This window comes from Bartonella sp. AP65SXKL (assembly GCF_042195725.1).
Lineage (GTDB): Bacteria > Pseudomonadota > Alphaproteobacteria > Rhizobiales > Rhizobiaceae > Bartonella.
The window spans coordinates 57672-115342 of the sequence record NZ_JBHIOW010000006.1 but is presented as its reverse complement, the minus strand read 5'-3'; the positions used below and the strand labels follow the sequence as shown (position 1 = coordinate 115342).

The following is a 57671-nucleotide window of genomic DNA, read 5'->3' as shown; positions in this document are numbered from 1 at the left end:
AAAAGAAAATTGCCCTGCTCTGCCAACATAGAAATTACTTATTGAGTAATAAATAAAGGCACGAAGTATCGTCTGAAAATAATAAACTATACGAACTTCATATAATATACTGATTTATAATGATAATATAGCGTTATCCATATTGACTGAGAATCCTAAATACCATAAGATTCTCTCATTCCAAATCTTTTTCATGTTGAATCAATCAAAACCATTTGTTTGCACGTTACAAGTTGAGAGAGCTGTGTGGATAAAAAACACTAAAAAAAGACTAAAAATGCCTCTTATGAACCGTCTCAAGTGCTAAGGACTTACACAACATTGGGAATTGGTACAGTTGTGTGGATGGTAGCGGCTTGTTACTCCATAAGCATAAAGATGGTAGTGTTCAATAGATTTTATATTGGTATTGGAAGCTTTATTGTTATATCTTTTATGAGCGCCACCGTAAAATGAACTTGGGTGTCGGTTTCTTTACAAAAAGCACATGAATTAGCAACACAAATATATTCCGTTTAGGGCGTTCTGTTTTACACGAAGAACGTAAATCCATTAAAAACATGAGGCAATGCGTAATCTCTATTATTTAACAGACATTGCTTTAAATACTTTTGAAAGTCGTAAAGCAGAATTAAAAATGATGGTAAAGATGAGATTTGGTTTTTACATTTACACATTCATATTCTCCCCCAATTAGGCTGTATACCGGTTTCAGAGATTTAAGTCTTCCAACCTACCGTATGTTTCCAGCCTCTCCTCAAAATTGCTTTGTTTCAAATAAAAGCTGTTACAAAAATAAAAAATATGGATTCGCAAAAGTATTTTTATTGCCTAAACTTCAAATGAAATAGCACTTAAGAATTTATTATAATTCTTATCAGAAAAGATGAGAGGATAAAACGCCCATAATGTACAAGCATTTTGTCCTCTCACATCAATAATTAACTCTATTTAAAAGCCAATTTTAAAGTTAGCTATGCGCAAAAATATCAACTTCCGCCCATCCTAAAAGATCAAGCCTAGCTCTCATAGGCAAAAATTGAAAGCATGCCTTGGCAACATTTTCTCGCTCTTCACGTCTTAAACGTTCTTCAAATATAACCTTTAAACGATGTAAATATAACACATCCGACGCAGCATATTCAATTTGTGCCTGTGATAACGTTTCTGCCGCCCAATCCGAAGATTGTTGCTGTTTAGAAATATTCACATTCAGCAATTCATTACAAATTTCTTTCAAGCCATGACGATCCGTATAAGTGCGCGTGAGTTTCGAAGCAATCTTTGTACAAAAAATAGCCTCTGGCATAACACCAAATGTATGCGCTAAAATAGCAAGATCAAAACGCCCAAAATGAAATATTTTGGTTATTGCGTTATCCTCAAGCAATTTTATCAAATTTGGTGCACTCTTTTGTTCTTTAGCAATCTGAATAACGTCAGCAGTACCATCTCCAGAAGAAAGCTGAACAACGCATAAACGATCACGATAGGGTTGTAATCCTAAAGTCTCGGTATCAATCGCAATGGCATCAGTTTTATAATTGTCTAAGTTTGGTAAATCACCTTGATGAACGCGAATCTCAGCCATTTACCCTCCTACTTGCTAAAGCAGCAAGAATACGCGCCCAAGACCGCTGCCCCTTATGAAACGATTTTAAATTATACTTTTCATTAGGAGAATGAATACGGTCATCAGCCAATCCAAAACCAACCAAAAGAGTTTCCATACCAAGAATTGACCGAAAATCTGCTACAATTGGGATCGAGCCCCCCATGGCTGTCAAGACAGCGGGCACTTCCCACTCTTGTGATAAGGCATCCTTCGCCTCCTTGATAAAAGATGAATCATCAGAAATCTGAAGTGCCGGAGAAGAACCGTGATTCTTAAATTCAACCTTACAATCAGCAGGAATTGAGCTACGTACATAATCACGCAACGCTTGGCGTATTTTCTCTGGATTTTGCTTATGCACCAAACGACACGATACTTTTGCACTCGCTTGAGAAGCAATAACTGTTTTCATCCCTTCCCCTTCATAGCCGCCACTAATACCATTAATTTCCATGGTAGGACGTGCCCATACAAGCTCTAAAATGCTCCGCCCTTTTTCACCAGCTGGAACGGAAAGTCCTATAGGACCAAGAAAATTTTCAGCAGTACAATTAAGTGCATTCCATGATTGTAAAATCTGTGGAGGTGTTTCTTCTACGCCATCATAAAAACCAGGAAGTGTTGCCCTATTATTTTCATCGTGAAGTCCTGCTAAGATTTTCGTTAAAATACGAATGGGATTAGCTGCTACTCCTCCAAAATAACCAGAATGCAAATCACGATTCGCTGCTGTGATAATAATCTCTTCTGCCATAATTCCCCGAAGAGAAAGAGCAATAGATGGTGTATCCGCATCCCACATTGACGTGTCACAAACCAATGCATAATCTGCCTTAAGTTCATCTGTATTTGCTTTTAAAAAAGGAATAAGGGAAGGAGAAGCACATTCTTCTTCTCCCTCAAATAAAACAGTAACTTTAATAGGAAGCTGCCCTGTTTCTTTCTTAAATGCACGACATGCTTCAATAAAAGTCATCAACTGACCTTTGTCATCTGAAGCTCCACGAGCACAAATAACTTTCTCTCCATCTCTCTCTTTTAAAGAAGGTGTAAATGGATCATCCTCCCATAAACTCAATGGATCAACAGGTTGAACATCATAATGTCCGTAAAACAGCACATGCAAACAATCATCTGAAGGTCCAGGATGATGCCCAACAACCATTGGATGCCCCGGCGTATCACGGCGTGAAGCCTCAAAACCGATGCTTTTTAAATCCTCCACTAACCAATCAGCTGCTTTACGACATGCATCCTTGTAAGCCGAGTCTGTAGAAATCGATTGAAAACGTAAAAGAGAAAAAAGGCGTTCAAGGCTCTTCTCTATATTTCCATCAAGATGTGTTAGTACTTTATTCAGCATAAAAAAACCTTTCAAGCCTTGTGTAATTATATTATAGATGCGATGACTTTAAGCCTCTTGTAAGATTTTGCAAGACACCTTATTCATTTTTGACATTGTGAGCAGTAAAAACTTGAACGTCCAGCCTGTAAAATGCGCATAATAGGCGCTCCACATTCCAAACATTGCTTGCCTTCTCGTCCATAAACTGAAAAAGCATGCTGAAAATAACCAAGCGAACCATCTATATGCATATAATCACGTAAAGAAGAGCCACCAGACAAAATGGCTTCAGAAATCACATTGCGTATATTTTGTGCTAAAGAATCTGCAAATTCACGTGCACGTGCCGTTTTTGATGCTAATGTAAATGCACCACGTTGTGGAGACAAACGACTCCGCCAAAGTGCTTCACAAACATAAATATTCCCAAGACCTGCAACAATAGACTGATCAAGTAAAACACCCTTGAGAGACATTTTTTTATTAACAAAAGCCTTTTGTAAATAACGACCAGAAAACGAATTACTTATAGGTTCAAGACCTAGCTTATTTAAAAGTGGATGTTCATAAAGCTTATCCGTATCGACTAAAAGCATAAACCCAAAGCGACGCACATCATTATAAATAAGACGATAAACGTCACCATTCTTTGTCTGAATATCCATGACAAAATGATCATGTTTAACTAATTTACTTGACGCTGAACAAGCTTTTCTTAAAAAATCATTCTCTATACGCCATGAACCAGACATTCCTAAATGGCTTAAAATCGTTTCATCCTGAGAAAGATGAAATAATAAATATTTCGCACGCCGACCAAGTTCTATAATTGTTCTGCCAATAAGGCGCTCAGAAAAAGCCTCAGGAAAAGGAAAGCGCAAATCTCTACGATTAAGTTTGACAGATACTATCTTTGCATCAGTTACAACGGACTCAAGTCCACGACGAACTGTCTCTACTTCAGGAAGCTCAGGCATTACTCTTCTTTAATAATTATACACTTTCCAATCGTATCACTGATAAATTGACTTCTTCCCCCCTCAAAAAACGAAGACTTCCTCTACATCTACTAAACAAATTCTTGATGAGTCGATTTTACTTGGATTCCTACTCATGTGAATCATTTAACTAAAGGCTTTATGGACAAACCCTGCCTTGAATATATACCACACACTCTAAAATACTTAACGTATCAATAAAGCTTACATCCCACCCCACCTCAAATGACCGCGTTTTATGGTAACAAAATTAAGCCCATTCACCCTTACGAAATACAGGAACTCTTACACCATCTTGGGTAATGCCATCTATGTCAATTTCACCAGAACCAATCATCCAGTCAATATGAATGACACTTTTATTCCCACCACGTGCTGCAATCTCTTCTGACGTCAATGATGCCCCATCTAAAAAGCATTTGGAATAACACTGCCCTAAAGCAATATGACATGCAGCATTTTCATCAAATAAGGTATTATAAAAAAGGAGGCCACTCTTAGAAATTGGTGAAGAATGGGGCACAAGGGCAACTTCGCCCAACCGGCTTGCACCCTCATCACTTTGCAAAACCTGCTGTAAAACTTCTTGGCCTGTTGATGCACGAGCCTCAACAATACGCCCGGCTTCAAAACGTACTTCAATATTATCAATCAGAGTTCCTTGATAGGAAAGGGGCTTTGTTGAGCGAACGAAACCTTCAACCTTATGAGCATGAGGAGTCGTGAAAACTTCTTCTGTCGGAATATTCGGATTGCAAATAACACCATTTTGAGCAACGGATGCACCACCATGCCATTCATGATCATCTGCCAAACCAACAGTTAAATCAGTCCCTGGCCCTGTAAAGTGTAAGGCAGAAAAACGCTGCTCATTAAGCCAAGATGACCGTTTCTTCAAATGTGCATTATGAACAGTCCACGCCTGCACCGGATCTTCTCCTGTAACACGTGAAGCAGAAAAAATTGCATCGGCTAATTTTTTAATCGCCTCATTAAGTGGTAAAGAAGGAAACATTGCCTCAGCCCATCCTGCTGTTGGATAAGCAACAATCGACCAATTCATAGCAAAATTTGATATTTGCTTGAGTGCCGGCTGGTAAGCTATTGAAGTGGCTTTATTTAAACGTGAAACCTTATCAAAATCCTGATTGGAAAGGAGCAAAGGATTATCACCAACAATCGCTAAACGCGCTGCCCCATTTTCAAAAGCCTTTGCCATTCCCTCATAAAGCCAAGAAGGGGCACAATCAAAACTAGCTGTATGGGCATTTTCAAACCGTGTAAGCGATAACATATCATCACTAAAAATTGGTGTAATGACACCAGCACCAACCTTATAAGCATGATATGCAATACGCCGAACAAAAGGTAACGCTGAAACTGGAGCAGTTAAAACAAGATCCTGCCCCTCTTGTAAATTCAACCCCACTTTCACTGTAATTTCTGCAAGACGATTAAGCATTTCAGGCAAAATTGTCTCATGAATATCAAAGTACATTACCAATACCCTTCTTTAAATAGAATGCGTTCTTTATGTCGTCATATTATAAATTGTTTTTCAGATCCTTTGAGTTCGCTTTCTCTACGTATATTTATGCGTATCATTATCGCTAAAATTCACTTAATTCATAAACCGCAATGGGTATATCATCCTTCTTTGGTCATGAAAAACTTACTAGTTCCTGTGTCGTTTTTCTAACATTGCAACAATTGCATTTAACTGATCAGATGAAGGTAAAACCATAATCGTTTTATTTTCCTCTTTCCTAGCTAGATGTTGAGGTGCATAGGCAGGGATAGGAACTTTATCAAGCTGTACCATAGCAAAAGGCGCAGGATGTGCCATCTTGGACTGTGCTACTTCTGTCGAAGGAGATGTACTTTTCTCTGCCTTTACGCCCCTACTCTCTAAGCCTTCATCTATAAAGCTTGGCGCATGACCAGAACGTTCTTGAGCAAAAGCATAAGCAACATCATAAGGGCGATTATTTGTAGGAACTTGAAGCTCTCCATCACGTGATCGTTTTTCATAAAAAGCATTTCCCCCTGCAACCTGAACATAATGCATGTTTTTATACGGAAAAGACAAACCAGCGGTATGAAAAAACTTAGCGTGTTTAACTTTCTTATCTCGTTCACCCCGTAAAACGGCATCAGCCGCCTCTCTTACACGAGCAACAGATGCTTTCTCCGTCATAGGACGCGTTAAAACACCAGGAGCAAATTGCCTATATTGACCAACAACACCACAAATCGTCTTAGGATAGGCGGTTGAATTAACACGATTCATAACAACCGTTCCAACGGCAATCATTCCTTCACGGCTTGTGCGATTTGATTCAAAATACATCGCTCGCATAAGACATTGACGCTCTGTCAATGGATATGTAACCGCTTTTGTCTTATTATTATTTATTTTTCCAGCATCTAAATGACTTGAAGCACATCCCACAACAACTAACGGCGCTACACAACAGGTAACAAAAACATTCCAACGATTTTTTTTCATCTTATGCAACACATTCCTATAATCTCTGAGATATTCAAGTCTTGAAATGAGCTTTAAATGTATCTCTCAATAAAGTACATAGCTAATTGTTACCACTCAGTAAAATTTTAATACAAGAGGTAATCAAAAAGTATCTATGCAAAATAAAAAATAAAAAACTCTTAATTTACAGATCGATATTGTTATTCTTCATGGTTCAATATAGGCTATAATAACCCACACGTTTCAATTACAATAAAGTAACACTATCCACTTCTTCTACATACGAAAAAATAATACAGATATCCCCTTTAATATAAAATTTTAACAAAATGATCTGAAAGGAAATTCCCCTAGAAAACTCCCCTCCTGCCACAATACGAGTGATGATATCATCCAATATACAAATATGTCAAACCAAGAGTTAACAATCTGCCATGCTTCTCTGAAAAAGCTCTTTGTTGCTTCTTTGTGCTTTGCCATAAAATGGTTATCTTATTCTTCTTATAGCTGCACTGTAAGAAAATACTCATATATCTACAAACTTATTTTATACATATAAGAAAAATTTTAATCTATTTTCTTCTCACCTACCCCAACTTTATAAGTAAGGTCATCACGAGGACGATCAGAGGACATATGGTAACCCGTTATGATATAATGCAGCATTTCAGCAATATTAGTAACATGATCACCAATTCGTTCAATATTCTTTAAACAAAACAGTAAGTGCGTACAAACCGTAATATTGCGCATATCTTCCATCATATACGTCAAAAGTTCACGAAAAAGAGAAGTATACAAAGCATCAATCTTCTCATCACGCTCACGCACCGCGTCAACACGCTCTAATAGGCGACTCGTATAAGCATTTAAGACTTCTTTTAATTGATTGAGTGCTAAAGCTGTAATTGTTTCAAGCCCATGATAAACAGAAGCAGATTGACGTATTTCTGAAAGTGCAACAGTCCTTTTAGCAATGTTTTTTGCCATATCCCCAATCCGTTCAAGATCAGAAGAAATACGAATGGCTCCAATAATTTCACGCAAATCGACAGCCATCGGTTGGCGTTTGCAAATAATAGCAACCGCTTTTTCATCAATGTCACGTTCTGCTTCATCTAAAAACACATCATCGGCAATCACTGTCGTTGCAAGTTGAAGATCACTACTCACAACCGATGCGACAGAACGTTCAATCATCCTTTCTGCATGGCTCCCCATTTCTGTAATCCTTACTCTTAAATATTTTAGTTCTGCATCATAAGAACGGACAGTATGTTTCATAGACATATCTTACACTCCTCAATTCACCTATCCAAAACGCCCCGTAATATAATCTTGTGTCCGTTGCTCTTTTGGTGAGGTAAAGATCATTTCAGTCGCACCAACTTCTACCAAATGCCCTAAATGAAACATAGCCGTATATTGAGAAACACGTGCGGCCTGTTGCATGGAATGCGTTACGATAACAATTGTATAATTTTGCCGTAACGCATCGATAAGCTCTTCAATCCGTGCTGTTGCAATGGGATCAAGAGCTGAACAGGGCTCATCCATCAAAATAACTTCAGGACTAACCGCAATAGCACGTGCAATACACAAACGCTGTTGTTGTCCCCCTGATAAACTTGTTCCAAGATCATGAAGGCGGTCTTTTACTTCTTCAAACAAACCTGCCTGCCTCAAACTCTTTTCAACGACATCATGCAATTCAGAGCGTGTTTTAACTAAACCATGAATGCGTGGACCATACGCAACATTCTCAAATATAGATTTTGGAAAAGGGCTGGGCTTTTGAAAAACCATTCCAACACGAGCGCGCAATTCTACAACATCAATCCGTGTGTCATAAATATTCTCCCCATCTAAGGTAATAAGACCAGTTGTTTTAGCGCCTTCAATTGTATCATTCATACGGTTAAAACAACGCAAAAAAGTTGACTTTCCGCATCCTGATGGACCAATCAAAGCAGTTACTTGATGTTCAGGAATATCAAGTGTAATACCGTGGAGTGCTTCTTTATCTCCGTAAGAAACCTTCACATCCTGACCGCGCATTTTAATCTTCATTACAAAAATTCACCTTACAAAAATCTTATCAAAGCTGTTGTTTTATTAAAATTACTGGCGGCGTTCAAATCGTCGACGTAAAAAAACCGCAGAAATATTCATGATCGCAAGAAAAATCATCAATACAATAATAGCACCTGATGTCTTTTCAACAAAAGCACGCTCTGCTTCACCCGCCCACATAAAAATTTGAACAGGCAAAGCCGTTGCTGGATCCATGGGGGTCGTAGGAATATTAACAACAAAAGCAACCATTCCAATCAAAAGCAAAGGAGCTGTTTCACCCAAAGCCTGAGCGACTCCAATAATTGTGCCTGTTAAAATGCCAGGCGCAGCTAAAGGAACAACATGATGAAAAATCATTTGTGTTTTTGATGCTCCCAACCCCAAAGCTGCAGAACGAATAGAGAGAGGAACAGCACGCAGAGCAGAACGTGTTGCAATAATGATCGTGGGAAGAGTCATGAGCGCTAAAACAAGACCACCAACAAAAGAGGCTGAACGTGGTAATCCTAAAAAATTAACAAAAAAAGAGAGTCCTAAAAGACCAAACACAATTGAAGGAACAGCTGCAAGATTATTGATATTAACCTCTATAAAATCTGTAAATTTATTTTTGCGTGCATATTCTTCTAAATAAAGAGCCGTTGCTATGCCTATCGGAAGGGAAACTAATAAAACGATGCCTATCATATAAAGAGAACCAATGATCGCAACACCTAATCCCGCAGTCTCAGGACGACTTGAAGCGCCAAATGTAAAAAAACCAATATTAAATGTTTTATAAAGCGTACCATCATGCGCTAAACGCTTTATCCATTCTATTTGTCGATTAGAAACTTTACGGTTTTTTTCTGCTACACGCAGATCAATCTGTCCCTTATAAGCAGAATCAATATCCGCAGATGCCAAAACTTTAACTTTTTGCATTGTGCCAATCAGTTTTGGATTTTTTGTCACCATTTCACGCAGTTGAACACGGACACCATTTGAAAACATACGGTTAACGTCCAAAAGAGAGGCTCGATCATTTTGATTGATATTAAGTTTCTTCGCTAAAGCATTGCGTACAAGAAGTGGATAATTCGCCGTCATGAGCACTTGTGGTTTTGTTTTACGTTGACCACTTGGATCAATGATCTTTTCATCCAAATAAATCGATAATGTCATTTCACTTTGAAAAAAAGCTGTATAACCCTGACTAATGATAGACCATAAAAGCGTAAATAAAAAAAATAAACCAATAAAAATGGCAATCAAACCATAGGCACGAAAACGACGTTCAGCCCAATACCGACGCTTGAGACTAATATTGCGACGAGGAAAAAAATCTTCATTCATTCATATTGTTCCCGATATTTACGCACAATATAAAGAGCTAGAATATTCATCAAAAGTGTCATAACAAAGAGCGTCATCCCTAAGGCAAAAGCCACCAGAGTTTGTGGAGAATTAAACTCAAAATCACCGGTCAATTGATTAACAATCTTAACAGTCATCGTAGTCATTGCTTCGAAAGGATTGAGTGTTAAATTTGCTGCAACACCTGCCGCCAAAACCACAATCATTGTTTCTCCAATTGCACGCGATGCCGTCAACAAAATAGCCCCCATAATCCCTGGAAGCGCTGCTGGTATAACAACTTTTTTAATTGTTTCAGATTGCGTTGCGCCTAAACCATAAGAACCTTCACGTAAAATGCGTGGAACAGCCGTAATAACATCATCCGATAAAGAGGAAACAAAAGGTATCAACATAATTCCCATCACAACTCCAGCAGTCAAAACACTTTGTGCCATAATAAAACTAACCCCGTCTGAGAGAGAAGCAGAGAGATCTCGTAAAAATGGTCCCACAACCTTCAAAGCAAAAAAGCCATAAACAATCGTTGGAATGCCAGCAAGAACTTCTAACAATGGCTTCACAATTGCTCGCAATCGCGCAGAAGCATACTCCGCCATATAAAGAGCTGAAAATAGTCCTATAGGTACAGCAAAAAGCATGGCAACAAATGCAATATAAAGCGTACCAGCAAGAAGCGGTATTAGACCAAATTGTCCTACTTCATCGCTGGAACCGCTCGCGGAAAAACGCGGATCCCAAACTGTTCCTAAAAAGAAATTTGAAAAGGATACAGACTGAAAAAAGCTTACTGTCTGAAAAAGCATAGAAAGCGCAATGGCTATTGTTGTCAAGACTGCAACAATAGATGCACAAATCAATCCAATAATAATAAAAGATTCAACCTTATTACGGGCACGTTGATGAGGCGCAATTTGCATCATTCCACAGATAAAACCAAAGGACGCAATAGCAAAAAGAAAAACATAACCTATAAACTTAAGCTTTTCAGAAGAGAATACCCACGACTGTGCTATTTTGAACACATCATCCGATGCTTCATCGGATAAAATCAATCCCTTCGCGAGTAATTGTGCCTGCACTTCCTTATAGGAAGCGGTAGAAAGATTCCCCTCAAAGCGATGAATCTTTTTGACGAGACTTCGAAGTGTCTCCCAAAGTAGATCGTGATTTACAGGCTCTGTTACATGCGCACTATACGCCCCCAGCTCTCGAGAGGCATTATATTCTAAATAAATTGTACTCCCAGCATCCCAAACAATTAAAAAAATAAAAGCTGGAATAACAGTAATCAAAAATGTCCACCAGCCATAATAATACGCACGAGAATGCATTTTATGTTGTCTGTATTCAAGAATGCGTGCTCGCATATAAGAAATACAAAAGCCACAAAATCCAAAAATCAATAATAGCAAAACAATGAAGGAAATGCGCATTTTATCTTTCAGTTTTTATAAAAAAATAGCACCCAAATTTCCTATCTCAGAAATCCAACAAATTTTCCCTGCAAATTATTTCAATGTCATTACTCGACCAGCAGAAAAATCAGAACGCTGTGCTTGACGTTCCTTTTCAGGAGAAACAATCAAACCATATTCAGCCAAAGGACCCTCTGGACCAATCATTTGATCAGAAAGAAAAAAATCAACATACTCTCGCAAACCTGAAATAATACCTAAATGTGCTTTCTTAATATAGAAAAAAAGCGGACGAGAAACCGGATATTGTCCACTAGAAATCGTCTCAACTGTTGGCGCAAAACCGTTAATATCGGCAACCTTTAGTTTATCAGCATTATTTTGATAAAAAGACAAACCAAAAATACCAACCCCTGTTTTATTAGAAGTTAGACGCGCAAATGTTTCAGAATAATCACCATCAATATCAACCGCTTTTCCATCCTTACGTACCGCAATACAAGCAGTGTGTATCTCCTTATCATCCATTCCTAAAGACTTCATCACTTCAACTGCCCCACTCTCTTTACACCCCTTAGTAAGTAATTTTTCCTCAAAAACTTCACGTGTCCCATGCTTCTCCCCAGGAATATACGCTGCTATCGTCCAATCAGGAAGAGCACTATTGACTGCACTCCATTTCAAAACATTATTCGGTTGCAACTTTCCGTCTATAATAATTCGAGCAGCAAGGGCTTTATAAACATCTACTGGCTGTAATTTCCAATCAGGTCCCTTAATATCAGTTGCAAAAACAATGCCATCATACCCAATACGTATTTCCTCAACATCTTTTACACCAGCATCAAAACAAGACTGTAATTCACTCGGTTTCATTGCTCGCGAAGCATTAACAATATCAACAGTGTTCTCCCCAATACCACGGCAGAATTCCTTAATACCAGCTCCTGTTCCTCCCGATTCGATAACAGGAACCTTAAAATGGGGATAAATTTCTCCAAATGTTTCAGCAACAATCTTTTGATAAGGTAAAACTGTAGATGAACCAGTAATCTGTATTTGATCGCGCGCATTGCCTCCATTTGCTGACAGCAGTAGCGCAAAAATCAATCCCACTCCAATTGATAATACTTTGTTCATCTATAAACTCCCTAAAAATTGAAAACAAAGCCTCTTAATTTATATTATACGGTCATTCTAGTTCACATTTGCAACATAACAAATATAAAAAACAACATGGATCATTTTTTTAAAACCATGTTTTTGTCCTCTGTCAAATAAATTCATTTGAACGCTTGAACTCAATAACATCCCAAAACAAATGAGCAACATCCGTACCGCAGAAGCGTTTAATTTCACGAATTCCCGTAGGAGACGTCACATTAATTTCTGTTATATAATCTCCGATCACATCAATCCCCACAAAAAGAAGACCGCGTTCCTTTAAGGCTGGACCAATGCGTTCACAAATTTCATAATCACGTTTTGTTAACTCCACATTTTCCGCGCGACCTCCAGCATGCATATTAGAGCGCACATCTGTTTCTGTCGGAATTCGATTAATAGCTCCAACAGGTGTACCATCAAGCAAAATAATCCTTTTATCTCCTTTTCGTACTGCCTCTAAATAGCGCTGAACAATAAAAGGTTCGTGATAAATTTCTGCAAACATTTCTAACAATGATGCTAAATTGCGATCATCTTGTCTTAAATAAAAAATACCAGCGCCCCCATTCCCATAAAGTGGTTTAACAATAATATCGCCAAATGTCTCTCTAAAAGCTGTTATTTCTTCAATATCTTTGGTAATTAATGTTTCTGGCATCAGATCAGAAAATTCAGTAACAAAAATTTTTTCTGGACTGTTGCGTACCCATGCAGGATCATTCACAACGAGTGTTTTAGGATGAATACGCTCTAACAAATGAGTTGTTGTGATATAATTGAGATTAAAAGGTGGATCTTGGCGTAAAAGAACCACATCCATATCTGTTAATTCCGTACGAACAGGCTTTTCTAATCGATAGTGGCTTCCCTCTTTATCATGTACAATCAATGGCTCTAGTCGTGCAATCACACAACCATCGTATAGAGATAAACGATCTGGTGTATAATGGAAGAGAGAGTGTCCACGTTCTTGGGCTGCTAAAGCGAGTGCAAATGTCGTATCTCCTTGAATCCGAACTGTTGAAATATGATCCATCTGAATGGCAATTTTCATAAATAAATCCTCTCTATCCTAAAAGCAGACTGGTCTATGCATCATAAACTTAGTAAACAATAAAAGAACTATGACAAGAGAAAATTTATGACACAAGAAACAGATATAAAATTAAACAACAAAGAAATCGAACGCTATGCACGCCACATCATTTTGCCTGAGATTGGTGGTGCAGGGCAACAAAAGCTAAAAACAGCACGTGTTCTTGTTGTAGGCGCGGGTGGTCTTGGTGCTCCTGTCTTAACCTATTTGGCTGCCGCAGGTGTTGGAACCCTTGGAATTGTCGATAACGACATCGTTTCACTTTCCAATTTACAACGCCAAGTTATTCATAAAACAAATGCAATCAACAAAAGCAAAACAGACAGTGCTGAAACCACTATAAAAGCAATAAATCCCCATGTTGTAGTTAAAAAACACACCCTACGCTTAGATAAAAGTAATGTGGATAAACTGCTCAATGCTTACCACATCATTGTTGATGGAAGTGATAATTTTACCACACGCTATCTTCTCGCTGATCACGCTGCCCAATGCAAAAAACCTCTAATAAGCGGTGCTGTAGAACGTTTTAATGGCTCATTAACGGTCCTTATGCCGTATAAAGACAATAATCCTCACTATCGCGATTTATTTCCCACCCCTCCAGCTCACGGGACTATCCCAACATGCGCTGAAACTGGAATCATCGGTGTTTTACCTGGCGTTATTGGGACCCTACAAGCAATGGAAGTTATTAAAATGATCACAAACATCGGAGAGCCATTAGTAGGAAAGATTCTTCTCTATAATGGATTATTAGCGCAATTTAATATTATTACTTATAAACGCTCAAATTATAAAGAAAATACCATAGTTATTAAGAAGCTTGGAGAATCATGATTATGTCCTCTCTTCCACTAATTTTTAGCACTCTCGCAATATGTATTGAAATACTAATTAATTTTATCGCAAGTCATCGAAACATTGTAACCAATGAAACCTATTAAATTTATCACAAATATGGCAAACCTTTTGTGAAAAAATAATTCTCTATAATGGATTATCAGCATAATTTCATGTCATCGTCTATAAATGGACAGAGACTCGTGGGAACGCAGCTGCTATCAGTATTCTTGTGTAAAAAATTTTCGACGTAGATAAAAATACAATCAGCAGAACTCTATTCAACTATTTTACTATTCACACATAAAAATTGTTTCACATGAAAGTGCTTACTTCAAACCATAACCTATAAATAAATAATTTAAGTCATATTTTAGTGATCGATACTATAAAAGGTCAATGATCTGTCCGTACATCTCTAACCTCAAGAGAAAACGTCTATTCATCGAGCATCATAAAATGCAGCTTAGGATTATTGCACGTATAAGAACAATCAATTGTCTCTGTTCATAAGAAAAATACATGGGACTTGATGTAAAAGTACATAGGGATTGATGTGTATAGAAGGATTGAGATAAACCTCATGGAGAGCTTTAATTACATAATTATTGCATTCAGAAGCAGAAAGCTGCGGCTCATGAATTGATAATCCTTCAGCAATAATTTCACAGACAAGTATATGTAGAAAAAGTGAAGCACACAAATCTTGAAAACCAATCCACAGACGACAGCGTAAAGAGTGCATTTTTATAAAAGATCTCTTTAAAATAAGCGAGTAAATATGCAATGTTAAATATGTTCTGTTTTGCGTGAGGGGCGTTCCCCCCTAACAAAACATCAATAAGAGCTCTTTTTATAAAACTGTGAAACTAAAATTACAAAAAAATCAGACTTCTTTCTAAAATTAACATCTATGGTATAAGTTAATTTGGCTCGTTCGCTTTATTATTATCCATTGGTAAAGGAACAGGATGATCGGATAAACTGCGTAAATAAAGCAAGAGATCGGCACGATCTTGGTCATTTTTAATTCCACGAAAAGACATAATGGTCCCAGGAAAAGCTTCACGTGGAGAATGTAAATAACGATCTAACGTTACAAAATCCCATTTTTGATCAGAATGAGCACGTAATGCCCGTGAATAAGCAAAACCTGCTGCTGATGCCAAAGGGCGGTTAACAATCTCCCAGAGAACTGGACCAACACGCCCTGCTTCATTGCGTCCAGATGTGTGGCATATGGCACATTGGCGAAAAACTTTACGGCCATTTTCAAAATTGCCTTGTTGAAGGCGGCTATTTAGTGATAGGGAAACATCAGGTGCTTTTTGTTTTTCTTGAAATATATCATTCTTGGCAACTGTATGATGATATTGGACTGATGTAGGATGATCATAAACTATATTGCTGAGTGTGAAAATCCCCACAATAGCGACCAGCACACATAAACAAGCACAAATAAAATAAATAAATCTCGAGCGATTCATAAAAACTCAAATGTTCACGGTTTTATTACCATTTTTAGTTTAAGCTTTTTCTTTATAACACACAACATCATAAATGCATCACAGATGACATTGGGAATCTTACAATGGCTCTTGAACCAATTATTCTTATTCCTGCCCGTATGGGCTCAACCCGTCTTCCTCAAAAAGCTCTCGCTGAAATTGGCGGAAAACCGATGATTGTTCATGTCGTAGAACAAGCCAAAAAAGCTGGAATAGGACGTACAATCGTTGCAACAGATCATAATGATATCGCTAAAGCTGTTGCAGATTATGGGCATGAATATATCATAACACGAGGTGATCATAAGTCTGGATCTGATCGTATTTATGAAGCTTTAGTGCGCATTGATCCTGAACAACGCTACAACGCCATTTTAAATATACAAGGTGACTTACCAACAATCATGCCTCGTGAAATCATTCGTGCGCTAAGCCCTTTAGAAAATAGCTTTACTGATATTGCAACCTTGGGTGCCAAAATCATTGAAGAAAATGAAACAAGAGATCCCAATGTTGTCAAAATCATTGGTACACCGCTTTCTCAAAATCGCCTTCGTGCTCTTTATTTTACGCGCGCCAAAGCACCTTATGGAGAGGGTCCTCTTTATCACCATATTGGAATATACGCCTATAGGCGCGAAGCACTTGAGAAATTTGTATCATTCAAACCCTCACCACTTGAGAAACGTGAAAAACTTGAACAATTACGTGCATTAGAAAACAATATGCGTATCGATGTGGAAATAGTCGATACAATTCCCTTAGGTGTAGACACACAACATGATCTCGATAGAGTTTGTGAGATTTTAGCATGAAAATACTTAAAAAAACCAATAAAATTTCTTTCCAAGGAGAATACGGCGCTAATTCCCATATTGCTTGCTCCAATATGTTCCCCAATATGGATGCTGTTCCCTCTGCTACTTTCGAAGACGCCCTTAATTTAGTGGAAAGCGGGAAAGCTGATCTTGCTATGATCCCTATTGAAAATACCCTTGCGGGACGCGTTGCAGACATTCATCATCTTTTACCACAGTCATCTCTTTATATTATTGATGAATATTTTTTACCTATCCATTTTCAACTCATGGTTTTGCCCGGCGTTACACATGACGAAATTAAAACCGTCCACAGCCATACGCATGCCCTTGCACAATGCCGAAAAATCATACGAAACAACGGTTGGAAACCTGTTGTTTCTGCTGACACCGCTGGAGCTGCAAAATTTATTAAAAAAAATGCTAAACGTTCACAGGCTGCCTTAGCACCTTTAATCGCAGCAGAACTCTATGGACTTGATATTATTGAAAGAGATGTTGAAGATAACCCTCATAATATTACCCGTTTTGTCATCCTTTCACGCTCCAAACGACATGTCCCCAAACCTCAAAATGGCGAAAAAATCATCACCAGTCTTCTTTTTCGAGTGCGCAATGTCCCCGCTGCTCTCTATAAAGCTATGGGAGGATTTGCAACGAATGGTATCAATATGACAAAATTAGAAAGCTATCAAATTGGTGGAAATTTCAATGCAACACAGTTCTTTGTTGATATTGAAGGACATCCTGAAGACCCGATGATGAAACTTGCCTTAGAAGAATTATCTTTCTTTTCTGCAGAACTGCGTATTATCGGTACTTATCCAGCACAAAACGATCGAACATCGTATATATAAAAGCAATTAAGCTGCTATCATTTTTTGTTGATATCAAAAAGCATCGTAAAAATTTCATAATGCAACGTATCTTGAAAGAGCTCGTTTTTTTCTACTCAACACCCTTCATAAAAACTGAAGAAGAAAAAACGGCTCATAAAAGAATATATAAATTATTTCCATAATATTTTCTCACAAATTATATCATGATAAAAAGCACTTCAACTTGTATAAAAACCAGTGTAAAAAAACACAGTAACCAAAAATAAAAACGCTTGTACCATCTATTTCCTTTTATATATTCAAAGAGAGCTTCTTGAGAAAAGTCATTTCCTCTGACAATATTCCAATAAAGATAACGAACTTCTAAATTAGCTCTCAAAACAATTCAAATTATTATACATAATAGAGCATTCAAATCTCTTAGATTAATGTCATTCTAAACATGGTTTAAAACTAGAAAATGCAACTTAGCCCTGATTTTAGCGTTAAGTTTGAGCTTTTATCTTTATAAAAATTGATTTATGATTCACCTCACTTTAGAAAAAGGAGAGGATAATGAAAAAAATCTTCATGCAAGGATTATTAGCCGCAAATATTCTCGCCTACTCTAGTGGTGCGTTTGCTGGCTTTGGTGAGAGAAAATGGAATTTTGGGCTGGATGAAAGTGTTGTGATCATCCCATCCGATACAATCCATCAAGGAGCTGAATACTCTTGTAGTATCTTTGAACCGAAGAAAGTATCCTTTACTTTATCATACTCTACCCCTTCTGATTTAAACAAATTGAGAATTGCTGTTGATGATGAAAAGAAAATAACCCATGATAAAGAAAAGAAGATCTTTATCCTAAAAAATATAAAATCTCTTCATATAAGTTTTCCTTCGTCAGGACATTATATTTTTAAAAATATTACGAAGAAAAAAGTTGTTGGAACAAATTGTGACACAGGAGATTATGATTAACAATATTTCTATAACATCTAAATTTGAGTAGAGTTATTCTTTTTTAGGTATTTTTTTCAAAATAGGGCATAATGAGCCATTAAAACTAATCGCTGAAAAGCTTATTTTTGTACTAATATGGCAAACCTTAAGCTGCTTATAAGGTTAGATATTAAAGAACTTTTGCGAAAACTAAATGACTAAAATTAAATTGTTCTGTATTTTCTACTATCAGAGCTATTTTTTTAATAAGAATATAACTTCTATCTTTGCAACTGCTTTATTTTAAGTACTATAAAGCACATCGTACCCAAATCACTTAGATAAACAGAAAAGTAAAATTTGCTCTACAGATGCATTCCTCACTGCACTTTAAGTCATACTCATTCAGCTTTTTATAAAAATTATCTCGCTTTTCCCTCCTTATTAAAGAATATAATTATCTGAAACTATAAAATGTCGCTTATATCGAATAAGAACCATTTTTATGCTTATAAAATCAGTACCCCCTTATTTCTATAGCGTTTAATGTTGCATCTTCTCTTGCATGAGTACAGTCTCTTAAAAATATATGAAACCTTTTCTCAAATAATAAAAATTCATATATTGATCCATCTTGTGATAAACATCAATGTTTTTTAATTAAAAGAACAAGCACGCAAAAAAAGAGCGATAACATCTACTCAGTATTTATATACGTTAAAAGAAAAAATATTACATATTTGATATTCTCATTCACTATAGAAATGAAGTGGTTCTCTTATAAGATATTTAATATATTGACTTATCATTATAAGAGTTCGATTTTTTATACTGAATTACAACCACAAATAAAGTAAGATCCTCCCATCTTAAATCTCATATTGAATCCATTAAAATCGTTTCCTTGAAAGTTACAAATGGGAGTGGTGTGTGAGTAAAAACGATTAAAAAAGGAATAAAAATGCTTCTTATAAAGCCTCTCAAGTGCAAGGGATCGCAACATTGGGAGTTGTTAAGTAGTATGAGGGCTAAAATTTATACTTTTATTAAGCATAAAAAAGATAGTGCACAATGGACTTATATCTCAAGGAGAGTATGTATACTATTTATGAGTGGCGTTTGAAATATAGTTAAGAGTATTGAGCAATCGCTCTTTAAAAAGCCTGTGAATGTATAACATTAAATGTATTCTGTTTGGGATGTTCTGTTTTGTATAGAGGAGCAACACCATTAAAGCAATATTTTATAATTATTTAAATAGCACTCTTCCCCCTAACTTTCAAATGTTAGCCAATTACATGATCTATCTGCTTTATTTGCTTCTTTGACTGTTGTAAATTTTTGATGATTCAATTTCGTAGTTTTAGAACAGATGTATCTATCCTAAAACTCTTACATGTTTCAGCGAATGAGAATAATTATACATTCAGACTATCTTAAGCGAAAAAATATTTTCATACCAAATAAATATGAAGAGCTACTGCTATAAAAACTGGTAAATCCACAATCTCTTTGTTGTTTATATGTCAATAAATTAAACGCAAAGGAAAATTCTTCGTCGTTCTTAGGATATTTTTCGTTTCTGATCTTGATTTTTCATTCCAAATCGACAATATGAGCTTGGGAGGTTGGTGGTGGACGGACTACTCGCCAACTGGGTCAGGTCTGGAAAGAAGCAGCCCCAACGAGTTCTGGTACGGGTCATCGTTCCAACCTCCTATTTTGCTGAAGAAATTATTTTTTATGCTGTCTTTTAGCGAGGTATTTTTAATCTTCAGAGCAGCATTTGTATGCAGCAAATAAAGGGGTTTTGTTATTTTTAAACAAATTGTCCCATAAATAATTTGATTAAGAAAAAATCCTTTTATATGAGACTACAGTATTGATCTATGCTTTTGTATTATCAAAATGTACGCATAAAGAACTTCGAAGTTGGAAATACTCATGGAAAATTTACCGGTAGAAACAGCCTATCGTGTTCTTGCTCGTAAATATCGACCCCAAAACTTCTCTGACCTCATTGGTCAGGAAGCTATGGTGCGTACTCTCACCAACGCCTTTGAAAAAGGTCGTATTGCACAAGCGTGGATGTTAACAGGGATTCGTGGCGTAGGTAAAACCACAACAGCACGTATTTTGGCACGTGCGCTTAATTATAAAACAAAAGATATTGATCAACCAACAACTGTATTGGACTCTCTTGGTGAACATTGCACACAAATTATCGAAGGACGCCATATTGATGTTATAGAAATGGATGCCGCTTCTCATACGGGCATTGATGATATTCGTGAAATTATTGAACAAATACGCTATCGTCCTGTTTCTGCACGCTATAAGGTTTATATTATCGATGAAGTACATATGCTCTCAACACAAGCCTTTAATGGTTTATTGAAAACTCTTGAAGAACCACCTTCCCATGTGAAATTTATTTTTGCCACAACAGAAATTCGCAAAGTTCCTATTACAATTCTTTCGCGTTGCCAACGTTTTGATTTACGACGTATTGACTCAAAAGCTTTGAGTGCACATTTGCGTCAAATTGCGAAATATGAAAAGGTAGAAGTAGAAGATCAAGCACTCTCTATGATTGCCCGTGCTGCAGAAGGATCTGCACGTGATGCATTATCCATTTTTGATCAAGCAATCGCCCATAGCAATGGCAATGTTAATGCTATTGCGGTGCGTACAATGTTAGGATTAGCGGATCAAGCACGTATTATTGATCTTTTTGAATTTATCATGAAGGGCGATGTTGTCAATGCGTTACATGAATTACGCAGTCAATATGAAGCAGGTGCTGATCCTCTTACTATATTGACAGAACTAGCCGATTTTAATCATCTGGTCACACGTTTACGTTTTACACCAGAAATAGTGGAAGATTTCTCTCTGACTGAAGAACAACGTTTAAGAAGTTTAGACTTTTCAAAAAAACTTTCCGTTCCTATTTTATCCCGAAACTGGCAAATGTTACTCAAAGGTTTACAGGAAGTTAATCAAACTGCACGTCCTCTTCAAGCCGCTGAAATGCTTTTAATTCGTCTTGCTCACACGGCTGACTTACCAACTCTTGATGAGGCTTTAAAAAAGCTTACGCAAGAAAAAACGCCTCTCACACTGGTTAAAAACTCTTCTCATCAAGAATCTACAAATGCAAATAATATAACAAAAGAAACAATGGTCGGAGCCCATGCTTCCTCGAGCGTTTCAAATACATTACTCGATCAATCAGATTTAAAAAGCTCTTTGAAAAACCAATTAGATCATTCCTTACAACCAGAAAATTTAGTTAAAAATCAAAACCATGACAAAATCAGCGCCCAAGAAGTAACAGAAATTCTAGAAACTTCTCAATCTACTGATCTTTCTGAAAAGATTGCAAATTTATCGCATTCTGTCACGCAAACAACAGAAAAGATTACTGAACCTAAAACTCTCGTGATTAATTCTTTGCACGATATTGTTCAATTAGCCGAACAGCATAATGACGTTCCTTTCAAACTCCTTGTTAAAGAATTTGTTCATCCTGTTTCTTTTGAAGCTGGGCATATTACCTTGAGACTTTCTGAAAATACCCCACAATTTCTTGCTCATGATATAGAAAAAAAGATATCTCAATGGACTGAAAAACGCTGGACAATAACTTTTGTTAATGAAGGAGGTGGCCCAACCTTACAGGAGGAAAGTATAGCGATTCAAAAGACTCTTTTTTCCAATGCAGAAACAGATCCTGATATCGCGAAAATCCTCAATCATTTCCCAGAAGCAAAAATTGTCGATATTCGACTCAATAAAGAAGAAAATGATCTTGATTTACTCTCCAATACCTTTAAAAATGCTGATATTTTTAAAAATAAAAATGATATCAATGATGAATAAGGATACCTATTCCTATGCGTGAAATGATGAGCATGATGAAAAAAGCCAAAGAAATGCAAGAAAAAATGCAGAAGATTCAGGAGGAAATAGCTAATCTGCAAGCTGTGGGCACTGCAGGGGGTGGTCTCGTCAATATCACTTTAAATGGCAAAAATATTATAACAGCAATTCAAATTGATCCTTCATTACTCAAACCTGAGGAAGGTGAAATTCTTGAAGATCTCATTATGGCAGCTTATAATGAAGCAAGAACAAAAATCGAAGTTGCAATAGAAGAAAAAACCAAAAGTATGACCGCAGGGCTACCACTCCCATCAGGTTTCAAACTTCCATTTTAATGAAACGGTTTTTTCCCGTGAGACAAAAATATGTCTAAATACATTGCAGGACCTGAGATTGAACGTCTCATTCAGATTTTATCACGGTTACCAGGTCTTGGTCCACGTTCAGCACGTCGTGCTGCGCTTCATCTTATCAAAAAAAAGGAGACATTGCTGGAGCCTTTGGGAGCGGCTATACAAGCAGCTATCGAAAAAGTCGGTATTTGTTCTGTTTGTGGAAATGTCGATACCATTGATCCTTGTTCAATTTGTACAGATTTGCGCCGCGATGATACAACAATCATCGTTGTTGAGGATATTGCTGATCTGTGGGCCCTTGAGCGCGCAAAAACTTTAGCCGCACGTTATCATGTGTTGGGTGGACGACTCTCCCCCTTAGATGGAATAGGTCCTGACGAACTCAACATTGCCACCTTAATACAGCGTGTTGTACAAAACCCTATTACGGAGATTATTCTTGCTGTCAATGCGACTGTCGAAGGTCAAACAACTGCTCACTATATCACTGATCAGCTTTCTAATTTTCCAGTTAAAATTACGCGACTTGCTCATGGTGTTCCTGTAGGAGGTGAGCTTGATTATCTTGATGATGGAACTTTAGCAGCAGCTGTACAAGCAAGAACAAATCTTTAAAGCTTTTTCTTCTTAACCTTTAGCTCTTTAATGACGGGGGAATATTAAAATGATAAAGAAAAATCTCTCACTTTTAAACGACTTTGGTCCTGGTGTTTTAGTATGTTTACTCATATCAGCCTTAGCTTATGGCTTAGAAGTTGTAGAAAAACAGCTTTTCACGGAAGCGTGGCTTGAAAGCCTTGTTTTGGCAATTCTTCTAGGATCAATTATCCGTAGTTGTTTTTCTTTGCCAACATATTTTCAAAAAGGTATCACCTTTTGTGCAAAAACACTTCTCGAAATTGCTATCGTTCTTCTAGGAGCAAGCATTAGCATTAACGCAGTCCTTTCAGCTGGTTGGAATTTGCTTGCTAGTATCATATTCGTGATATTCGTAACAATTATCCTGAGCTTTGCCATCGGCCGACTTTTCGGGCTTTCTACACATTTGGCAATGCTGGTCGCTTGTGGGAATGCTATTTGTGGCAATTCAGCTATTGTCGCCGTTGCACCTGTTATAAAAGCAAAACATGACGATGTAGCCGCATCAATTGCCTTCACTGCTCTTTTAGGAATTCTTATTATTTTATTTCTACCCTTTTTACATCCATCTCTGAATTTGTCATTTAGCCAATATGGTGTGCTTGCTGGCATGGTTGTGTATGCTGTACCACAGGTTTTAGCAGCAACAGCACCTATCTCTTTTCTAAGTGTTCAAATTGCAACAATTGTCAAATTAGTACGGGTTCTCATGTTAGGCCCTGTTATTTTTACTCTATCAATCATTTATCGCCGATCAGCAGAAACACGCTTGCGTTTACATACCCTCGTCCCATGGTTTATCATTGGCTTTATTATCATGATGCTTGTTCGCTCAAGTGGTCTTATCCCTGAAAAGGCTATCAATCCCATCAAATTTATTGCCCAGTTGTTTACTGTTATCTCAATGGCTGCACTAGGATTAGGTGTTGATATCCGATCACTAAAAAAAGCAGGATGGCGCGTCATTTTGGCTTCAACCTGCTCCATAATTATTCTCGGTATTTGTAGCCTTCTTATGATACAATTGAATGATTTAAATCATATAACATTTTAAATGTGCATTGATTATTATTTTTTCAACGTAGTATACAATCAACCCAAAGTCCTCATTATTATTAAAATCAGTTCTTTCATAAACCAGAAAAAGTTCTAAAATACTGCTCATTATTCTATACAAAAAATTGAAAGAGCTGATATTTAAGTGAAAACTGTCAAATGTGCTTTTCAGTCCATAATGATTTGCAACAGGGTAGTATCAAAATACGTAACTCATGCAAAACAATGCCATTTCTTTCATCTGCTCTCATTACGCTGAGTTTTTTATATAAAGACGGATAGAATATGTTCTTATTTGGAAAAAATGTGGGGTCATAACTTTTCCTCTTTTAAATTACTTTTACTTACTATGTAATACAAGTGGCATCAAAGTACTATTTGATAGCTTACAAGTTGTGACAACCCTTACATTTAAACGATTCGTGAAGGAGTTTTTATTCTTTTCTTCAACAGTTTTGATTCATACGCTAACTCCGCTTGTAATATACAAGCTAATAACTTTAATTGTTTCACCATAAGTAGACTTAAAATAAGAGAATCTTACAATACTCAAGGTACTCATTCAAAAAGTGATAAAAATAAGGATTAAATCAACATCTCGTTCTATCCCATAAAAAGATATTGTTGCTTATTGGCACTAGTAACTTTCTTACAAATGAAATATACGATAATGAAAAGATTAAAAATACAGCAGGACTTTTATTTATCGTTTTATTCAACTAAAATATTTTTATGCTTATCCTTGCTATAGATACTGCTTCAATTTATTGTGCTGTTGCGCTTATTCGTCATAAATCTGTTATTGCGCGTATCAATGAACGCATGAACAAAGGACATGCCGAAAAAATTATTGGGCAGATTACACAAATAATGAAACAAGCCAATATGACGCTTGATCAAGTTGAGCGTATTGCTGTCAATATTGGACCTGGATCATTTACTGGTGTACGTGTCGGTGTTGCAACAGCGCGCGCTTTGGCATTAGCACTTGAAATACCAGCTGTTGGAGTGAGTGCTCTTGAAGCGTTAGCAGCACAAGTTATAAACAATAAAAGTACAGCATCGGCAATTACTGTTGTCATTGAAGCAGGGAGAGGGATGTTCTACCATCAAAATTTTCATAATGATCTCACACCTTTGGGAGAGCCGGGATTAAAAACAATTGAAAATATCCTCGAAGATTTGCCAAAAAAAACCCGACTGACTGGCCCAGCTGCTGATGTCGTTGTGGAGCATATTAAAAACCATAAAATACACGAAAAAATTGTCCTAGAAAAAATCCCCTGCGAAGCGGCCGATATTGTAAACTATGCTTATCTTGCTGCAAACAAACAATCAAAAAATTCACCTCGCCCACTCTATCTACGCAGCGCTGATGCAAAACAACAAACCAATTTTTCTTTACCACAAAAAAAATAATGCCCAAATTTTCATTGACAAAAAAGAATTTTGGAATTGCTCCGCTACAAGTTAATGATAGTGCTTCTCTTCATCAAATTCATCAGCATTGTTTTACCCCTTCTTGGGAAAAACAAGCTTTTGATAATTTCTTAACAGATCACTCTATCTTCGGATACAAAGCTTTTCTCATTGATCACTCTGATCAAATTTTAGGCTTTTGCCTATGCCGTCTCATCCTTGATGAAGCAGAAATCATCACAATTGCTGTTCATCCTCATTATCGTCAAAAAGGAATTGGTACCTTTCTTATCGATCGTACAGTTCACCATCTTCACGACAAGGGCGCTATAAAATTATTCTTGGAAGTAGAAGCCACAAATCTTTCTGCTTTGAACCTTTATCAACGCTTTGAATTTCAAAAAATTTCTGAACGTCTTGCCTACTACGCGTCAAAAAATGGTCGTGGTGATGCAATTATCATGCAAAAAACTTTTAAGCAAATAGATTGAGATTTGTGTAAAAAACATTTACACATGCGCTATGAATAAAGTAAATCCTAAAAATACGCCTCCTGTTGCTCCTAAAAAGGTTTTTATCAAAACCTATGGATGTCAAATGAACGTTTATGATAGCCAACGGATGACTGATAGCCTCAGTTCGCAAGGCTATGTGACAACACAAATTCCCAATGATGCCGATCTTATTCTTGTTAATACCTGTCATATTCGTGAAAAAGCAGCAGAAAAACTTTATTCTGATCTTGGTCGTTTGCGCGTTATGCGTCAAGAGCGCACACCTGATAAACCCCTGATGGTTGGTGTAACAGGTTGTGTTGCACAAGCTGAGGGAAGTGAAATCTTGCGCCGTGCTCCAACAGTGGATCTTGTTATTGGTCCGCAAATGTATCATCGCTTGCCAGAATTGTTAGAAAAAGCCAAACAAGGGAAAAAAATTATCGAAACAGACTATGCTGTTGAAGATAAATTTGCTCATTTGCCGCCCCATAATAAACATGCAGTAAGAAAACGAGGTGTTAGCGCATTTTTAACAGTACAGGAAGGTTGCGATAAATTTTGCACTTTTTGTGTTGTTCCTTACACACGCGGTGCTGAAATATCACGGTCTGTCGAGCAAATTACCGAGGAAGCCCTTCAACTCATCGAAGCGGGTGTCAAAGAAATTACGCTGCTTGGACAAAATGTCAATGGTTGGCATGGACAAAGTGCTGATGGCAAAACTTGGCGTCTTGGCGATCTTCTTTATCATCTCGCAAAACTCGATGGTTTAAAGCGTTTGCGTTACACAACCAGCCACCCACGTGATATGGATGATAGCCTTATTGCCGCGCATCGAGATCTTGATATGTTAATGCCTTACCTCCATCTTCCTGTTCAATCAGGTTCAGATCGCATCTTAAAAGCCATGAACCGACAACACAAAAGCTCTCATTATCTTCATCTTATCGAAAAAATTCGAACCGCACGGCCAGATATCGCCTTTTCAGGCGATTTTATTGTAGGGTTTCCAGGAGAAACAGATGAAGACTTTGAAGAAACCATTGAACTTATTCAACAAGTACAGTACAGTTCAGCTTATTCTTTTAAATATTCCCCCCGTCCTGGAACAGTGGGAGCCACAATGAAAAATCATGTTGATGAATCTGTAAAAGATGCCCGACTTCAACATTTACAAGCCCTTCTCCTTGAGCAACAAAATGCGTTTTTGCGTTCTAAAATTGATCAAAAAACGAACGTTCTCATCGAAAAACCTGGACGTCACTCAGGGCAAATGGTAGGGCGTTCCCCTTGGCTTTTACCTGTTGTTGTCGATACAGAAGCCTCTACAGGTAGCGTGATAGAAATTCATATTAAAAATGCAAGCTCAAACAGTTTTGTTGGTGAAGTGACAAATAGATAAACATGCCTCTAATACCTTGTTCAAAAATAAATATTTTGGAAAACTCTTTTATTTTAAAAGCAAATGATTACATCTAAAGCGTGCACTTTTTGTAAAAATTGTCTTTTATAAAGTTTACTTAACAAAATGTGCAATATTTATGTAAATATGGAGAATAGGCTGAAAGCTTCAACCGAAAAAATAAAGCGTATTAAAGAAAAAGTAAATATGTCCCTTGAAAAGGCTGATACCTTGAAACAAACAAGCGCTTCAGATGTGAGCCAAGTTGTTTTGATTTTCGAAAATAATAAATATGCAAAAGCAGTTTTTGGTAAATTTGACGAAAATCTCGCTTATATCGAAAAAAAACTCGAACTTAGTATTCATCCGCGTGGTAATGAAGTCTTAATCCGTGGAAATATTTCTGTTATAAAACGTGCGCAATATGCATTGCAGCAGCTTTATGAACGTGCCAAAACACATCAAGAGCTCACTTTATCAGATATAAAAGGAGCGATTGCTATGGCAAATATACCAAAGAAGCAGAAAGAAGACACAATAACACACAAATCTGCAACGAAACGTATAGCAGCTCGGTTGAGTACCCATAAAAAAATAATTCATGCAAGAACTCCAACACAAGACGCTTACATAAGTGCTATGGAGCATACTGAACTTGTGTTTGGTGTAGGACCAGCAGGAACAGGAAAAACGTATCTTGCTGTTGCTCATGCTGCAATGCTTCTAGAACGTGGTATCATTGAGCGAATTATTCTCTCACGTCCGGCTGTTGAAGCTGGAGAACATCTTGGTTTTCTTCCCGGTGATCTCAAAGAAAAAGTCGACCCATATTTACGACCACTTTATGATGCTCTTTATGATATGATGCCCGCTGAAAAAATAGAACGCATTTTAGCCTCTGGTGTCATAGAAATTGCTCCTCTCGCCTTTATGCGCGGACGAACACTTGCCCATGCTGCTGTTATTCTTGATGAGGCACAAAATACTACGCCCATGCAAATGAAAATGTTCCTCACACGTCTTGGAGAAGGAACACGTATGATTGTTACCGGTGACGTAAGCCAAATTGATTTGCCTACAGGGCAAAAATCAGGTCTCATTGAAGCAATTCGCATTCTTTCAAATGTAGAAAATATTGCAATTGTGCATTTTGATGAAAAAGATGTTGTACGCCACCCACTTGTTGCTGCTATCGTTCGTGCTTATGATCGTGATTCCGAAATACAAAATAAAAAAAAATCATTCGCATGCGATGCATTAAAAAATGAATTTGATTCATCATGATTATTATTGATATAATGATTAAAAGCGCAGGGTGGAATGATGAGAAAATGCTTTATAATATCACTGAAAAAGCATTAATGGCAACTATGTATCATGTTTCATTGGAAAATGTTGTAAGCGAGATTAGCCTGCTTTTTACGGATGATGAACATATGGCACAAATCAATGCACAATGGCGCAACAAAAACAAATCTACTAATGTATTATCCTTTCCTGCTTTTCCACTTAAAGCTGGAAATCGACCTGGTCCCATACTCGGTGATATTATTATTGCCCGAGAAACTGTTGTTTTCGAAGCAGAGAAAGAAGGAAAAACATTTCAAGACCATTTAACACATATGATTGTTCATGGTATCTTGCATCTGCTTGGTTATGACCATGAAACTGATGATGAAGCATATAAAATGGAAAAGCTCGAAAGAGAAATTCTTCAAAAGCTTTCCATAAAAGATCCTTACGCATAATTGTCTATCAATGATAAAATTTAACTTTTAAAATCAATATTACCAGCATACCATTTAAAGCCTCTTATTTATCTATTATAAAAAAGAAAGTCTAGAAGATTTCAAAACCATGGCAAACAAAATAAATGCACAAAATAATAGTCAAGCATCTTCTAATAATGAAAAAGACCCCTCTCAGCAGACGAATCATACAGAGAAATATTCCCTGATGAATCATTTATTTTCATTCTTACGGGGTCGTAATTGTGCATCTACGTCACTGCGCGATGATCTTACCGTTGCACTCACGACTAACAATGAAAAAGATACCGCCCTCTTCTCACCTGAAGAACGTACTATGCTGCATAACATTTTACGCTTACGTGAAGCACGCGTGGATGATGTTATGATACCTCGTTCTGAAATCGAAGCATTAGAAATAAACACCTCTCTTGGAGAAACCCTTAAATGTTTTGCAAAAATTGGTCATTCTCGTATCCCCGTTTATGCTGAAACTTTAGATGATCCGCGCGGCATGATCCATATCCGCGATATTCTTAACTACATCACTCGCTTTATTATCAACCCAACAAAAACCGAACAAAAATCTGATTTGCTTCAATTAAACCATACAGACTTGCATACTCCAATCGGTGAATTGGATTTGATCCGAACAGTTCTCTTTGTTCCCAGTTCTATGCTTGCAAGCAAATTATTAACACGGATGCAAACTACACGAACTCAAATGGCTTTAGTTATTGATGAACATGGAGGAACAGATGGTCTCGTTTCAATGGAAGATATTGTTGAGTTAGTCGTTGGGGATATCGAAGATGAACATGATAATGTCGACAATGCTATCGTACGTGAACCAAATAATAAATGGCTCGTTGATGCAAGAACTGAACTAGAAGATGTGGAGAAAGCTCTTGGTCCTGATTTTATCGTAGGGGAATATGGTGATGAAGTTGATACTATTGGTGGTTTGATCGTCTCAATTCTTGATCGCATTCCTGCTAAAGGTGAAATTGTCGAAGCTGTACCTGGCTATAGATTTCGTATTTTAGAAGCTGATAAACGCCGGATTAAACGATTGCGCATTTTTCGCATTCCCAAAAATGAGAATCTTGAGAACAATGCCATCCCTAAAGAATAGTCCAGTATTTTTAAACAATTTCATCGTTTTTTTGTTCTCTGTTACAGGCTGGAAGCGCCAAGCATGGATATTTCTGTGTGGTGCTCTTACTTCTTTTGCACTTCCACCCTTTTATTTAACGCCTCTTTGCTTTTTAACTTTCCCTCTCTTTATTGTTTTACTTGACTCAATACGGGCCACCAAAAACAATAAAAAACATTTTTTTACTTACGCTTTAAGCTGTGGAACCTTTGGTTTTAGTTATTTTATTTGCGGCCTTTGGTGGCTATGCAATGCTTTGTTAACAGATCCAGATTCTTTTGGTTGGGCAGTCCCATTAGCCATTTTATTCCCTCCACTCTACCTTTCTCTTTATTGGTTTTTTTCTGGTTTCATTGTCGGTTTATTATGGACAAAAGGAATAGCACGCTTTTTTGTTTTAGCCTTTGCATTAGGATTATCCGAGTGGTTGCGTGCGTTTTTATTCACAGGATTTCCATGGAATTCTCTTGGCTATACAGCCATGCCAACCCCAATGTTCATGCAATCTGATGCAATCGTAGGACTTTACGGAATGAATATTCTTGCTGTCTTAGCCTACAGTTTGCCAACTGTTTTATTAACGGATGAAAAAAAGAAAGTGGCACTTTCTCTTTGCTTATCACTTATATTCATTCACTGTGGTTTTGGGTTTTATCGTCTTCATACTATAGAAAACACAACTGAAGATCAAAAAAGTGCTTATTGGGTGCGCATTGTTCAACCGTCCATCCAACAAAATATAAAATTGCGTGATAATACACGAGAATCTATGTTGGAAGCACATATGAAGCTAAGTGCAACGCCAACAACCGATCAAAATTCAGAACCCGATTTTATCGTATGGCCTGAAGCTTCCGTTCCTTACCTTCTCTATGATAATTCATCTATCACAATGCGCATTGCCTCTCTTTTAAAACCTAAACAATGGGCTATTGTTGGAGCAATACGCGCCAGCAATGATCTACCTCATTCCCAAACACAATATTTTAATACAATTGCAGTCATTAATGCTCAAGGTAATATTTTAAATACTTCCGATAAACTTCATTTGGTTCCTTTTGGTGAGTATCTTCCTTATCAGAATTTATTGAAAAAAATTGGATTGCGTACCCTTGCTGATAATATTGGTGGATATAGTGCTGCAAGTGTGCGCAAAATTGTTACAATGCCAAACGGATTTTCTTATCTACCCTTAATTTGTTATGAAGCAATATTTCCCCATGAAATGACTTTTAAAGGCTCCCCACCTCAAGCAATTATTAATATTACAAATGATGCATGGTTTGGTGTAACACCTGGACCCTATCAACATCTTCAACAAGCACAGCTTCGTGCCGTTGAACTGGGAATCCCCCTCATACGGGCCGCCAATAATGGCATATCAGCTGTTATTGATTCTTATGGACGAATCGTTGTAGCTCTTCGACAAAATGCTGTGGGCATTATTGATTCACAAGTTCCATCATCCATTACCCCTATAGGAAGCAATGAATACAGAACTTTCTCTACTTTTATCTTATTCATCCTTATGCTATTGTGTCGTATTGGTTTTGGTTTTACAAAACAGCTTAAATGATTCAAGTGCCCTTTGTACGGTATTGTGTTGCGTGTACCAGTGATATTGGGAAAAAATATTACATATTGTTTTAATTATATGATAAATCAACTGCGCATAAATATGATGTTGGTTTAGAAGAAAAATGCTGGAAATAAAGAGTTGCATTATGACCGAAACTAGAAAAAAACCTGACCCTATAGATATCTATGTTGGAACTCGTATCCGTTTACGTCGTAATATTTTAGGACTCACTCAAGAGAAACTAGGTGAAAAATTAGGAATTACTTTTCAGCAAATCCAAAAATATGAAAAAGGAACAAACCGTATTGGTGCCAGCCGTCTTCAAGCGATAGCGGAAATTATGGATGTTCCTGTTTCTTACTTTTTTGATAAAGGTATTACCTCCCAACAAGTAGAGGGTTTTGCTGAAAGTGAACACAATTTTATAGACTTTTGTTCTAGCAGCGAAGGGATTCAGCTCATGCGCGCTTTTACAAATATATCTGATGCTAAAGTGCGTCGAAAAATTATTGACTTGGCAAAAGCACTTTCTGAGGAAGATTTGACAAATAAGTTATAAATTAAAATTATATCTTTTCTCTTTTATTCATATACATTTGCATTGACTATTTGCTGTAGAGTTAGCAAATGGTGACGACTTTAGTAAGCAATTGATTAAATCGTTGGTTTTCTTTTTTGAAGGAGTTCCTATGCCGCATCAAGATTATCTTTTTACGAGCGAATCGGTATCGGAAGGACATCCTGATAAAATTTGTGATCGTATTTCCGATGAAATCGTTGATATGATCTATAAAGAAGCTGAAAAGACTGGTACTGATCCATGGTTAGTACGCGTTGCCTGTGAAACTCTCGTCAGTGTCAACCGTGTTGTTATCGCTGGTGAAGTACGTGTTCCCGATACGCTATTAAAAAAAGATAAAAATAAAGAATTCATCTATGATGAAACTAGCTTTCCACTCATTAATCCTACACGTTTTCGTACAGCAGCGCGCCGTGCTATTCGTACCATTGGCTATGAACAAGCAGGCTTCCATTGGAAAACTGTTAAAATTGATGTTCTTTTGCGCCCACAATCAGCTGATATAGCAAGAGGGGTTGATAATGCTACGGATCGGCATGGTGAAGAAGGAGCGGGTGATCAAGGTATCATGTTTGGATATGCTTGCCGTGAAACACCTGATCTCATGCCTGCGCCAATTTATTATGCGCATAAAATTCTCAAACTTCTTGCCGCAGCTCGTCATAAAGGAGAGGGAGAAACTGGAAAATTAGGACCAGATGCTAAAAGCCAAATAACCATACGTTATAAAAATGGAAAACCGATAGAGGTCACATCCATTGTTCTTTCAACGCAGCACCTTGATGAAAGCTGGGATTCCAATAAAGTACGTACAGTGGTTGAACCTTACATTCGCCAAGCTTTACATGACATTCCCATTGCAGCTCAATGTAGTTGGTATATTAACCCAACAGGAAAATTTGTCATTGGAGGCCCTCAAAGCGATGCCGGATTAACGGGACGCAAAATTATTGTGGATACTTACGGAGGTGCAGCACCCCATGGAGGCGGTGCTTTTTCAGGAAAAGATACAACAAAAGTTGATCGTTCTGCTGCCTATGCGGCACGCTATCTGGCTAAGAATATTGTTGCTGCTCATTTAGCAGAGAGATGCACCATTCAACTCTCCTATGCAATTGGTATTGCACAACCTTTATCTATTTATCTTAATCTTCATGGAACAGGAAAAGTCGATGAAAAGGTTATTGAAGAAGCCATCCGCAAAATAATGGACCTTTCACCTACCGGCATTCGAAAACATCTTGACCTCAATAAACCTATTTATGCGAAAACAGCTGCCTATGGTCACTTTGGTCGTAAACCAAAACACGATGGTTCGTTTTCATGGGAAAAAACTGATCTCGTGAAAACGCTTCAAACAATGATCCAAATCCCATGATTAAACATAATATACGTAAGAGTGAAGCATTTTTTGGACGCCGACAAGGAAAACAACTTCGAGACAGTCAGCTTACACGTATACAAATGCTTCTCCCCAGTTTGAATATTGATTTAAATGTCCCTCCTCCCTTAAACCTTACATCCTTATTTTCAAGCAAAGTAAGAGAAATTCGACTTGAAATCGGTTTTGGTGGAGGTGAACATTTACTTCATGAAATGGCATATTTTCCAAAAACCGGTTTTATCGGCGTCGAGCCCTTTATCAATGGCATGGCAAAAATATTGTCGTCTCTTGAACAGCATCAAAACCATCAAAATCGTCTTCGCCTCTATAATGATGATGCTACACGCCTTCTTGATTGGCTCCCTGATAACTCGCTTGATGGAATAGACCTCTTCTATCCTGATCCTTGGCCGAAAAAGAAACACTGGAAACGACGCTTCATCAACATAAAAAATCTTAACCGTTTTGCTCGTGTTCTTAAAATAGGGAAATTTTTGCGCTTTGCTAGCGATATAGACAGTTATGTAAACTGGACTTTGTACCATTGTGCACAACATGATCACTTTGAATGGAAAGCAGAAAGCCCTCAAGACTGGAAACTCCCTTATCCACTATGGAGCGGAACCCGCTATGAAGCAAAAGCTTTACGCGAAGGACGAACGCCTGCCTATCTTACCTTTATCAAGAAATAAATGATCAAGCGCTTTTCTCATAAACAACTTGAAAAATTTTGAATTTAAGAGTATCAATAGTTAAATTCTTGGTCTTATGATGAAGAGTGGGCCGTTGGACCCGCTCTTTTTTAATATCATAAAACTGATGAAACCAACTTGGATAAAATGTATGAACGAAGCTGAAAAAATAAGCAATCTTGACGAACCGCGCCTGTTTGAAGAAGATGGTATCGAAGCACAGGTTGCTGCTCTTGTCATACCACTACTTAAACCTTTAGGTTTTCGTTTGGTTCGTGTGAAACTTCTTGGTCAAAATGGTTTAACACTTCAAATTATGGTTGAACGTGCCGATGGTTCTATGACCATAGAAGATTGTGAAACTGTTAGTCGAACAGTTTCTCCCCTCCTTGATGTACAAAATGTTATTGAACGCAAATATCATTTAGAAATCTCATCACCTGGAATTGATCGTCCATTGGTAAGAAAATCTGATTTTTTTCATTGGCAAGGGCATCTTGCAAAAATTGAAACCAAAATAACAATTGATGGGCGCCGAAAATTTCGTGGGACACTTACAAATATCACGCAAGATGGATTTATTTTAAACACTGATAAAGCTGCTTATGGAGAAGCCATGTATACCCCTATTTCCTTTTGTGATATCATAAATGCGCATTTAGTGCTTACCGATGAGCTTATTCGCGATGCATTGAAACAAAATAAAGATTTAAGTCAACAATTCATTGCCGAAGAGAACGCTAACGACTCTATACAGACGCTCAATTTCAAAAAATAATATCACTGGGAAATACCCATCGTGTGGCACAAAGAAGGAGAAAATTGATGGCTACAAGCGCTAACAGGCTTGAGATTCTGCAAATTGCAGATGCTGTTGCACGTGAAAAGTCAATCGACCGTGAAATTGTCATTTCTGCGATGGCTGATGCTATTCAAAAAGCAGCACGTTCTCGTTATGGTCAAGAAACCAATATTCGTGCTGAAATCAATTCTAAAACAGGTGAAATTAAATTACAGCGCCTGCTTAAAATCGTTGATGTCGTTGAAGACTATACAACGGAAATTACTTTGTCTGATGCTCTCAAACGTCAAGCAGAAGCAAAAATTGGTGATTTTTTTGCTGATCTTTTACCTCCTATGGATTTTGGACGTATCGCAGCACAATCTGCTAAACAGGTTATTGTACAAAAAGTACGCGATGCAGAGCGCGATCAGCAATATGAAGAATTCAAAAATAAAGTTGGTGAAATTATTTCTGGTACAGTTAAGCGTGTGGAATATGGTAACGTCATCGTTGATCTAGGGCGCGGTGAAGCTATTGTTCGCCGTGATGAATTAATTCCTCGTGAATCATTCCGCTATGGAGATCGCATTCGTGCTTTTGTCAATGATGTACACCGTGAAACGCGTGGTCCGCAAATTTTCCTTTCACGCACACATCCCCAATTTATGGTAAAACTTTTCACTATGGAAGTACCAGAAATTTATGATGGTATTATAGAAATCAAATCTGTTGCTCGTGATCCAGGTTCACGGGCTAAAATCGCCGTTGTTTCACGTGATGGTTCCATTGATCCTGTTGGAGCGTGCGTTGGAATGCGAGGAAGTCGTGTACAAGCTGTTGTTGCTGAATTACAAGGCGAAAAAATTGATATTATTCCTTGGTCGCCTGATGCGGCAACATTTGTCGTTAATGCACTGCAACCTGCTGAAGTTTCTAAAATCATCCTTGATGAAGATGCTGAACGGATTGAAGTTATTGTGCCAGATGATCAACTTAGCCTTGCTATTGGACGACGTGGGCAAAATGTTCGCTTGGCTTCACAACTAACAGGATGGAACATTGATATTTTAACAGAAAAGGAAGAATCTGAAAATCGTCAAAAAGAATTTACTGAACGGAGTAAATTGTTTATGGAAGCCTTAGAGGTTGACGAAATGATCGGACAGGTTATGGCATCAGAGGGTTTTTCTTCTATTGAAGAAATCGCCTATATTGATCTTGAAGAAATCGCTTCTATTGATGGTTTTGACCATGATACCGCCGCTGAAATCCAAAGTCGTGCCCGCGAATATCTTGATCATCAAGAAAAAGAACTTGATGAAAAACGCAAAAAGCTTGGAGTTTCTGACGAATTGCGAACACTTCCTGGAATGACAAGTGCTATGTTGGTTGCTGTAGGTGAAGATGGTGTAAAAACAATAGAAGACTTTGCTGGCTATGCCGTTGATGATTTAGCTGGTTGGAGAGAACGTAAAGAAGGTCAAACACAGAATTTTTCTGGTATTTTAACCCCTTTTGACATTACACGCGCAGATGCAGAAGCTATGGTTTTAGCCGCACGTGTACAAGCAGGCTGGATAGACCAAGCTGATCTTGTTACAGAAAGTCCTGTAGAAGATGAAAATTCTGCAGAAAATGAAAAAACAGATGATTTGGATGTGGATACACTTTAAATGAACGAACGGACTTGCATTGTTACCCGAAAAAATGCTTCAGCACAAACGCTGATCCGTTTTGTTATTGGTCCCAATAACCAAATTGTTCCTGATCTTAAAGCGAATTTACCAGGGCGTGGCGTTTGGATTTCTGCCCATCACGCTGTTATTGAGAAAGCAATCAAACAGAAAGCTTTTCATAGAAATTTTAAAACAGATGTTGAGGTTGCACCAAATCTTGTGCATGTTGTTGATACGCTTTTACTAAAAGCCGCTCTTTCAAGCCTTTCCATGGCACGAAAAGCGGGAGCAATTGTTATGGGAGCAACAAAGGTTGACGCTGCTATCCGCTCTGGTAAAGTTATTCTTGTACTTCATGCTAAAGAAACAACAGAAGATGGGAAACGAAAAATTGCACAGGCCATCCATTCAATACAACAACAAACAAATCGGACTATAAAAACCATATCTTTATTTACAAGTGATGAAATGCGAGTGGCTTTTGGCTCTAATCCTGTAATGCACGCGGCCTTACTGGACACAAAAGCTGCTGAAGGATTTCTCAAAACAACATGTAAATTGATCAGCTATCGTGACGACAAGCATAGTAAGTCTAGTGAGATGACGGCACAAGCCGTGAAGGAAGTACAATGAGTGAAAATAACAACGACAAAACAACCGTCAAGAAGACACTAACTCTCAAGAGGTCTGTCTTGGAAACGAGCACGGTTAAACAAAATTTTAGTCATGGCCGTACGAAGGCTGTCGTTGTCGAAACCAAACGGCGTAAAATTACGCGACCTGATGAAAAAGCTGAAACCCTACAGCCCATTACAAAGCCGCATGTGGCCCCCCAGCGTTCTAAACCGCGTTTTGAGGGGAAAAAGCCTCAAGAATCTGTGACCAAAAGCAATCTTTCATCAACTGAAATGGAAGCGAGACTTCGCGCGTTAGAAGAAGCACATATCCAAGAAAAAATAACGCGAGAACAAGCCGAAGAAGAAGCAAGACGCGCTAAAGAGCGTGAAGAAATTTTACAGCAAGAAATTAAAGAAAAAGAAATACATCTCCAACAAGAAGAAGAAATATTGCCAGTACAGACTCCACCTGTTCCCCCTCTCATTGAACAGACAGATATTCCTATTGCGCCTAAACACACAACCGTGGTTGAAAAACGCAAAATAGATGACAATAAAGAGGAAGAACGGCATAGTCGACGTGCTAATCCTGCTAAGTCAGAAATACGTGTACCAAAAGTTGTCAAAGGAGCTGATGAGCGGAGACGCGGAAAGTTAACTCTGAATAGTGCACTGGATGAAGAAGGAAGCGCACGTGGGCGCTCAATGGCTGCAATGCGGCGTAGACAGGAAAAGTTTAAGCGTGCACAAAATCAAGAACCAAGAGAAAAAATTTCTCGCGAAGTTGTTCTTCCTGAAACGATTACCATTCAAGAGCTCGCACAACGTATGACTGAGCGTTCTGTTGATGTGATTAAATTCTTGATGAAACAAGGACAAATGATGAAACCTGGCGATGTTATTGATGCAGATGTTGCCGAACTCATCGCTGTTGAATTTGGCCATACTGTTAAACGTGTTTTAGAATCTGACGTAGAAGAAGGTATCTTTAATATAACAGATAATCCTCAAAACATGCAGCAGCGCGCCCCTGTTGTAACCATTATGGGCCATGTTGACCACGGAAAAACTTCGCTTTTGGATGCTATTCGTAAAGCAAATGTTGTTTCTGGCGAAGCAGGAGGTATTACGCAGCATATTGGTGCCTATCAAGTAGAACAAAATGGTCAAAAAATTACCTTTATTGATACACCAGGTCATGCTGCATTTACCGCTATGCGTGCACGCGGAGCTCGTGTTACTGATATTGCTGTTCTCGTTGTAGCCGCTGATGATAGTGTTATGCCTCAAACGATTGAATCAATCAATCATGCGAAAGCTGCTGGTGTACCTATCATTGTTGCTATCAACAAAATTGATAAACCAGCTGCGAATGCACAAAAAGTGCGTACAGAACTTCTACAACATGAAGTGTTTGTTGAAACTATGGGTGGAGAAACTTTGGACGTTGAAGTTTCTGCTAAAACTGGTCAAAATCTTGATAAACTTCTCGAAGCTATCCTTCTTCAAGCTGAAATGCTTGATCTGAAAGCAGATCCTCAACGAACTGCAGAGGGCGTTATCATTGAAGCCAAATTGGATCGCGGACGTGGGTCTGTTGCAACAGTTCTTGTTCAAAAAGGTACATTACACCCTTCTGATATTATCGTTGCTGGAAATGAATGGGGTCGTGTACGTGCTTTGATTGACGACCATGGCCGCCATGTCAAAGAGGCCGTTCCCTCTACACCAATTGAAATTTTAGGCATGCAAGGAACACCACAAGCCGGAGACCGTTTTGCTGTTGTCACACATGAAGCAAAAGCACGTGAAATTTCTGAATATCGGCAACGATTAGCACGTGATAAAGCTGTTGCGCGGCAAACTGGTTCGCGTGGTTCTCTTGAACAGATGATGACAAAATTGCAAACGACTGGTGTTAAGGATTTTTCTCTTATTATAAAAGGAGATGTTCAAGGATCAATTGAAGCAATCGCTTCAGCATTGGAAAAACTCGGAAATGACGAGGTTCGTGCGCGTATTGTACATTCTGGTGCTGGAGGAATTACCGAAAGTGATATTTCTCTTGCAGAAGCTTCTAACTCTGCTGTAATTGGCTTTAATGTTCGAGCCAATAAGCAGGCACGTGATTTTGCTAAAACACAAGGAATTGAAATTCGTTATTACAACATCATTTATGATCTTGTTGACGATATCAAGGCTGCTATGTCTGGATTACTCTCACCAGAACAGCGTGAAACTTTCCTTGGTAATGCTGAAATTCTAGAAGTCTTTAACATTACAAAAATTGGAAAAGTTGCAGGATGTCGTGTTACAGAAGGTAAAATAGAACGAGGAGCCGGTGTTCGCCTTATCCGCGATAATATCGTTATTCACGAAGGAAAGCTGAAAACACTCAAACGCTTTAAGGATGAAGTCAATGAAGTGCAAAGTGGTCAAGAATGTGGAATAGCCTTTGAAAATTATGAAGACATGCGTGCAGGAGACATCATTGAGACCTTCCGTATCGAACATATTAATCGCACATTATAAAATAATCCAATAACTTTACTCTGTTGTGAAATGAGAAAAGTTATTAGGTTTTATACACAATATCTCTTTTTCCTTATCTAAATGGTCAAAAAAGAGATCTTGTAGCAAGGATAAAACTTTGATGAAAAATGCAGGGCCATCACAACGGCAACTTAGAGTAGCAGAGCAAGTACGTCATGCAATAGCGCATATATTACAGCGTGATATTTTGCTTGATGATATCTTAAAAGATATTGTTATTTCTGTCTCTGAAGTACGCATGTCACCAGATTTAAAAATTGCTACTTGCTTTGTATCACCTCTCAGCACTCTTAAAAATGCTTCTCATACCGATGTTGTTGATACCCTCAATAAACATAGTCGTTTTCTCCGTGGAGAAATCAGTCATGCGTTGCGACAAATGAAATATATGCCAGAACTGCGTTTCCGACTTGATAATAGTTTTGATAATTTTTCAAAAATTGATGCCCTCCTTCGCTCGCCTGAGGTTGCACGCGATCTTCACCATAGTGATACAGATGAGGATTAAAGATATGGCGCGGCAACACAAGAAAAAAGGGCGTCCTGTTTCTGGCTGGGTCATATTTGATAAACCAAAAGGAATGAAATCAACAGAAGCTGTCTCACAAATTAAATGGCTCTTCCATGCTCAAAAGGCAGGACATGCGGGTACACTTGATCCTCTTGCTTCTGGTCTCCTTCCCATTGCATTGGGCGAAGCAACCAAAACCGTCCCTTACGTGATGCAAGGCAAAAAAACTTACCGTTTTCATATTGCTTGGGGGCAAGAGCGCTCAACAGATGATTTAGAAGGAGAAATAACGAAAACTTCTCTCATACGTCCAACACAAGAAGAAATACTTGCTCTTCTTCCTCAATATACAGGTGTTATTTTGCAAACACCTCCACAATTTTCAGCAATCAAAATTGCTGGAAATCGTGCCTATGATTTAGCGCGTGAAGGGGAAGTTGTTGACATTCCGCCCCGTGAAGTGGAAATAGAAACTTTCAAGTTATTAGAAATGCCTACCAAAGAGCATTCTATCTTTGAAATAACCTGCGGAAAAGGAACTTATGTGCGCTCTTTAGCACGCGATATGGGACGTGATCTCGGTTGCTATGGGCATATTGCTGATTTAAGACGTATTGCCGTCGCACCTTTTGATGAAGAAGATCTCATTACATGGGAGGAACTAAAAGCGGCCATTCCGCCAAATAAAAACACTACAGATGAGAATAATCGTTCTTTTGAAAAAAACTTCTCAACACTCGATGGGCTCTTAATTGACACAAGCGCCGCATTGGATTGCCTCCCTCACTATATCCTTAATGAAACTCAAGCACAGAGAATTATAAATGGTCATTCTATCCTCTTGAATCATCATAAAATACCTCTTGATGAAGAGGAAGTTTGTGTCCTCTATAAGGAACAACTTCTTGCTATTGGCATTCTCGACAAAAGTCTATTTAAACCAAAGCGGATTTTCTCAATTTAATCGATTCTTTTCCACAACCACCTTTTGCGGAAAGATATTTTTCTCTATCAATTAAGAAAAATATGGTGCTTTTCATTGTCTATATTTACCGTATTCATATCAAAATTTAAGTCAGTGCTATAAGCTAACACCACCACACACTTTTTCCTCTTAATGTCGCAATAATCCTTGCATTTCAAGAGATTCATAAGTGGTTTTTTATTTCTTTTTCAATCGTTTTTTACTCACATTTTAATCCTCGTTTGTAATGTGCAAGCGAAGATGTGGACTGATTTACTCTAAATAGATTTGAAACGAGAAAAGCTTAAGACTTTCAGAACTATCACTCAACATGAAAAATTGTAAATAACCGTTATAAATCAATTTATTAACTATTGAAACAGCAATTTTTTGTTATGATTAAGCTAACAAATTGATCGAAATAATATTAACATATTTAATATTTACAAAAACTGTTTTAACCCTAAGGGAGATGATCAGAGGAAACTTTTAAAAGCATCTCATTGGCTTGAGGTATTGTTTGGCGTTCAATCATGCGGTGCACTCTTATACCGTTAGGAGCACAATTTAAATGACGCAGACGCTTATTGACTTCGGCATCCGCTTTTGTACGACGATGATTATGGCGTAAATAATCTACCCATGTTGGCATATGATAAGCCTCTGTCCAATATTCAGGTCTTTCAAGATCTCGTAAAAGAACCCACTGACGCGCACCATCACGTAATCGAATATGGCGTCGACGCGTCATCACTTTGAGAAACTCTTCGAGTTCATTTTCATGAATTTGGTAATCAATCATTATCATGATCGGGCCACTTCTTGCTTTGAGGTCGAGTAATAGTTCCGGCTCTCTAAAATGATCAAGAGGATTTAAATCTATCTGAGGAATTTCTTGAATTCTAAATTTTACCCCTGCAAGAGCACCAAAAATCAAGAATAAAGAACAAACGCTCAAAGCAATTGTTGGAGAATAACCATCAGCTAAACCTCCCCAGATTGCACTTCCAATAGCCATCCCCCCGGCAGATGCCGTTTGATAAAGAGCTAAAGAACGTGCAACAACCCAGCGTGGTGTAGAGAGTTGTACAGATGTATTAAACAATGATAAGGCCAAAACCCAACATAACCCTGCAGGAAATAAAGCAATATGGCTTATAATCAGTGAACGACTGATTCCCAATAAAAAGCAAGAAAAGGCGAAACCAATAAATGCACTTGCAATAATTGTTTCTGAACGAAAATGATGCCGTACAACTGCATTAATAATACCTGCTGTCATGGCTCCTAACCCAAAACAACCGAGCAATGTACCATAAAGAAGGGCACTTCCTCCAAGAACTTTATGCGCAACAATTGGCAAAAGTGCTAAAATAGAAGTTGCTCCTATACCAAAAAGGAACGCTCGAACCATAATACTTAAGAGATTAGGTGACATCGCAACATAACGCAAACCATCTGAGACAGCTCCTAACAGCCTTTCTCGTGGCAATGAGTTGTTTTCATAATTCGACTTCCAGAAAAACAACGCACCAATAAGAGGAATATAGCTTATAGCACTAAACAAAAAAGCAGCCGATGCCCCTAAAGTTGCAATGATGGCACCACCAATAGCAGGACCAACACTCCGCATCAAATTAAAGCCAACACTATTCAAACTAACAGCAGCAGGAATATTTTCCCTGCTCACAATATCTCCTATCGTTGCTTGCCAAGAAGGATTATAAAAAGCTGTGCCACATCCAATCAAAAACGTAAAACATAACAAAAGCCAAGGTGTTAGAAATCCCATATAGGCTAAAATAGATAAACTCATCGATATGACCATCATCATAATCTGTACACACAACATAATTTGACGCCGATTAAAATTATCAGCTAATGCCCCTGCCATCAAAGAAAACATAACAAGTGGTAATGTTGTGGCACTTTGAACTAGCCCAACCATGGAATGCGAAGAACTAATCAACGCCATTAACCACCCTGCTCCAACAGCTTGTATCAGCCCCCCTAAATTAGAAATAAGAGTAGATGACCATAAATTTCGAAATACCGAATTACGAAAAAGTTTTAATGTTGAAATGCTCTGCATCTTTTCCCTCCAACGCTATTTATCACTTTTGTTACCACTCACACACACTCATAATCTTTGTATCAAAAGGATGCATAATTGTTTAAAACACTTCTCATAAAACTCTATTTAAATCAATATTTCAAAACAAAAGCTTTTATTTAAAGAAAGACTTCAAAATGCTGTCAAGGACTAGTATTTTAACCTTCTTTCCTATATAAGAACGAAATTAGGTAAGAGTCTTCGACTTTTCCTGTTTTCTCACAGACCCTAGCTGAACGACATCTCGGCTATGGGTGGCTTTATGTTTCTTCGTTTTTGGAAAGGATAATACGATGTCGATTACAGCTGAACGTAAACAAGCTCTTGTCGCAGAATACGCAAACAAAGTTGGTGATACAGGATCACCAGAAGTGCAAATTGCTGTACTTTCTGAACGTATTTCTAATTTAACAAACCACTTTAAATCTCACAAAAAAGATAATCATTCTCGTCGTGGTCTTTTGAAGATGGTGTCTCAACGCCGGCGCCTTCTTGATTATCTTAAAGGAGTTGATCAAAATCGTTATCAGACACTTATAAAGAAGTTAGGTTTACGTCGCTAAAAGAAAAATGGAGGTGGTATTAAAAAAACCACCCATTTTTTCAATGTGTTGCCTTTAATTAAAAATTTTAAAAACTGATAAGTTATTATGGGATAGGACTGCTCATCGTTTCACATTTAATACGATTTACTTCTCTCTTCGTCGTAACAAAGGAAGTAATTTGTTGTTCACCCCAGAATTTGCAAATATGCTATGCACAACCAGAATGTAAGCAATCAAAGATTTAAACACTGGTCATTAAGGATAAAAAATGTTCAAAACGCACAAGATAGAAATTGAATGGGCTGGGCGTCCTCTCACCCTTGAGACAGGGAAAATAGCGCGTCAAGCTGATGGTGCAGTGATTGCTACCTATGGAGAAACTATTGTCTTAGCAACCGTTGTATCGGCCAAAAGCCCAAAACCAGACCAGGACTTTTTTCCACTCACTGTTAATTATCAAGAAAAATCCTATGCTGTTGGTCGAATACCTGGAGGCTATTTAAAACGTGAAAGCAGGCCAAGTGAAAATGAAACTTTGGTTTCACGTTTGATTGATCGCCCAATTCGTCCCCTTTTCGTTGAGGGATATAAAAATGATACACAAGTTATTGTTTCCGTTATACAGCATGATCTCGAAAACAATCCCGATATCCTTGCGATGATTGCATCTTCTGCGGCATTGACCCTGTCAGGTGTTCCTTTCATGGGGCCTATAGCCGGTGCCCGCGTTGGCTATTGTAATGGACAATATATTCTTAATCCTCATATCGATGAAATGCCTGAATCAAAACTTGATCTTGTTGTTGCTGGAACAGAAAGTGCTGTTTTGATGGTGGAATCAGAAGCACAAGAATTACCAGAAGATATCATGTTGGGGGCCGTGATGTTTGGTCACAAAGGCCTTCAACCTGTCCTTGATGCCATTATAAAGCTTGCTGAAGTTGCTGCAAAAGATCCTCGTGATTTTGTTCCTGAAGATCTTTCTGAACTTGAAAAAGCGATGCAGAAAATGGCAGAAAAAGATATACGAAAGGCTTACACAATTACTGATAAGCAAGAACGTTATGCTGCAATTGATGCACTAAAAACAGAAATCATCAATAAATTTATGCCAGAAACAGAAGAAGACTGTCAATTCAGTACAGATCAGATTGCAACGGTATTTAAACAATTGCAAGCAAAAATTGTTCGCGGGAACATTCTTGATACACAAAAGCGTATTGATGGACGCGATCTTTCTACTGTGCGCCCAATCCAATCAGAAGTGAGTATTTTACCCCGTACACATGGATCAGCACTCTTTACTCGCGGAGAAACGCAAGCTATTGTCGTTGCAACACTGGGAACTGGCGAAGATGAACAATATGTTGATGCCTTAACGGGTATGTATAAGGAAACGTTCCTTCTCCATTACAATTTTCCACCATTTTCAGTGGGTGAAACAGGACGCCTTGGTTCTCCTGGTCGTCGTGAAATTGGACATGGCAAATTGGCATGGAGGGCAATTCACCCCATGTTGCCAAATAAAGAATCTTTTCCTTATACCATTCGTGCTGTCTCAGAAATCACTGAGTCCAATGGATCTTCTTCTATGGCAACGGTTTGTGGAACCTCACTTGCTCTCATGGATGCTGGTGTTCCTCTCGCACGCCCTGTTGCTGGTATTGCTATGGGTTTGATTAAAGAAGGAGAACGCTTTGCTGTTCTTTCTGATATTTTAGGGGATGAAGATCATCTTGGAGATATGGATTTTAAAGTCGCAGGAACAGAAAATGGTATTACTGCCTTGCAAATGGATATCAAAATTGATGGTATTACCGAAGAGATTATGAAAATCGCGCTTGAACAAGCCAAAGGTGGCCGAATCCATATCCTTAATGAAATGGCGAAAGCTTTAACCAGTGCACGTGCTGAGCTGAGTGAATTTTCTCCGCGAATCGAAGTTATGAATATTTCTGTCGATAAAATCCGTGATGTTATCGGCTCTGGTGGTAAAGTTATTCGGGAAATCGTGGAACAAACGGGAGCAAAAATTAATATTGATGATGATGGTACCATTAAAATTGCTTCTGCTGATGCTAAAACCATTGAAGCAGCAAAACGTTGGATCCATTCTATTGTTGATGAACCTGAAGTTGGTGCTATCTACCAAGGAACAGTTGTAAAAACTGCAGAATTTGGTGCATTTATAAACTTCTTTGGTTCTCGTGATGGGCTTGTTCATATCTCTCAACTTGCATCAGAACGCGTCACCAAAACAACCGATATTGTAAAAGAAGGTGACAAAGTTTGGGTTAAATTAATGGGCTTTGATGAGCGTGGAAAAGTTCGGTTATCAATGAAGGTCGTTGATCAAACAACCGGAAAGGAAATCACCGGTGATAAAGCGATGAATGAAGAAAAGTGCGTGGATGAAAAAAAACAACCTGAAAATAAGCGCCGCCGAAAGAAAAAAGAAGAGTAAGTTTTTCCTCTTATCGTATCATGAAATGCCATCCCAATATTGGAGTGGCATTTTTCTTTGAAAGAGTCATATGTGTTATTATTTTTGCCTTTTGAAAATCATGAACTCCCGTATCCTGATCCAAACCAGTGTTGGCTAAGTTTTGGTTTAACACAAATCCCAGCTCCAGAATGGGCACAAAATTTAAAAGTTATTACGCCTTGGCGACCAGATTTTTTAAAATTTGTCGATACTCAATTTCACTGCTCTCCTCAAATAGATAAAACTTTCAGCTATGATGGTGCATTTTTACATTTGAGCAAATATCGTGGTTTGAACCAAAATTGTTTTCTTGATTTATTAGAATGCGTTAAACCCAATGGATGGATTGTAATCAGTGGGAATAAAACTGCTGGTGCTGCTTCAATGATGAAATGGGTCAAAACAATTGTTCCCATCACCAATAAATTGTCTAAAAATCATGGTCTTGTATTTTGGTTGCAAGTTCCTCAACAAATTGAGAGACATAACATTGCGCAATTGCGCTCACCACCGCTCACTTTTGGTAAATTTCAAACCACTTCTGGTATGTTCTCACACGGACGTATTGATCCAGGATCTGCTGCCCTTGCTTCTTATATGCTCAAAGTTATTTCTGGAAAAACGGCTGATTTTGGTGCTGGATGGGGTTATCTTTCTCACGTTGCGCTTGAAAGAAGTGAAAAACTCACCGCTCTCGACCTTTATGAAGCAGACTACAATGCTTTGAGAGCAGCAAAACAGCACCTTAAATCCATAACAGCTCCTTTTCCAATTCATTTTTATTGGCATGACCTTGTACATGAACCTATCACAAATCTATATGACACAATCATTTCAAATCCACCGTTTCACACACAACAAACAACAGATGTTTCATTAGGAAAAAATTTTATTATAAATGCTGCAAAGTGCTTAAAGCCAAGCGGCAGTCTGCTTTTTGTTGCAAACCGCCACCTGCCTTATGAAACATTATTAAAAAATATTTTCCGCACAGTGTTGATACATGAACAAGCCCATGGTTTCAAAATTATCGAAGCACGCAGATAAACAGAACAAGCAATAACTTTCAAAGAATAAAACGTGAAAGATCGATATCAGCAGCAAGCTCGCCAATAGATTTTCTCACGTAAGCAGCATCAATTTTAAACGATGTTCCAGCTTTATCAGGTGCAGTGAAAGAAATCTCATCCAAAACGCGCTCCATCACTGTTTGCAAACGACGTGCCCCTATATTTTCAATCCTTGCATTTAAATCTACAGCAATATCTGCTAAAGCATCAATTGCATCATCGGTAATTTCCAAATGAACCTCTTCCGTTGCCATAAGAGCGATATATTGTTTAATCAAACTAGCTTCTGGTTCCGTTAGAATGCGCCGTAAATCTTCCCTTGTTAAAGGGTTCAGCTCCACACGGATGGGCAAACGTCCTTGAAGTTCCGGTAATAAATCAGATGGCTTGGAAACATGAAATGCACCTGAGGCAATAAAAAGAATATGATCTGTTTTGATTTGCCCATATTTTGTAGCAATTGTTGTTCCTTCAACCAAAGGCAAAAGATCCCGTTGAACGCCCTCACGCGAAACCGCAACACTTGCTCCACCATCCCTGGTTGCAATTTTATCAATTTCGTCGATAAAAACAATACCGTCATTTTCAGCAACACGAAGCGCCTCTTGAATAATTTGCTCCTGATCAAGGAGTTTTTCAGATTCATCATCAATGAGCGGTTTAAAAGAATCCTTTACTGTCGTCTTACGGACTTTTGTACGACTGCCCATTTTACCCAAAATATCTGATAAATTCATAATACCCATTTGTGCCCCAGGCATACCAGGAATATCAAAGGTTGAAGCACTATTGCTATTATTATCGGCGACTTCAATTTCAATCTCTTTCTCATCCAATTCACCTTCACGCAATTTTTTACGAAAACTATCACGGGTAGCAGGACTTGCTGTTTTACCAACAAGGGCGTCTAAAACCCGCTCTTCAGCATTCACGTGAGCCTTTTCTTTTATTTCATCCCGTTTCTTTTCACGCACAAGAGAAATGGCAATTTCAACAAGATCTCGAATAATTTGCTCAACATCACGTCCCACATAACCAACTTCAGTAAATTTCGTCGCTTCTACTTTCACAAAAGGTGCTCCAGAAAGTTTTGCTAATCGACGTGCGATTCCTGTTTTACCAACACCTGTTGGCCCTATCATTAAAATATTTTTTGGCATAACTTCTTCACGCATCGGCTCATCAAGCTGTTGCCTACGCCACCGATTGCGCAGTGCAATAGCTACAGAGCGTTTGGCATCATTTTGGCCAATAATAAAACGATCAAGTTCAGAAACAGTTTCACGAGGGGAAAATACAACACACATTTAAATAGCTTTCTCTAAAGAAGATAATTCTGCATCCAATGTTTCAATCGTAAAATGATCATTGGTGTAAACACAAATTTTAGCGGCAATAGCCATAGCTTTACGAGCAATAGTTTCTGCATCCAAATCCAAATCCATGAGTGCACGCGCTGCTGAAAGAGCAAAATTTCCTCCAGAGCCAATTGCCATAACCCCATCTTCTGGCTCTAAAACATCACCAAGCCCTGTTAGAGCCAAAGTTACTTTCTTATCAGCCACGAGCATCATTGCTTCGAGACGACGCAAATAGCGATCTGTTCTCCAATCTTTTGCAAGTTCCACACAAGCACGCATAAGCTGATCAGGATATTGTTCAAGCTTTGTTTCCAATCTCTCCAGTAATGTAAAAGCATCTGCCGTAGCACCTGCAAAACCAGCAATAACCACTCCGTTCTTTCCAAGACGACGCACTTTACGTGCATTGCCTTTCATAATTGTCTGTCCAAGAGAGACCTGACCATCACCGGCCATCACGACTTTTCCACCTTTTCGTACCGTAATAATTGTTGTACCATACATTATGTCTGGCTTATGTTCTGTCATAAGGAAACTCCTTAATATTAACTTTACTTTTTAATATTGATTTCTTTTCATACAATGTAAAACTCAATTACTATTGTCCTATTTAAGAACATATACAGCAAAACACAATGATTCAGCATAACTCAATTTGTTGAAAATGGAAAAATGATATCATTGTTGTCAATGTAAATTACTGCTAAATAGCTTTATATAAACAGTTTGTGCTTTTTAGAGGAAAATTATGAAAAAAATAGCCATAGGGACCTTAGGTGGAACAATTGCAATGACTGCTGATAGTTTTGGTCACATGCAACCGACTTTAACTTCAGATAACCTCATAAAAAGTGTTCCTGATTTAAATAACGTTGCTGATATTCATGCACAAACATTAATGCAAATACCAAGTGGATCTTTATCGTTTCAAATGCTTTTTGAAATAATTAAGTGGGCAAAACAACAAATAAATGCTGGTGCAGAAGGTATTGTTTTAACACAAGGGACTGATACTCTGGAAGAAACAGCTTTTTTTCTTTCTCTTTATTGGAAAGAAGCCGAACCACTCATCATAACCGGTGCTATGCGCATGCCTCATGAAGCAGGCGCCGATGGCCCCGCCAACATTTTAGCAGCCACTCGTGTCGCAGCAGCCACACAAAGTCGTAACAGGGGCGTTCTCGTTGTCATAAATGATGCAATTCATTCACCTTATTGGCTCTATAAAAGCCATACCGTCAAAGTCGAAACATTTCAATCAGGTCTTGCAGGTGTTTTAGGAACTATTTTAGAGGGAAAACTTATTTATTTCAATGATCGAAAATTTTTCCCAAAAACGTTTGATCTTCCCCAAAACCATGATCATCAAATTGCACTCCTCTATTCCTCTTTATCATCTGATGCAAAATTAATGAAACTATGCCTTGAAAGTGGGTATTATGCTGGAGTTGTTATTGCTGGTTTTGGTGCAGGACACTGTAGTTTTCAAGAAGCAGACCTTGTACAACAATATGCACAAAAAATACCAATCATTATTGCTAGTCGTTGTTGTAATGGCTCAACAACTCGTATAACTTATGGCTATAAAGGCTCCGAAATCGATATGATTGCTTCTGGTGCTCTTATGTCTGGTTATTTATCAGCCGTAAAAGCGCGCCTACTTTTATGGGCTTTTTGGGCGCAGGGGTACTCATTAGCACAAATCCGTGCAAACTGGAATGACTGGACTATAAGTTAATGAAAAATGATCTATTATCTTAAAAGAAGAGAGCATGCAAAACAAAATTCACTTGAAAATAAAGCCGCTCATCTGTCTGCTCTTAATCAATTGCTGCTGCAAAAAATTCTCGACTAATACAAATGATTGATACGACTATACAAAAAATTAATCAGAAAGATAATCTGGTCAAATCCGTTTCTGACCGATATTCACCCTATCGCGTTTTTACTGCACAAGAATGGTCAGAGTTTCGTGCAGACACACCTCTTACTTTGACTTTTGATGAAATTAAGCGTTTACGCTCTATTGATGATCCTATTGATCTTAAAGAAGTCCAACGCATTTATCTTTCTTTATCGCGTCTATTATCATGCCATGTTGAAGCAGTACAGGAACTTTTTCACAAACGTCAGCAGTTTCTCCATCAAGAAGAGAGTAGAAAAACGCCCTTTATTATTGGAATTGCTGGTTCTGTAGCTGTAGGAAAATCAACCACGGCTCGCATTCTTCAAGAACTGTTGAAAAGATGGACATCTAGCCTTAAAGTTGATCTAATCACAACGGATGGTTTTCTCTATCCTAACGCAATCTTACAGCAAAAAAATCGAATGAATCGCAAAGGATTTCCTGATTCCTATGACATTAAAAAGTTGCTGTGCTTTCTTTCGGCTATAAAAGCAGGTATCGGAAATGTCCGTGCCCCGCTTTACTCACATATGATCTATGATGTTCTAGAAAATCAGACTATTACCATTGATCGTCCTGATATTTTAATTGTTGAAGGTATTAATGTATTACAGGTCAGCGATCTTCCTAAAGATGGGAAAGCTATTCCTTTCGTATCAGATTTTTTTGATTTTTCAATCTATGTCGATGCCGAAACAGAAGTCATTCGTCACTGGTATTTGGAGCGCTTTAAACGTTTGCGTAAAACAGCTTTTCAAAATCCTGAATCCTATTTTCATCGTTATGCCCACCTCAATGAAAAAGAAGCTTCAAAAATCGCTGAGGATCTTTGGCAAACGATTAATTTAAAAAATTTACAGGAAAATATATTGCCAACACGACCACGGTCCAATCTCATTCTACGAAAGGGAAAAAATCATTTGGTCGAATATGTCGCACTTAGACGACTATAAGGATCTCATAACTATGCAGCACCACCACATTTATTTTACCTCAACGCGTATCGATAACAGTTGCCCTATCATCTTGGTAAACCAAAGAACTCTTGCCAACTTATCACTTGATGCGTCAACAACAGCATGGATAAAAGTTAATGACTTTACTGGTAAAGCAGGACAAATACTCTTTATTCCTCACGAAACGGGGCATTTAAAAAAAGTTTTATTTGGAATTGGCAATGGGAACGATCCTTTTATCACAGGACTGCTTGCTCAAAAGCTTCCTGCTGGTCAATGGCATTTAGAAGGTACAACCTCTGATGAAATAAATACCTATCTTGGATTGGCATTTGGTAGCTATCAATTTAATCGCTATCGTCAAAATTCTTCTTTCAAATCATTATCTATCCATGTCAATGAGGCTATTGATCTTAATGAACTCCAACGAATTTATGAAGCTGTCTTTTTCGTCCGTGATCTCATTAATATTCCAGCCAATGATATGAACCCTGATACTCTCGAAAAAGAAGCTCGAAAACTAGGAAAAACCTATGGTGCTCATATCAAAAGTATTTGTGGAGACGATCTCTTAACCCATAACTTTCCGATGATTCATGCTGTAGGACGAGCAGGCAGCACTGCACCACGACTGATTGAGTTACTCTGGGGGCAAGAACATCATCCTAAAATAACGTTGGTGGGTAAAGGCGTAACTTTTGATACTGGAGGTCTCGATATTAAATCAGCCAATAACATGTTGCTTATGAAAAAAGACATGGGGGGTGGAGCAAACGTTTTGGGATTGGCTAAACTTATCATGGATGCAAAATTGCCTTTCCGTTTACGCGTTTTGATTCCAGCTGTAGAAAATGCAATTTCTGCGAATGCTTACCGACCAGGTGATATTCTCAAAAGTCGTAAAGGTTTAAGTGTTGAAGTAGGTAATACAGATGCTGAAGGGCGACTTGTCCTTGCCGATGCACTCGCCTATGGTGATGAAGAAAGTCCACAATTCATGCTTTGTATGGCTACTTTAACAGGGGCAGCGCGTATAGCATTAGGACCAGATCTTCCCGCATTTTATTGTAATGATTCAATATGGGCACAACAAATTTCTGAATCTGCTCACGCTGTCTTTGATCCTCTTTGGCAAATGCCCCTTTGGAAACCTTACCAAGAGATGTTATCATCACCAATTGCCGATCTTAACAATGTAACTGGAAATAGCTTTGCTGGTTCTATAACGGCTGCTTTATTTCTTAATTCTTTTGTTGAAAAAGCTGAACATTTTGCGCATTTTGACCTTTATGGATGGGTTCCAAAAGAAAAACCAGGATACCCTATTGGTGGATCAGCACAAACTATTCGTGCCCTTTATAATATTTTTAAAAAATGAATTTTGACACAAATATCCACAAAAATGGACAATTTTGCAGCTTAAAGAATAATTGGTCTTACACTGTGTTCTTAGTTTTGTTTGAGGATAAAAACCTTACCAATACAGTTTTCATGAGTTTGTTTAAAGGTAAGGAGTAACAAAATGGAAAGCAAAAAGATGATCTCTAAAGACCCAAGACTTCATGCATTCAGAGATGATCTAGCAGATCAACGTCTTGAAATAGAAATTACAGCTCAGCGCTTTGTTCAAGGTGAAAAAAGACGTGTTAATGCAGCGGTCGCTGGACTTTTTAAAGAAAATAGTAAAAAAAGTGAAAGACAAACAGAATGCTTATTGGGAGAAGAACTTCTCATTTTTGAACAAGGGGAAACATTGTCGTGGGGACAATCACTCAAAGATGGTTATGTCGGTTATATTGATACAAAAGTTCTTTGTACATCAACCATAAAACAAACACATGTGGTTTCAGTACCACGCACATTTAAATATTTACACGCTGACTTACGTGGACCAATAGTATCCCCATTATCTATGGGAAGCAAAGTCAGTGTTGTTGATGAAATTGAAGTCCGTGACACAATGTATTCTATTCTTGAAAATGGAACAGCAATCATTACGAGCCATCTCAGCCCCATTGGACGCGTATATGAAGATTATGTCACAGTTGCAGAAACCTTTATCCGTACACCTTATCTTTGGGGTGGTGTCAGCGGTTTTGGAATTGATTGTTCGGGACTCATTCAGCTCTCTATGATGATGACCGATCAAATAGTCTTACGTGACACCGATATGCAGCAAGAAACTATAGGCAGTCTTCTTACAGATACTGATAAACTTCAACGAGGTGATTTAATTTTTTGGAAAGATCATGTTGCTATTATGGTCGATCACGCAAATATTATTCACGCAAATGGTTTTTCTATGGACGTTATGATTGAGCCATTGGAAAAAGCAATTACGCGTATCGCTAAAAAAAATCAATATCCTATCGCAAAACGCCGTCCAATTCAAGAAACTTAATACATGCCTCCTATAAAAAATTAATTGAATGTTTTTATTATGCAATAGATTGATTTATAAGGATAATTATCCATCATTCACTCTGCATCAAGCATTCTAAATATCGTAAAATTCTCTTATTTCAAATCTGTTTTTATGTTGAATCAATCAAAATCGCTTGCTTGTTCATCACAAGCGAAATTGATGTATAAGTAAAAATGATTACGAAAAGAAAAATATCCCTTCTGAATGCTCTCAAATGCCAAGAGCTATCATAACTAACATTGGAACCAGCTTACTCCTTCACAAGCGTAAAGATAGTGGCGCTCAATAGATTTTATCTTATAAAGCTCTACCATTATACCATTCACGAGTGCCGGCACGAAATGGGCTTTGGAATATTGCGAGATGCCTCTTTTAAACAACCCCGCAAATATGCAACACAATGGCGTTCTATATTACGTAAGGGATATGCCCCTCTTAATCAAAAGCAACATTTTTTGAAATTTTTCCTATTATCGATATCTTATGAAAGAAATACTCCTAATATCTCTCGGTGCATCCAAGACAATCTCTCAATAATAATCGCGAAAAGTATAAATCCATTATCTACCACCATTTTTATGCTTATGAAGCGTGCAAAGGCATCATTATACACTTTGCCAATTCTCAATGTTGCGATAACCCTTGGCTATTGGAGAGTATTCTTTCAACACGTATTTTATTTCTTTCTTAAATAATTTTATCCACATGACCCGCCCCGCTTGGAACGTGCAAAAGAATGGTTTTGACTAATTTAACATAAAACAGATTTGAAATGAGAAAATTTTTATGACCCTGGACTTTCCCATTCAACATAAAAAAATTATAAATTATCATTATAACTCAATATATTGATTTATAATTTAAGCAATATTTCCTCCTTATAACACATTAAAGAAGGTGATTTTTCAATACCTGAACCAATGGTTTATCAGCATCAGGCATAGGGTATTTATCAAGATCATTAATAAAAACCCATTCTAAATTTTGGCCCTCTCGTCCTTGCGCAACGCCCTCATAATGGTCACAAAGATACAATGGCATTAAGAGATGAAATGTTTTATAGCTATGACTTGCAAATGTTAAAGGGTGTAAATTATTTGGTTGAACATAAATACCAAGCTCTTCCTCTAATTCACGAATCAATGATGCTTCCGGAGTTTCACCTTGCTCAACCTTGCCACCAGGGAACTCCCATAAACCAGCCAATGATTTTCCTTCAGGACGCTGTGTAAGCAAAACACGATTATTCTGATCTAACAGAGCACATGCAACAACAAGAAGAATGGAACTTTTCATACACATATCACTCCCCAATAGGGAACATAAAGATAACTGACTTTTCTATCATATCCCCTCTGCTCCTAAAAGAGCTCACATACCCCATTTGCTCTGAAAAATAATAAACTGTTAAATATAAAGTGCATCCATTAACTTCTGTAATCGCTATTGATCATAACGTACTCTTTTGTTAAATCGCAAGACCAAACCGTCGCCGTACTCTTACCCAAACCGATATCAACACGAATCGTGATGTGCTTACCTTGCATATAAGTACCTATTGTCTCTTCACAATACTCAGGATCTCGTACGCCATTCACGGCCACACGATGCTCACCAAACCAAATCGTCAATAGATCACGATCGACTTCAACACCGGCCTTCCCAACTGCCATAACGACCCGCCCCCAATTCGCATCTTCACCGGCAATAGCCGTTTTTACGAGCGGTGAATTTGCAATTGATAAAGCAATAGTTTTAGCTGCATTATTTGTTGTAGCACCCACCACATTAACCTCAATTAAATGACGAGCACCTTCACCATCACAAACAACTTGTAGTGCAAGTTCATGCAGAAGTGCACTCAATTGTTTCACAAAAACCCCATAACGCGGATCAGATTTACTTGTAAGACATGGAAAATGTTCTTTTCCTGTCGCAAACAACATAAGCGTATCTGAAGTTGAGGTATCGCTATCAACAGTAATTGAATTGAAAGAACCCTCAACTGCCTCTGATAACATGGATTGGAGTGCATCCGAAGAAATGGTAGCATCACTAACCACAAATGACAGCATTGTCGCCATATCGGGTGCAATCATACCAGCACCTTTTGCAATTCCATTAATGGTAACACGCTCTCCCCCACAGTCAAAAGTGCGGGTCGCAAGTTTTGGAAATGTGTCCGTTGTCATTATGGCTTTTGCAGCTTCCAACCAATTTCCCTCTTCTGCTGTCTCTGTCATACTTGGTAAAAGATTGACAATACCCGATGCATCCATTGGCTCACCAATAACACCCGTAGAAGCTATAAAAATTTCATCTTCTCTAACCTTTAAAGCGTTCGCTGCTGCACAAATAATTGCATCGGTTGTGTGCTTTCCTTTGCTTCCTGTAAAAGCATTTGCATTTCCAGAATTCACAACAACACCCCTCGCAACCCCATGAGGAAGCGATGCACGACAATGCTCTACAGGGGAAGATGGACATTTTGAACGGGTAAAAACACCGGCCACACTCACTGGCTTATCGAATATGATGAAAAGAAGATCTGTACGATCTTTATATTTAATCCCAGCTTCAGCTGTTGCTATCCGTACACCAGATAATGGAGAAAGCTCTTGGATCTTTTGAGGCGACAAAGGAGAGATTTTCAAAACCACAATATGCTTTCTATAAAAAAATGAAATGATTGCAGATCAATAACCTCTCATAGAAAACTGCTAGGCTTTTTGAACAAAACTAACCTAGCAAATTATCTATTAAAGAGGCTATCTACTTATTTTTCCTAGCTATTCCGTATCTTCTTCATCAGATG

At 38.0% G+C, this 57671-nt stretch carries 49 protein-coding genes, 1 other RNA gene and 1 pseudogene (1 of these 51 only partly in view); 33 read left to right on the top strand and 18 right to left on the bottom strand.

Annotated elements, in window-relative coordinates:
- Positions 1-277: 277 nt before the first annotated feature.
- Positions 278-720 (top strand): annotated as a pseudogene (locus tag ACFIMP_RS05440) (integrase); the annotation flags it as partial.
- A 250-nt stretch (positions 721-970) separates the two neighbouring features.
- Here the strand turns inward: ACFIMP_RS05440 and ACFIMP_RS05435 are convergent.
- The 11 genes from ACFIMP_RS05435 to gshB form a co-directional block, all read right to left on the bottom strand.
- On the bottom strand, positions 971-1591 hold the full coding sequence (locus ACFIMP_RS05435; RefSeq protein ID WP_375632307.1) for a ribonuclease D: 621 nt from the start codon (positions 1589-1591) through the stop codon (positions 971-973).
- Complete coding sequence (locus ACFIMP_RS05430; RefSeq protein WP_375686109.1) at positions 1584-2978, bottom strand: M20/M25/M40 family metallo-hydrolase; 1395 nt, start codon at positions 2976-2978, stop codon at positions 1584-1586. Before ACFIMP_RS05430 ends, ACFIMP_RS05435 begins: the two co-directional genes overlap by 8 nt.
- Positions 2979-3061: 83 nt before the next feature.
- Positions 3062-3937 (bottom strand): bifunctional DNA-formamidopyrimidine glycosylase/DNA-(apurinic or apyrimidinic site) lyase, encoded by an 876-nt coding sequence (gene mutM / locus ACFIMP_RS05425; RefSeq protein WP_375613328.1) that lies wholly within the window; start codon positions 3935-3937, stop codon positions 3062-3064.
- 271 nt (positions 3938-4208) lie between these two features.
- Complete coding sequence (locus tag ACFIMP_RS05420; RefSeq protein WP_375613327.1) at positions 4209-5456, bottom strand: aminopeptidase; 1248 nt, start codon at positions 5454-5456, stop codon at positions 4209-4211.
- Positions 5457-5633: 177 nt separating this feature from the next.
- A complete protein-coding gene (locus ACFIMP_RS05415; protein ID WP_375613326.1) occupies positions 5634-6467 on the bottom strand; it encodes a cell wall hydrolase in 834 nt (277 codons plus the stop codon).
- A gap of 549 nt (positions 6468-7016) precedes the next feature.
- Positions 7017-7739 carry a phosphate signaling complex protein PhoU gene (gene phoU / locus ACFIMP_RS05410; RefSeq protein ID WP_375611791.1) on the bottom strand — a complete coding sequence of 241 codons (723 nt, stop codon included), beginning with the start codon at positions 7737-7739 and terminating at the stop codon, positions 7017-7019.
- Positions 7740-7760: 21 nt separating this feature from the next.
- Positions 7761-8519 (bottom strand): phosphate ABC transporter ATP-binding protein PstB, encoded by a 759-nt coding sequence (gene pstB, locus ACFIMP_RS05405; RefSeq protein ID WP_375611792.1) that lies wholly within the window; start codon positions 8517-8519, stop codon positions 7761-7763.
- Between the two features lie 51 nt (positions 8520-8570).
- A complete protein-coding gene (pstA, locus tag ACFIMP_RS05400) occupies positions 8571-9860 on the bottom strand; it encodes a phosphate ABC transporter permease PstA (protein WP_375611793.1) in 1290 nt (429 codons plus the stop codon).
- The gene (gene pstC, locus ACFIMP_RS05395) at positions 9857-11317 is read right to left on the bottom strand and encodes a phosphate ABC transporter permease subunit PstC (protein WP_375611794.1); all 1461 of its coding nucleotides are present in this window, start codon (positions 11315-11317) and stop codon (positions 9857-9859) included. The genes pstA and pstC overlap by 4 nt, the downstream gene beginning before the upstream one ends.
- Before the next feature lie 75 nt (positions 11318-11392).
- Positions 11393-12439, bottom strand: a complete 1047-nt coding sequence (locus ACFIMP_RS05390; RefSeq protein WP_375613323.1) for a substrate-binding domain-containing protein — start codon at positions 12437-12439, stop codon at positions 11393-11395.
- 133 nt (positions 12440-12572) lie between these two features.
- Positions 12573-13520 carry a glutathione synthase gene (gene gshB / locus ACFIMP_RS05385; RefSeq protein ID WP_375611796.1) on the bottom strand — a complete coding sequence of 316 codons (948 nt, stop codon included), beginning with the start codon at positions 13518-13520 and terminating at the stop codon, positions 12573-12575.
- 87 nt (positions 13521-13607) lie between these two features.
- Here gshB and ACFIMP_RS05380 point away from each other — a divergent pair, with 87 nt between their 5' ends.
- A complete protein-coding gene (locus ACFIMP_RS05380; RefSeq protein ID WP_375613322.1) occupies positions 13608-14402 on the top strand; it encodes a molybdopterin-synthase adenylyltransferase MoeB in 795 nt (264 codons plus the stop codon).
- A gap of 926 nt (positions 14403-15328) precedes the next feature.
- Here ACFIMP_RS05380 and ACFIMP_RS05375 read toward each other — a convergent pair.
- Positions 15329-15892 (bottom strand): c-type cytochrome, encoded by a 564-nt coding sequence (locus ACFIMP_RS05375; RefSeq protein WP_375611798.1) that lies wholly within the window; start codon positions 15890-15892, stop codon positions 15329-15331.
- A 104-nt stretch (positions 15893-15996) separates the two neighbouring features.
- Between ACFIMP_RS05375 and ACFIMP_RS05370 the strand changes: the two genes are divergently transcribed.
- The 24 genes from ACFIMP_RS05370 (at position 15997) to truB (ending at position 41995) form a co-directional block, all read left to right on the top strand.
- Positions 15997-16728 (top strand): 3-deoxy-manno-octulosonate cytidylyltransferase, encoded by a 732-nt coding sequence (locus tag ACFIMP_RS05370; protein ID WP_375686108.1) that lies wholly within the window; start codon positions 15997-15999, stop codon positions 16726-16728.
- Positions 16725-17588 carry a prephenate dehydratase gene (locus tag ACFIMP_RS05365; RefSeq protein ID WP_375611800.1) on the top strand — a complete coding sequence of 288 codons (864 nt, stop codon included), beginning with the start codon at positions 16725-16727 and terminating at the stop codon, positions 17586-17588. Before ACFIMP_RS05370 ends, ACFIMP_RS05365 begins: the two co-directional genes overlap by 4 nt.
- A gap of 537 nt (positions 17589-18125) precedes the next feature.
- Complete coding sequence (locus tag ACFIMP_RS05360) at positions 18126-18533, top strand: hypothetical protein (protein WP_375613320.1); 408 nt, start codon at positions 18126-18128, stop codon at positions 18531-18533.
- A 1584-nt stretch (positions 18534-20117) separates the two neighbouring features.
- Positions 20118-20215: signal recognition particle sRNA small type (gene ffs, locus ACFIMP_RS05355), an RNA gene on the top strand.
- Positions 20216-20438: 223 nt separating this feature from the next.
- Positions 20439-22379 (top strand): DNA polymerase III subunit gamma/tau, encoded by a 1941-nt coding sequence (locus tag ACFIMP_RS05350; protein WP_375671923.1) that lies wholly within the window; start codon positions 20439-20441, stop codon positions 22377-22379.
- 14 nt (positions 22380-22393) lie between these two features.
- On the top strand, positions 22394-22717 hold the full coding sequence (locus tag ACFIMP_RS05345) for a YbaB/EbfC family nucleoid-associated protein (RefSeq protein ID WP_375611802.1): 324 nt from the start codon (positions 22394-22396) through the stop codon (positions 22715-22717).
- A 30-nt stretch (positions 22718-22747) separates the two neighbouring features.
- Complete coding sequence (gene recR / locus ACFIMP_RS05340) at positions 22748-23353, top strand: recombination mediator RecR (RefSeq protein WP_273790577.1); 606 nt, start codon at positions 22748-22750, stop codon at positions 23351-23353.
- 49 nt (positions 23354-23402) lie between these two features.
- Positions 23403-24431 carry a YeiH family protein gene (locus ACFIMP_RS05335; protein ID WP_375613318.1) on the top strand — a complete coding sequence of 343 codons (1029 nt, stop codon included), beginning with the start codon at positions 23403-23405 and terminating at the stop codon, positions 24429-24431.
- A 734-nt stretch (positions 24432-25165) separates the two neighbouring features.
- The gene (tsaB, locus tag ACFIMP_RS05330) at positions 25166-25852 is read left to right on the top strand and encodes a tRNA (adenosine(37)-N6)-threonylcarbamoyltransferase complex dimerization subunit type 1 TsaB (protein ID WP_375613317.1); all 687 of its coding nucleotides are present in this window, start codon (positions 25166-25168) and stop codon (positions 25850-25852) included.
- Positions 25852-26343, top strand: a complete 492-nt coding sequence (rimI, locus tag ACFIMP_RS05325) for a ribosomal protein S18-alanine N-acetyltransferase (protein ID WP_375611805.1) — start codon at positions 25852-25854, stop codon at positions 26341-26343. Before tsaB ends, rimI begins: the two co-directional genes overlap by 1 nt.
- A 31-nt stretch (positions 26344-26374) precedes the next feature.
- Complete coding sequence (gene miaB, locus ACFIMP_RS05320) at positions 26375-27751, top strand: tRNA (N6-isopentenyl adenosine(37)-C2)-methylthiotransferase MiaB (protein ID WP_375686107.1); 1377 nt, start codon at positions 26375-26377, stop codon at positions 27749-27751.
- A gap of 159 nt (positions 27752-27910) precedes the next feature.
- Positions 27911-29035, top strand: coding sequence for a PhoH family protein (locus tag ACFIMP_RS05315; RefSeq protein WP_375613339.1), 1125 nt, complete (start codon positions 27911-27913; stop codon positions 29033-29035).
- Positions 29032-29499: an rRNA maturation RNase YbeY gene (gene ybeY, locus ACFIMP_RS05310; RefSeq protein WP_375613315.1), complete on the top strand. Its 468-nt coding sequence runs from the start codon at positions 29032-29034 to the stop codon at positions 29497-29499. The genes ACFIMP_RS05315 and ybeY overlap by 4 nt, the downstream gene beginning before the upstream one ends.
- Before the next feature lie 109 nt (positions 29500-29608).
- Positions 29609-30634: a hemolysin family protein gene (locus ACFIMP_RS05305; protein ID WP_375613314.1), complete on the top strand. Its 1026-nt coding sequence runs from the start codon at positions 29609-29611 to the stop codon at positions 30632-30634.
- Complete coding sequence (lnt, locus tag ACFIMP_RS05300; RefSeq protein ID WP_375613313.1) at positions 30597-32231, top strand: apolipoprotein N-acyltransferase; 1635 nt, start codon at positions 30597-30599, stop codon at positions 32229-32231. The genes ACFIMP_RS05305 and lnt overlap by 38 nt, the downstream gene beginning before the upstream one ends.
- 148 nt (positions 32232-32379) lie before the next feature.
- The gene (locus tag ACFIMP_RS05295; protein WP_375611810.1) at positions 32380-32793 is read left to right on the top strand and encodes a helix-turn-helix domain-containing protein; all 414 of its coding nucleotides are present in this window, start codon (positions 32380-32382) and stop codon (positions 32791-32793) included.
- 130 nt (positions 32794-32923) lie between these two features.
- Complete coding sequence (gene metK, locus ACFIMP_RS05290; RefSeq protein WP_375613312.1) at positions 32924-34192, top strand: methionine adenosyltransferase; 1269 nt, start codon at positions 32924-32926, stop codon at positions 34190-34192.
- Positions 34189-34890: a tRNA (guanine(46)-N(7))-methyltransferase TrmB gene (gene trmB / locus ACFIMP_RS05285; protein WP_375668316.1), complete on the top strand. Its 702-nt coding sequence runs from the start codon at positions 34189-34191 to the stop codon at positions 34888-34890. Before metK ends, trmB begins: the two co-directional genes overlap by 4 nt.
- 127 nt (positions 34891-35017) lie before the next feature.
- Complete coding sequence (gene rimP, locus ACFIMP_RS05280; protein WP_375611870.1) at positions 35018-35668, top strand: ribosome maturation factor RimP; 651 nt, start codon at positions 35018-35020, stop codon at positions 35666-35668.
- Positions 35669-35715: 47 nt separating this feature from the next.
- Positions 35716-37347, top strand: coding sequence for a transcription termination factor NusA (gene nusA, locus ACFIMP_RS05275; protein WP_375639482.1), 1632 nt, complete (start codon positions 35716-35718; stop codon positions 37345-37347).
- A complete protein-coding gene (locus tag ACFIMP_RS05270; RefSeq protein WP_375611814.1) occupies positions 37348-37983 on the top strand; it encodes an RNA-binding protein in 636 nt (211 codons plus the stop codon).
- Entirely contained in the window at positions 37980-40499 is a 2520-nt protein-coding gene (gene infB, locus ACFIMP_RS05265) for a translation initiation factor IF-2 (protein ID WP_375686106.1), read from the top strand. The genes ACFIMP_RS05270 and infB overlap by 4 nt, the downstream gene beginning before the upstream one ends.
- A 121-nt stretch (positions 40500-40620) precedes the next feature.
- A complete protein-coding gene (gene rbfA / locus ACFIMP_RS05260; protein ID WP_375613309.1) occupies positions 40621-41028 on the top strand; it encodes a 30S ribosome-binding factor RbfA in 408 nt (135 codons plus the stop codon).
- A 4-nt stretch (positions 41029-41032) separates the two neighbouring features.
- Positions 41033-41995, top strand: a complete 963-nt coding sequence (gene truB / locus ACFIMP_RS05255) for a tRNA pseudouridine(55) synthase TruB (RefSeq protein WP_375686105.1) — start codon at positions 41033-41035, stop codon at positions 41993-41995.
- Between the two features lie 463 nt (positions 41996-42458).
- On the opposite strand, the gene ACFIMP_RS05250 is transcribed toward truB, so the two are convergent.
- Positions 42459-44087 carry an MFS transporter gene (locus ACFIMP_RS05250; protein ID WP_375686104.1) on the bottom strand — a complete coding sequence of 543 codons (1629 nt, stop codon included), beginning with the start codon at positions 44085-44087 and terminating at the stop codon, positions 42459-42461.
- A 314-nt stretch (positions 44088-44401) separates the two neighbouring features.
- Between ACFIMP_RS05250 and rpsO the strand changes: the two genes are divergently transcribed.
- The 3 genes from rpsO to ACFIMP_RS05235 all read left to right on the top strand — a co-directional run bounded on the left by rpsO (position 44402) and on the right by ACFIMP_RS05235 (position 48185).
- Positions 44402-44671: a 30S ribosomal protein S15 gene (rpsO, locus tag ACFIMP_RS05245; protein ID WP_005774142.1), complete on the top strand. Its 270-nt coding sequence runs from the start codon at positions 44402-44404 to the stop codon at positions 44669-44671.
- 250 nt (positions 44672-44921) lie between these two features.
- Complete coding sequence (gene pnp / locus ACFIMP_RS05240; RefSeq protein WP_375686103.1) at positions 44922-47117, top strand: polyribonucleotide nucleotidyltransferase; 2196 nt, start codon at positions 44922-44924, stop codon at positions 47115-47117.
- A 72-nt stretch (positions 47118-47189) separates the two neighbouring features.
- The gene (locus ACFIMP_RS05235) at positions 47190-48185 is read left to right on the top strand and encodes a class I SAM-dependent methyltransferase (RefSeq protein ID WP_375686102.1); all 996 of its coding nucleotides are present in this window, start codon (positions 47190-47192) and stop codon (positions 48183-48185) included.
- A 19-nt stretch (positions 48186-48204) separates the two neighbouring features.
- Here ACFIMP_RS05235 and hslU read toward each other — a convergent pair whose 3' ends face one another.
- Together hslU and hslV are read right to left on the bottom strand one after the other, a co-directional pair.
- Positions 48205-49515 (bottom strand): ATP-dependent protease ATPase subunit HslU, encoded by a 1311-nt coding sequence (gene hslU, locus ACFIMP_RS05230; RefSeq protein WP_375611822.1) that lies wholly within the window; start codon positions 49513-49515, stop codon positions 48205-48207.
- The gene (gene hslV / locus ACFIMP_RS05225) at positions 49516-50097 is read right to left on the bottom strand and encodes an ATP-dependent protease subunit HslV (protein ID WP_012754621.1); all 582 of its coding nucleotides are present in this window, start codon (positions 50095-50097) and stop codon (positions 49516-49518) included.
- A 220-nt stretch (positions 50098-50317) separates the two neighbouring features.
- On the opposite strand from hslV, the gene ACFIMP_RS05220 reads away from it, so the two are divergent.
- The 4 genes from ACFIMP_RS05220 to ACFIMP_RS05205 all read left to right on the top strand — a co-directional run bounded on the left by ACFIMP_RS05220 (position 50318) and on the right by ACFIMP_RS05205 (position 54832).
- Positions 50318-51307, top strand: a complete 990-nt coding sequence (locus ACFIMP_RS05220; protein WP_375613302.1) for an asparaginase — start codon at positions 50318-50320, stop codon at positions 51305-51307.
- Positions 51308-51429: 122 nt separating this feature from the next.
- On the top strand, positions 51430-52428 hold the full coding sequence (gene coaA, locus ACFIMP_RS05215; RefSeq protein ID WP_375613301.1) for a type I pantothenate kinase: 999 nt from the start codon (positions 51430-51432) through the stop codon (positions 52426-52428).
- A gap of 13 nt (positions 52429-52441) precedes the next feature.
- On the top strand, positions 52442-53809 hold the full coding sequence (locus tag ACFIMP_RS05210; RefSeq protein WP_375686101.1) for a leucyl aminopeptidase family protein: 1368 nt from the start codon (positions 52442-52444) through the stop codon (positions 53807-53809).
- Positions 53810-53968: 159 nt separating this feature from the next.
- Complete coding sequence (locus tag ACFIMP_RS05205) at positions 53969-54832, top strand: C40 family peptidase (RefSeq protein WP_375686115.1); 864 nt, start codon at positions 53969-53971, stop codon at positions 54830-54832.
- 912 nt (positions 54833-55744) lie between these two features.
- On the opposite strand, the gene mutT is transcribed toward ACFIMP_RS05205, so the two are convergent.
- The 3 genes from mutT to ACFIMP_RS05190 form a co-directional block, all read right to left on the bottom strand.
- Entirely contained in the window at positions 55745-56158 is a 414-nt protein-coding gene (gene mutT, locus ACFIMP_RS05200; protein ID WP_375627652.1) for an 8-oxo-dGTP diphosphatase MutT, read from the bottom strand.
- A 125-nt stretch (positions 56159-56283) separates the two neighbouring features.
- The gene (gene argJ / locus ACFIMP_RS05195; protein WP_375613298.1) at positions 56284-57516 is read right to left on the bottom strand and encodes a bifunctional glutamate N-acetyltransferase/amino-acid acetyltransferase ArgJ; all 1233 of its coding nucleotides are present in this window, start codon (positions 57514-57516) and stop codon (positions 56284-56286) included.
- Positions 57517-57645: 129 nt separating this feature from the next.
- A protein-coding gene (locus ACFIMP_RS05190; RefSeq protein WP_375611828.1) for a peptidylprolyl isomerase crosses the window boundary here: on the bottom strand, positions 57646-57671 show its final stretch. It continues 928 nt past the right edge of the window; the window shows 26 of its 954 coding nt (coding positions 929-954); its start codon lies beyond the right edge, outside the window; the stop codon is at positions 57646-57648.

What these genes read in the sequence shown, in the direction of transcription:
- ACFIMP_RS05435 (WP_375632307.1), bottom strand. Translation starts at nt 1,591, where the DNA reads ATGGCTGAGATTCGCGTTCATCAAGGTGATTTACCAAACTTAGACAAT.
- ACFIMP_RS05430 (WP_375686109.1), bottom strand. Translation starts at nt 2,978, where the DNA reads ATGCTGAATAAAGTACTAACACATCTTGATGGAAATATAGAGAAGAGC.
- mutM (WP_375613328.1), bottom strand. Translation starts at nt 3,937, where the DNA reads ATGCCTGAGCTTCCTGAAGTAGAGACAGTTCGTCGTGGACTTGAGTCC.
- ACFIMP_RS05420 (WP_375613327.1), bottom strand. Translation starts at nt 5,456, where the DNA reads ATGTACTTTGATATTCATGAGACAATTTTGCCTGAAATGCTTAATCGT.
- ACFIMP_RS05415 (WP_375613326.1), bottom strand. Translation starts at nt 6,467, where the DNA reads ATGAAAAAAAATCGTTGGAATGTTTTTGTTACCTGTTGTGTAGCGCCG.
- phoU (WP_375611791.1), bottom strand. Translation starts at nt 7,739, where the DNA reads ATGTCTATGAAACATACTGTCCGTTCTTATGATGCAGAACTAAAATAT.
- pstB (WP_375611792.1), bottom strand. Translation starts at nt 8,519, where the DNA reads ATGAAGATTAAAATGCGCGGTCAGGATGTGAAGGTTTCTTACGGAGAT.
- pstA (WP_375611793.1), bottom strand. Translation starts at nt 9,860, where the DNA reads ATGAATGAAGATTTTTTTCCTCGTCGCAATATTAGTCTCAAGCGTCGG.
- pstC (WP_375611794.1), bottom strand. Translation starts at nt 11,317, where the DNA reads ATGCGCATTTCCTTCATTGTTTTGCTATTATTGATTTTTGGATTTTGT.
- ACFIMP_RS05390 (WP_375613323.1), bottom strand. Translation starts at nt 12,439, where the DNA reads ATGAACAAAGTATTATCAATTGGAGTGGGATTGATTTTTGCGCTACTG.
- gshB (WP_375611796.1), bottom strand. Translation starts at nt 13,520, where the DNA reads ATGAAAATTGCCATTCAGATGGATCATATTTCAACAGTTCGGATTCAA.
- ACFIMP_RS05380 (WP_375613322.1), top strand. Translation starts at nt 13,608, where the DNA reads ATGACACAAGAAACAGATATAAAATTAAACAACAAAGAAATCGAACGC.
- ACFIMP_RS05375 (WP_375611798.1), bottom strand. Translation starts at nt 15,892, where the DNA reads ATGAATCGCTCGAGATTTATTTATTTTATTTGTGCTTGTTTATGTGTG.
- ACFIMP_RS05370 (WP_375686108.1), top strand. Translation starts at nt 15,997, where the DNA reads ATGGCTCTTGAACCAATTATTCTTATTCCTGCCCGTATGGGCTCAACC.
- ACFIMP_RS05365 (WP_375611800.1), top strand. Translation starts at nt 16,725, where the DNA reads ATGAAAATACTTAAAAAAACCAATAAAATTTCTTTCCAAGGAGAATAC.
- ACFIMP_RS05360 (WP_375613320.1), top strand. Translation starts at nt 18,126, where the DNA reads ATGAAAAAAATCTTCATGCAAGGATTATTAGCCGCAAATATTCTCGCC.
- ACFIMP_RS05350 (WP_375671923.1), top strand. Translation starts at nt 20,439, where the DNA reads ATGGAAAATTTACCGGTAGAAACAGCCTATCGTGTTCTTGCTCGTAAA.
- ACFIMP_RS05345 (WP_375611802.1), top strand. Translation starts at nt 22,394, where the DNA reads ATGCGTGAAATGATGAGCATGATGAAAAAAGCCAAAGAAATGCAAGAA.
- recR (WP_273790577.1), top strand. Translation starts at nt 22,748, where the DNA reads ATGTCTAAATACATTGCAGGACCTGAGATTGAACGTCTCATTCAGATT.
- ACFIMP_RS05335 (WP_375613318.1), top strand. Translation starts at nt 23,403, where the DNA reads ATGATAAAGAAAAATCTCTCACTTTTAAACGACTTTGGTCCTGGTGTT.
- tsaB (WP_375613317.1), top strand. Translation starts at nt 25,166, where the DNA reads ATGCTTATCCTTGCTATAGATACTGCTTCAATTTATTGTGCTGTTGCG.
- rimI (WP_375611805.1), top strand. Translation starts at nt 25,852, where the DNA reads ATGCCCAAATTTTCATTGACAAAAAAGAATTTTGGAATTGCTCCGCTA.
- miaB (WP_375686107.1), top strand. Translation starts at nt 26,375, where the DNA reads ATGAATAAAGTAAATCCTAAAAATACGCCTCCTGTTGCTCCTAAAAAG.
- ybeY (WP_375613315.1), top strand. Translation starts at nt 29,032, where the DNA reads ATGATTATTATTGATATAATGATTAAAAGCGCAGGGTGGAATGATGAG.
- ACFIMP_RS05305 (WP_375613314.1), top strand. Translation starts at nt 29,609, where the DNA reads ATGGCAAACAAAATAAATGCACAAAATAATAGTCAAGCATCTTCTAAT.
- lnt (WP_375613313.1), top strand. Translation starts at nt 30,597, where the DNA reads ATGAGAATCTTGAGAACAATGCCATCCCTAAAGAATAGTCCAGTATTT.
- ACFIMP_RS05295 (WP_375611810.1), top strand. Translation starts at nt 32,380, where the DNA reads ATGACCGAAACTAGAAAAAAACCTGACCCTATAGATATCTATGTTGGA.
- metK (WP_375613312.1), top strand. Translation starts at nt 32,924, where the DNA reads ATGCCGCATCAAGATTATCTTTTTACGAGCGAATCGGTATCGGAAGGA.
- trmB (WP_375668316.1), top strand. Translation starts at nt 34,189, where the DNA reads ATGATTAAACATAATATACGTAAGAGTGAAGCATTTTTTGGACGCCGA.
- rimP (WP_375611870.1), top strand. Translation starts at nt 35,018, where the DNA reads ATGAAACCAACTTGGATAAAATGTATGAACGAAGCTGAAAAAATAAGC.
- nusA (WP_375639482.1), top strand. Translation starts at nt 35,716, where the DNA reads ATGGCTACAAGCGCTAACAGGCTTGAGATTCTGCAAATTGCAGATGCT.
- ACFIMP_RS05270 (WP_375611814.1), top strand. Translation starts at nt 37,348, where the DNA reads ATGAACGAACGGACTTGCATTGTTACCCGAAAAAATGCTTCAGCACAA.
- infB (WP_375686106.1), top strand. Translation starts at nt 37,980, where the DNA reads ATGAGTGAAAATAACAACGACAAAACAACCGTCAAGAAGACACTAACT.
- rbfA (WP_375613309.1), top strand. Translation starts at nt 40,621, where the DNA reads ATGAAAAATGCAGGGCCATCACAACGGCAACTTAGAGTAGCAGAGCAA.
- truB (WP_375686105.1), top strand. Translation starts at nt 41,033, where the DNA reads ATGGCGCGGCAACACAAGAAAAAAGGGCGTCCTGTTTCTGGCTGGGTC.
- ACFIMP_RS05250 (WP_375686104.1), bottom strand. Translation starts at nt 44,087, where the DNA reads ATGCAGAGCATTTCAACATTAAAACTTTTTCGTAATTCGGTATTTCGA.
- rpsO (WP_005774142.1), top strand. Translation starts at nt 44,402, where the DNA reads ATGTCGATTACAGCTGAACGTAAACAAGCTCTTGTCGCAGAATACGCA.
- pnp (WP_375686103.1), top strand. Translation starts at nt 44,922, where the DNA reads ATGTTCAAAACGCACAAGATAGAAATTGAATGGGCTGGGCGTCCTCTC.
- hslU (WP_375611822.1), bottom strand. Translation starts at nt 49,515, where the DNA reads ATGTGTGTTGTATTTTCCCCTCGTGAAACTGTTTCTGAACTTGATCGT.
- hslV (WP_012754621.1), bottom strand. Translation starts at nt 50,097, where the DNA reads ATGACAGAACATAAGCCAGACATAATGTATGGTACAACAATTATTACG.
- ACFIMP_RS05220 (WP_375613302.1), top strand. Translation starts at nt 50,318, where the DNA reads ATGAAAAAAATAGCCATAGGGACCTTAGGTGGAACAATTGCAATGACT.
- coaA (WP_375613301.1), top strand. Translation starts at nt 51,430, where the DNA reads ATGATTGATACGACTATACAAAAAATTAATCAGAAAGATAATCTGGTC.
- ACFIMP_RS05210 (WP_375686101.1), top strand. Translation starts at nt 52,442, where the DNA reads ATGCAGCACCACCACATTTATTTTACCTCAACGCGTATCGATAACAGT.
- ACFIMP_RS05205 (WP_375686115.1), top strand. Translation starts at nt 53,969, where the DNA reads ATGATCTCTAAAGACCCAAGACTTCATGCATTCAGAGATGATCTAGCA.
- mutT (WP_375627652.1), bottom strand. Translation starts at nt 56,158, where the DNA reads ATGTGTATGAAAAGTTCCATTCTTCTTGTTGTTGCATGTGCTCTGTTA.